The sequence below is a fragment of the Pseudomonas sp. 05N433 genome, from assembly GCF_056396925.1.
The window spans coordinates 114,060-159,640 of record NZ_JBFTML010000008.1 but is presented as its reverse complement, the minus strand read 5'-3'; the positions used below and the strand labels follow the sequence as shown (position 1 = coordinate 159,640).

Genomic DNA, 45,581 nt, shown 5'->3' with positions numbered 1-45,581 from the left:
GTGTTTGAATATACTCTTGCTTCAGCCCCGCTTCAGAGGCTTTCCATTTTTCCAGATTTATTTCCAGTTTTTTGTGCTGGGCGCTTAGATCCGCCAGTTCAGATTTGAGACGGGCGTTTTCATCGGAAAGTTTAATGATGGTGGATTGTTCTTGATCTACTTGTTCGTTATTTATCATGGTCGTCTTCGACGGTAAGTTGCTGTGGATGTTGTGGCGCCGTGTGCCACTACATTCTCGGTATTTAGCGCTTTGATCTGCGTTTTTAAAGAAATGCTTTCCAGGTTGGCATTGGCGAGTATTTTTGGTTCAGTCTGGCTGTTGAGCCGTACGCTTTCGAGGTGCTGAGCGTGACGGGAGCCAGGGTCTGGATACTCATTGATGTATTTCGATATCTCATCTTCGGTCGGCGCTGGCAGGTCAAGCGCCGAGGCAGAATCTAGCCGGCTTAACAGCTTGTTATTGACAGCAGTGACGTCTCTGTCTTTCCAAAAACTGGCCGTATGGTCCATATCCATCGGATGGAGGGGGGCACCAAGCTCAACGCCCATGGTATTGAGTGCACGCGCAAGTGCGATGTTTCCGCTGCGATGCATGCTCAGAACCATGGTTGTTTTCTTGGCAGTCAAATGGCTATCGTCCTTGGAAAAAATTCAGCGCTGGTAAACAGGGTGAATGCAGGAACTGAGTGCAACACGGTCATTGAATGGATGTAGGCGGCATTATGCTGCATGGCATGACGCCTTGCATCACCTCACCCATGACCTGAGTGGGCATTTGAAGTCGAAGCTTTTTAGTGGCCCCCTCGTTCATTGCTAGGCAATGTCGTTCGTGTCTCCCGGTTGCGAACCGACAAGTGCGTGCCTTTGGGTCGGTACTGGAGGATTAGAGCGTTGATACCACCATCGACTTTTGCGATACATGGAAAGCCTAAGGCCTATCTTCTTCTCGTCCTAACTCATTGAATTATAAATGTAAAATTGCATTGTAATAGCTCTCGGACAGTGCGAGCTTGCAATGCCCCGATTGATGCTCAGCGATGAGCACCGGTCGAAGTGGCGGGAAATTCTGCTGCACAAGACCATCAACAACAAGCGTGATCTACGGATAACGGTCGAAAGCATGTTGTATTGCATGCGCACAGGCTGTCCCTGGAGTGACTTGCCCGAAGCATTCGGTGGCTGGAGCAAGGTCTACAAACAAGCGGCTCAATGTGGTTCAAACGCTTGTGACTGATCCTGATATGGAGTGGGTTTAAATCGATGGCAGCTATTTCAAAGCCCACCAGCACAGTGCAGGGGTTGCAAGCGGTCTGAAGAGGTTGATACGAACCGTATTACCCGAAGGCAGGCGGTAGTCGCAAACCCTATCCGTTGGAGACCATGCTGCCCATTCATCTGTTGCAGAACAGGTGCTCGATCAGCGAGCTGCGCGATATCGTGGGGCGTCAAGCGGTACCTCTAACGCCCCATAGACCAATTCACGTTGAAATTGCCCGCTTATGCGCATGCTTTGTTGAAGGTGCTGTGGGCGGCGACCAAGGCGGCCAATCCCGGAGCCCGGGTCGTGTGGTCCGGGCTCCTCTATGTGCGATTTCAGCGAAATGACCAGCGCTTGTGGCCGAAGTAGCTGGTAAACACCGGCACAGCCACGCCGACTGCGTGCGCTATTTCATGCTTGAAGGACTCCATGCCCATTGCAGGCAGGATGTACGATGCCAGGCCAATACTGATGATCCATGTCTGTACGACCGCAACCAGGTTGACCAGTACAAAGAACATTGCCGAGTGATGGATGGGCTGTTGGCTTTCGGTAAAGACAAACATTCGTGCCAGTACAAAGGCGGTGATCATGCCGGTCAGGTAGGCGAGCCCGATCGAGACTGAAAAGCTCAGCCATTGGTTATAAAGAATCCTCGAGAAGAAGTTGACAGCAGCTGCACTACCCCCCGTCACCAGAAAGGCAAGGAACTGTCGATTAAGCAGCTGTTTCACTTAACTGCATCCCTTGCCATGTTTCTACCGAAATCGATGCTCTCGGAAATACCGCGATCCTCGGGATAGTAGTAGGAGGTATCGGCTACCCACAAGCCTTGCACTGGCAGCGAAACCGGCGGCAGCCGGTCCAGATAGCCCGGGTCGCAAATGGGCTGCGCATGCCGATAGCGGCTGGCGCGGATATCGATGAAGTCCTCATCGTTCAGCGTCGGGTTGATCTTCTTTAAGTAGCGACGCACCTTGTCGAGGAAAGCCTGGTCCGGTTCGGCGAACTTAGGATGTTCACCAGGCATGTAGAACGGCACATAGACAATGTGTTCGTTCATTGGGCGCAGGTTGGTGTATTCGACAAGTCCGGGGATATCCATCTCGGGGTCGTTGGTATTGAGCCAGAAGTTCTCGGTCAGAGGCTTGCGCAGCTTGGCGATCACGCAGACCACCGCAACGTTCTTGAGGGCTGCGAAGCGCGCGAGAATATCCTGTGGCAGGTCCGGCATCAGGGAGGGCACGTAGGGCAGGGGCACGGTGCTGATGACCTTGTCGAAGCGCTGGATTTCTTCCCCGCAGACCACACCCTGAACCTTGCCGTGTTCGATGATCACGCGGTTGACCGGCGACTTCAGGCAAATGATCCCGCCGTGTTTTTCGATGTCGGCCTTCAGCGCTTGCAGCAGGGTGTCAGAACCGCCATCCAGGTAGCCGAGTTTTTCGCGGAACAGGCTATAGCGCGAGCGGCCGATGCGGCGGATGCGGCTCCAGATCCAGGCTGCCGATAGGTTATCGGTGTAATGGTAAAACTTGTAGTCGAACAGGCGCTTCCATAGCACTTCCCAGGCCTCGGCCCCGACCCAGCGCTTGATCCAGCCCGTGGCTTCGACGTTGTCCAGAGGCTTCCAGTCATTTCTCTTGGTGGACAGGAATGCGTGTAGGCCATAACGGACTTTGGCTGTCAGACTTAGGCCCTTGAACTTGAGCAGAGCAATGGGGTTACCCCAAGGTTGCAAGCGGTTTTGATACCAATAGCCCATTTTGGTTTCGACCCAGCGCATTTTCGAGGCCAAGCCCAACTCGTCCAGTACCTTCAGGAAGGCGTGGTCAGAAATGCAATGGAAGTGGTAGTAGCGCTCGATGGTGGTGCCCGAGAAATCGAACGCCGCGGTCATTCCACCCACACGGTCATCCGCCTCGAATACCACGGGTTTATGCCCGTCCCTGGCCAACTGGTAGGCCACTGCCAGGCCCATGGGGCCAGCGCCCAGCACGGCAACTCTTTGTCCCATCGTCAAAACTCCAGAACCACTTTGCTGTAAGTGGGGTCGTTGAAGGTTTCCTGTATCGCCTTGGCAAACGGCGTGTAGGTCACGCCGAATGTGCCGGGCCAGTCATTGACCTCGAATTCGTCCTTGGCGCTGAGTGCAGCCAGCTGTTGGGTGGTGAAGGGTGGGTTCTTGTCGAACAGGCTCCATGTCCAGATCAGGCTGTAGAACAGGCCGTAGGGAATGCATGCGATCACGGCCTTGGCGCCGGTGGCACGCTTGATTTCGCGAATGATATCGATGTAGTCGACTTTTTCGTGCCCCGATACGTTATAGATGCCGTCGCGCACACGGTTTTGTATGCAGCTGATGATGACATTGCAAAAATCGCCCACGTACAACGGCTGGCGCATGTAGCGGCCATGACCAGGAATAGGGAAGACCGGAACCTTCTTCATGAAGCGCGACAGCCAGCCCAGGTGTTTGCGGTCAAACCAGCCAAACATGAGCGTCGGGCGCAGCACCGGGCAGGGGATGCCACTTTCCAGCACCATCTTTTCCTGGTCTATTTTGCTTTTTGTGTAGAAGTCGTCGGCCACCGATTCGACCACCGAAGAGCTGATGTGCACCAGATAGTCGATGCTGTGCAGTTTGATCTGTTCAAGAATCAGGCGGGTGGCATCAACGTTGTTCTTGACGAATTCCTGATAGTCAATACCACCGATCTGTGCCTGCAGCATGACGACCACATTGGCACCGGCGAAGGCCTGTTGCCATTCGCCGGGCATGGACAGGTCACCAAAAATAGTGATCACGTCAGGCTGCACGCGCTTGAGGATCTCCAGGTTTTCGCGGTGCTTGTCGATGACCACGATATTGCTGTAGCCCTTGGCTTTGAGGCGAGCTACCAGATTCTGTCCGACCAGCCCGGCACCGCCGGGCAGGATGATACGTTCATCAAGATTAATAGCGGTCATTGCGGGTTAACCTGAATGTCTTTGCGAAATTGGCACAACTGCAGTTCCTTGCCTACCACGCGGGCCACGCCAACGGCATAGCTGCCCTTGAGGTCGCGGGTGTCTATAACGCGGCCGAAGCCGGCGTTGCCGAGGTCGGATTTTTTGAAGAAGTCGTTTACATCAGGGCGTGCGTACTGGGTCGCATCATAGTAACGCACGTTCTGGTGGGCATCGGTGAGGGTGATGTAGACCTGTGACGGCAGCTGGTTGCGGGCCGCATCCACGACGGTCCAGCCCTTGGCTTCAATGGCGCCTGCGAGCTTCTGCGTGGTCGGGTTCGCGAAGTCAAGGCTACCAATGCATTGCGCTGGGGCCTTCGGTAGGTCCAGGCCCACGTTCGTCTGTGGCAGGCTGATGTAGCAGCCTGATACTTCGGCGACCTTCCACTGACCGTCTTTGTGTTGCTGGTTAACCAATTGGCCAAGGCTGGGCTTCTCAACCGGCGGGCACGCGACTACCGCGCCCAGGGGCGCGCCACCCAGGAAGGTCTCGGGGGATTCGATGGTCTTGTCCAGATCCTTGAAGCTGTTGGCAATGGTGAATGACTTGTGTTGTGCGTAGTAGACGATCGACGAACTCCAGTCGTTGCCGTACAGGGTAAATGCCTCGCCTTCCTTCATGTTGTGCTTCAGCGTGTCAGCCACCAGCAGGTCTCTGGAGTTGCTCAGGTCAATCTTCTGCCGCAGGTTTTCGCCGTACCCTTGTGCGAAGGTGCTGTAGTTATTGGCCAGCAAGGCTACGAACAGCCCCAATATCCACAGGCGAGACTGCGGATGAGCGAGGCCTTCGGACAGCGCCACAGCCAGTGCGAAGATGATGAAAATGACGCTGGCCGACTGGTAGTAGCTATGGACTAGATGAAGATTGGTGAATAGGAACAGGGGCAACAATGCCAGGACGCAGCTCATCAGCACCACCAGGCGAGTTCTGGTGTCGCGAGCCATCAACAGGGCGCAAAGGATGATTGCGATACCGAAGACGCCCGACAGGTTGCCCTTGACGATGCGTGACCAGATGACCTCGCCATACAACAGCTTGGAAAAGCGTTGAGGCAAAGTACCCCAGTTCCATGTCGAGAGTGCGCTGGACGTCAGGGCGCTGCCGAATTCATTCTGGTTCTTGAGCACGTCAGTGTAGTGGGTCCAGGCAACCCCGAACACGATGGGCAGTGCGAACAGCAGAATGCCCAGCGTGATGTTGCGTGCACTGATGGCCTTGAGCAGGCCCCCATTGCGCTGGATTTCGTGGACCAGGAATACCAGTGCCATTACCGCCAGCACCGGCAGGCCGGTGGTGGCTTTTTGCAGGATCGAAAGCGAAATCAGAGTGGTGAAATAAATCGCGTCCCGGTGGCGACCTGCGGCCAGGAAATCGAGGAAATACTTAATCGCGGCAACGGCGAAGAACACCGCCACCGTCTCGATCATGAAGGTGCGACCCCAGAACAGGTAAAGAGGGCTGGAGAACAGCAGACCGGCGAAAATATAGAAGCTGCGCGGGGCTAGCTTCAACGACTGGCAGATTGAGCGAGCCGGCAGCAGGCACAGCACCAAGAACACGAAAGAAACGATCCTGCCGACCTTGCCCAGATCGATGCCCGTGAACTTGCTGATCAGCGCCACCAGCGCCTGATAGAGCGGGAATTCAAACGGGATTGACCAGGGGGCGCCGGAGACGGGTGTTTCGTAGGCAAACTTGAAACCCTCCTTGATGAACCAGAAGGAGGTCAGCGCTGTTTGGGTCTGGCGAAAGCCGAACAATTCGAGCAATGGCTGCCCCGAAAAGCGAAACGCCAAATAGGTCGCGTAAAGCACCGTCAATACGGCAATGCATTTGATACTGCGCTCGATCAGCAGCTCATTATCTGCCAACTTGAATAGCTTCAAGGATCCACCCCAGCCCGTCTAAAAGTTTGAATATCAGAATTTTTTTTTTTTGAATATGAATTGCGGCAACTTCCGGATGACCATCATGATCAATGACCAGAAGCGCGGTACATTGTTATTGCGCAACAATTTGCGCCTGTAGCATAACTACAACATTCGCACTGCCCACCCGTCTGGAAGTGAGTGATTTCACATATTAATTTTTTTGAAGAGTGCGCCAGGAATTAACTTAATTATCATCATGATTAATACCCAGAATCCCGGGGCGTAGAGGACGTCAACTTTTCGGTCGGTACCTTTTACAATGCGTTGGGCCACCTGCTCAGGCTTGGCCAGCAGTGCAGCAGGTAATGATAGACCTTGAGTCATCGGTGTATCGACAAACCCGGGCCTGATGTCGATGACATGTACACCGACTTTGTACAGCCGTGCTCGTAGACCTTCGCAAAAGGTGGAAACCGCAGCCTTGGCGGTACCGTATAAGTAGTTGGACGGACGACCGCGGTCGCCAGCTACCGAGGAAATCACAGCCAAGGTGCCACAACGCTGGGTTTCAAATTGGTTGGCCAGCAGCGTTAGCAGGGCGATCACCGACGTACCATTGTTGGCAAATTCCTGGAGCGCTACGCCGACGTCCTGCTCGCAGACTTTTTGATTGGGCAATGTGCCGTGCGCAATGAGCGCAATATCGATTTGCTGTAAGGTCGCTAGGCAACTGTCGAGCATTGCGCCGTGTGCTACAAAGTCGGTGGCATCCATGCAGTGAAGTGTTACTGATTTGGCGCCTCGACCTTTCAGGTCGGCTGCGGTTTGTTCTAGTTTTTCGAGGTTACGGGCCACGAGAAAAAATTCGCTGCCTTGTTCGGCCCATAGACGTGCACAGGCAGCGGCAATGGCCGATGTTGCACCAATAATTAGAATTCGTTTCATGCAGTAACTCGTTTCCAGAAGTGGGAATTCAGAGAGGGATCACGCAGTGCTTCCAGTCGTTCCCATGCGGGGTATGCTTTGCGGAAATCGCCGCCGGTCATGTGGGCATCCTTGGCCGGATACAGGCGACCACCACTCTCGCGAACGATGGCATCCAGCCTTGCAAACAGCCGCACCAAGTCAGCCTTCTGCGGAAAGTCCAAGGCTAGAGAGGTGCCGGGGAGAGGGAAGGACAGCAGGCCTGGCGAGGCGATGTTGCCACAGCGTTTGAGCACGGCGAGAAACGAGCCTTGGCCAGAGTCTGCAATGGCTTCCAGCAACTCGTGCATGACTACCTCGGCCACTGCGTCGGGTATCACGCACTGGTATTGCTGGAAACCTCGGCGCCCGTAGATACGGTTCCAGTGCAGTATCCGATCCAGCGGATAAAAGAAGGGCTCGTAGTCACCGCGTTTGCATGTGCTCTGGGCAGGATGCACCCTCCAATACATATCATTGAAGGCTCGCAATGACAGGTTGTTGATTAGAGACACTGGCGGTGTCAGCGGCATGCTCAACTTCGCTCGCTCGTCCACTTCCAGTGAACCATAACGTGCGTGGTCACCTACGATGAATACGCCCCGCCCGGTCTGAGTGCCTTTTGCCAGGCAGTCGATCCAGGCGACACTGTATTCATGCTGGTGATCGAGTTCGGCGGACAGGCTGAAGAATTCGCCCAGATTGCCGAAACGCACTACGGTGCTGTCGATCTGGCTGGTGCGAATGGGGATAAGCTGAATTTCTGCCCACACGATAATCCCAGTCAGACCTAAACCTCCAATAGTAGAGGTGTAAAATTCGGGATGCTCGGTAGGAGAGCAGGTCAGCACTCCTTCATTATGGCGCAATAAACCCAAACGCCGCACATGGTTGCCAAAGGTGCCGCGCAGGTGATGGTTCTTGCCATGGACATCGTTAGCGATGGCCCCGCCGAGGGTGGCAAACTGGGTGCCAGGTGTGACTGACAGGAACCAGCCCTGCGGGATGGAAATTGCCAGGATCTCGGCGAGGGTTACACCGGCCTCTGCTTGTACGGTTCCCTGCTGCCAATCAACCTGGATGAAGCGATTAAGAGCTCGCATGTGCAACACTTGATCGCTCGCGGCTAGGCAGCTGTCTCCATAACTACGTCCGTTGCCATACGGCAGGGTGCTCCCGTGCGTGGCGGCCACCGCATCGCGCAGAGACTCGACTTCGCTACGCCAGCTACAAGCGTGTGCAGTCTGCGGGGCATAGGGATAGCATCCCCAAGAGTGCAGCGGACGACTCATGCTGCTACCCAGAACACCAGCCCAAACAAAGCGCCAACGACCAGACTGCTGCGGTCGCGGATGGCGAACACTACAGGGTCATCATGCATTTGCCCGCGATGAGTGAGCATCCACACTCGAGTGATCCAGAACAAGAGCAGCGGGCAGGCTAGCCAGATCACCTGTGGGTGGGCATAAAGCCCGGTTGTAGCCTGATCATGGATGTATAGAGCCAAGACCATTACGGCTAGATAACCGGAAGACGCGCCCAGCGAGGAAATCATTTCCAGGTCGGCGGGATAGTAGCCTCGCCCACGGGTTTTCCCGGTATCGCCCTTGCGCCTTGCTTCGCGCAGCTCCGCGTAGCGCTTAACTAGTGCGAGGCTCAGGAACATGAACATCGAAAACGCCAAAATCCAGAATGTCAGTTCCAAGCCGAATGCTGCCGCGCCAGCTATGATGCGCAGGGTATAAAGCGCAGCCAGGGCGATCACATCGATAGCCATCTGTCGTTTCAATGACAGCGAATAGGCGAGAGTTAATATGTAGTATGCAATGAGGGTTCCGGAAAACTCCCAAGGCAGAAGCCATGCAGCCCCGGAAAAAGCGCCAACCAATAATACGGGAAAGAGCTGTAGCCCGGACTTGATCGACAATCGTCCAGCGGCAAATGGACGATGTCGTTTGGAGTGATGATGCCGGTCATCGGCGAGATCCAACAAGTCATTAAGTAGATAGACGCTAGAGGCACATAGTCCAAAAAACAGAAAGGCCAATACTCCCTGCCATAGGAGCATGGGGTTGGTCAGTTGATGCGCCGCCATTAGAGGCACGAAAATCAGCGCATTCTTCATCCACTGGTGCAGCCGCAACGCCTTCAACCAGTCCTTCGCCCTGGAAGGATTGGAGTGAATCACCTGTTCGACATTGCCCTGTGCCCGAGCGCCACGCTCAACACCGGATTCCGGATTGACCACATAAGCCTTCCGGGCAACCGCCCAAACTGGGACGTCGTCATGAGAGTTACCCACGTAATCAAAGCCCTGCTCACTATAGTGCTCGACCAACAGATCGCGTTTACGATGGGCCGACAGGTTTCGCTTGCTGTCAGAGGCTAGCACCAGGTCAAACAATTGAAGATGTTCAGCAATGCGTTCGGCCAGGCTGTAATGGCTGGCTGTCGCCAGCACTACGGTCCGACCGGTACGCCGCTCGACTTCAATTAGTTCAATGACTGCAGGATCGAAAGGCAGGACACTGACGTCAATATGGGTGGCATGGGCGAGGCCTTCCTTTAAAGCCACCTTGCCTTTGGTCAACCAAATAAAGGGTTTAAACAGGCTCAATGGCTTATGCCGAACAAAAGCCATACCTGTTTCCAGCAGCAGATCGGAGCGCAGCAGGGTACCGTCGAGATCGACAATAAGCGGAATAGTGGGAGATGTAATTTGGACAGTCACAAGAGCTCTTCCTGAATATTGGCGACTCAAACAAAAACAAAATAAGATCAGGAAAACAACGGAGATCTTAGCAAAGGCTACTAAAAGGCCGTCAGGCTTTAATTTGCGCGAAATGGTACCACGGTTGACACATGGATTCACGGGAAGTGGCTAATAAATTGACTGACAGGGCATGCGGTGATGAGGGTGATCACAGAGTCGTAACGCAGCCGATCCCTGACCTGGTCAACTTGATTCGATCCCCGCACAAAGAGTGAGGTGCGTCAGTAACCCCCGAGAATCATCCATTTTTCACCGTTCTCTCCGTAGATCACTCCGCTCGCCTTGGAGTCGATTCCGGGCACCGATCCGCTTCTCGCAATTGCTGAATTTGATCTTTCCGCCCCGCCGCGCAAGGTCAGAGGCATTCGCTCGCAACTCCGGTTTACAACAGGAAGGCGAACGCTCGGCGCGGTTGGACGATTACACCCGCGCTCGACAGGTCCTACGCGAAGCCGTCAGTGGCTACATCCCCCGATGGCGATATCGTTGACTGAATCTACCAGCAACTTCGACTCGAGCCCTGATTGTTTCACATCCTGTAACGGACACATTTTTGACAGGTATTTGACCCCGTACTTTTCGTCTTTCTGAATCGCCCTCGTAATCTAGTGAAAATCCTTTATTGGGAGCGCAACGGGTTTTGCCTTTGGCTTAAGCGCCTGGAGTCTGAATGGTTCAAAACCTCGCCCGACATCACGGATGAGGTGATCGTGCTGACCGTACAAGAGCTGAACGTATCGTAAGCGCTCCATTAACCCCATATTTTAAAGGTTGGGATCTATGGCTATCTTGGAATTTTCGGCGTGTAGTTCCGCGGCAGCAAGGCTTCGAAGTCTTTGTCACGGTAAACGGGAAGCACATCTGGCGGTAGGTGTACTTCGTGGATTGCATACGAATAAACGACGGCGTCTCTCAGCAGCGCCGGGCGCGACCTGTGCCACGATAGTGTGAGCTCCTCGAAGCTCGCAATACCGAGACCTGCCGGATCCGAAGCGACAGGCGACGAGCGATCCAAGGCTCAGGAACTCCTACGCTCCTGACCTCCCCGACACGCTTTATCGCAACGACGTCTTGGCAGAGCAGCACAAGCGCCTTCAAAAGCGGCGCGCTCCAGTTAGCATCTGGAAGGTGCAAAGGCTGATTGAGCTGCAAGAGGACCAAGTAGCGTTGTATCATCCTCACCGCGTCATCAATGATGGCACGGGAATACGTGTGATCCAGTCCTCCAGCGAAGACATTTGCCCAGGCCTGACGAAGCGCCGGGTATTACCCTGCGCGACCAATGAGCTGTTGCAAGAATAGAAATTTCTTATCATCTGTAATTAAAATCAGGGCGGAAATACATGCTGCACAAGGATAATAACTTGAACTTGTTACGGTTGGTTGCCGCGCTGATGGTTCTATATGCACATTCATTCGATATTTACGGTAATACTCCGGAGATTTTTATCGGTATTGATTCCTATGGTGGGCTCGGGATCGCAATATTTTTTATAATTAGTGGTTATTTGATTTCGAAAAGTTGGAGTTTTGATCCTTCGGTCATTAGCTTTTTAGTTAAACGATCGCTGCGAATATTTCCAGCCCTGATTGTTGTTGTGGTGCTAACTTCGTTTCTTCTTGGTCCGGTTTTTTCGACGTTGACAGTCAAGCAGTATTTCTCGGATCTGGCATTTATTATGTACTTGAAGAACATAATTTTAAGTCCGGTATTTTATTTGCCGGGCGTGCTGGAGCACTCCAGAGTTGCCAATGTGATCAATGGTCCTCTATGGAGTTTGCCTATTGAATTTTTCATGTATTTGGTCGTGGTGGCGCTTGGGCTTCTATTCAAAGGCGGTCGTCTTGCATACACAGTTACCGCAGCATTGTTTGCGCTGATTGTAGTTTTTTGGTGCTGGCGAGATGCGCCTTTGCTGGTGGTTCACGGTACTGATGTAAGAAACATTCCGTTAATAGGCATCTATTTCATGATTGGGGCATGTTATGCGAAGTGGGGGCTCGAACGGTGGTTCAGTCTCTCCGGCGTAACTGTCATGGTGATGATTACCCTTCTTCTGGCTCCGTATTTATCGTTTTCGAAAGCCCTGTTATGGCTTACGTTACCGTATGTCGTTTTGGCATATGGACTTTCCAAAAGTTGGTTGGGGAGTTTGGTTAATAAAATGGGTGACTGCTCTTACGGTGTTTATATCTATGCTTTTCCGGTTCAGCAGTTTGTTTTGCTAAAATTCCCTGGTATTGCCTATTCAACCTATCTTGTTGTTACAGTGGTCATTACTCTGATTTTGGGATACAGCTCTTGGCATTTGGTAGAGAAAAGGGTTCTCAAATTCAAGCCAAAAAATAAAGTCAGGTCTGTATCGAATGGTGTTGATGCCTATTCGGCGTTCAATCCTGTTGTGGGTGAAAAGCTCAATTCAGGGGCTTGAGCAAGTGTATGTATTTATGATGTAACAGTCACTCAGGTCACCTATGAAGAGCTAAAGGGGGCTGCCGCGACAGCGCAGACGCCTGACGATCCTACCCCCCCCAGGGTTTCATAATGCCCGGTTTATGGATCAGCTACTTCGTAACAGATCCATAAACTCCGCCCACCGCAAGGTGAGGCCTTGGTTTACCTTGGCATTACCGGTGAGCAGTTCCACGGCAACAACGCTTCGTAGTCTTCTACCGTGGATGCATGCGGCAACCGCTCAAGTACGTGGCGCTGCCACGTATAGGGCTCTTGGCCGTTGACCTTGGTGGTCTCGACCAAGTTGTAAATCTGGGCACTGGCGGTGGCGGTGGCGCCTTTGGGCGTATCGCTGAACCGCAATGCCTTGCGCCCTATGACAAACAGTTTTATTGCGCGCTCGGCTCTGTTGTAGTCGATCGGTAAAAAAACTGCCTCCACGTAACGCTCCAGCCGGCTCCAGATGCTTGCCAGATAATTAACGGCCTTGCCCAGTGCGCTTTGCGAAGTGACCTGCCAATCCCATTGGTCCTGCGCCTAATACGGCGATTCGCTGTCCCATCATTAAAATTCCAGCACAATATTGCTATAAGTTGGATTATTAAATGTTTCGTCTATGGCGATGGCAAAGGGGGTGTAGGGAACCCCAAAGATTGAAGGCCAGTCGATGACTTCAAACTCATCTTTTGTACTCAGGGCCGCTAACTGTTGCGTTGTAAAGGGCGGGTTTTTATCAACGAGTGCCCACATCCAAAGCAAGGCATAAAAAAGTGTATAGGGTATTTTCACGATTTTTGTTTTCGAGTGAGTCACTCGTTTTATTTCGCGGATGATATCAATGTAATCAATTTTTTCATGTCCGGAAATATTGAAAATACCTTGTTTTTCTTGCTGCTCGATACAATTGATAATGATGTTGGAGAAGTCACCGGCGTAAAGAGGCTGGCGCATAAACTTACCGTCGCCGGGGATTGGGTACACTGGCGTTTTTTTCATGAAGCGGGCAAGCCAGCCGAGGTGCTTGCGGTCAAACCAGCCATACATAAGGGTGGGTCGAAGAATCGGGCAGGAAATATTGCTGGCTAATACCAATTCTTCTTGTTCACGCTTTGTTTGCGTATAGAAGTCGTCGGCTTTAGATTCCAGTACAGACGAGCTAATGTGAACAAGGTGCATGTTCGGATTGGCTTTTATCAAGTCCAGTATTAGGCGTGTTGAAATCACATTGTTTTGTACGAATTCTTGATAGATATTGCCATTGTCGAGCACCACGATGTCAGTGTATCCGCGGCTTTTTAAACGTGCCACCAAATTTTGCCCGACCAAACCTGCTCCGCCTGGAAGAATTATTTTCATTTTGGCTCTCCATTTAAGCCCAGCATGCTTAAGTTGGATCTTCGTTTCAGGCAGTAATTGATGCAGCTAGAAAAGCCAAAACTGAGAAAGATACTTACTATGGGCAACAGTGCAAGCATTTCCTTGGATCGAACAGTCAGTAGCATCAACGAAGAACTAACCAGTAATGCTGTAGACAATACTAACAAGCTTGCCTGAAAGGCTTTTCTGATGTTTTGTGTTTTACATATAGCGATACATGAGACGAACGCCAGCAAGGCATAGACCCAAGGTGGCGGAGTCAGGAAATTCATCCAACCAAAAAACACCATGCCTTGGTATTGTGCTTTCTCGGCAGGATTCCAGTACGGCATGTGTTGAGGTATAGCGTCCGGAGGAGGGGTCAGTTTAACGCTGCCATCCGCTTGAATATTGTCACCAATAATCAGATACAAGCTATTTGATTTTAAAGGTGTGAGTTGGAACGGTTTTTCGATGAAAAAAGCTAACCAACCCTTGATCAATTTCGCGATGTAGGCCGCGGGTATCGCCAGCACCGATTCTTTATACACGGCTATACTTAGGGCGTCCGTTTGCGGAAGCCCGATATAGTAATAGCCGGGAATGGCCGAAACATGAATATTAAATGTTTCAGGCAGGGGGTGCTTGGTCGTGAAATCAATCAACTCCGAGCGCGATGCATTCATCAGATAATTATATTGTGCGAGGTAGGGCGCTCTTACTTCTTTTGGTGCACCCCAATCAACATCTTGATAGGCTGCAGCCCTGAAATATTCCGGTGGTAAAATTGCGCCAAGGGCCCGCCACCTCAAACTGTTGATTCCCAGCTTGTTTGGTTCCTGAGTGATGTAGTCGTTTGGTATTGCGTCAATTAGAACCCAAGCATGATCGTAACTCAGTTGCCGTGAATTGGTCGTCGGGTAGTGAAAGGTTTCGACAAATACAAATATAATTATGGTGCTCGCCGATAGGCTGACGATGGCTGTCGCGATTTTCCAAGTCCAGTCCTTGCTGTCAAAAATTACTAACATCGCAATGACAGGGGCGATTACCAAGGAGTTGAACTTTACAAGGTAGGCAACCGTAAGAATAACTGCGGACAGTATATACAAAATTATTTTTGCATTATTTTTTACATCGAACGCCCAGAGAGCAGTCAGCAGTGCGATGGCAAGAAAGTCTCCTTGTAGCCAGTCCGGTCCGATGGAATTGACCCCACCCATGAAAAACAGACTGCCACCCCACGCTAGGCACATAAGTGTGGCTGAGATTTTACCAAATACTTTATTGCACATGAATGTGCTAATTGCGATGGCGAATACGTGGAAGTAAAAGTGAATGTGCTGTAAGTGTCGCAGCCATTTAACATTATAGATGTCTATTCCGTTGGGTACGCCAGCAAAATCGAGTGCGAAACGTGCGGCCAAAGTATATCCACTGGCGTGGATAAGATTGGATACGCTGGAGAAAATCATCTGAGCATAATTTGGATAGTCAAAGGCAGCAATGTTGATAGGGTACGTCTTCATGTAGTACAGGTTCAACAGAATGACAATGGCTAGGGCAATTAGTAATAAATGCCTTTGAAGCAGATTTCCTAGGGTATTTAAAGCTGACATTGAAGAGCCCTGTTGTCGATGAAGCTGGATGTATAAAGTTTTATCACTTGCAGTAAATCTGACTATAGATTTATCCGCTTGAATATAAAGTTTGGTAAATTTTTGATAATAAGCATTATCAGTGCCCAGAATGTTGGGGTGTACAGCGTGTTGGTTTTATTTGCACCGCTTTGACAATACTAAGTGCTACCTTTTCAGGTTGTGCTATCAGCAGGGGAGGCAGGTTGAGCCCCTTGGTCATAGGTGTTTGAACAAAACCGAGTTTGATGGTAGTCACCGAAACGCCGACTTTGAAAAGTCTTGCGCGCAAACCCTCGCAGAATGTGGAAACGGCAGCTTTTGCTGTGCCGTATAAACAGTTGGAGGGTCTGCCCCTGTCGCCAGCTACCGAAGAAATGACCGCCAATGAGCCATGTCTTTGAATTTCAAATTGATTGCCCAGCAACGTGAGTAACGCGACGACAGAAATAGCGTTGTAAGGTAAAACATTAACATATATATCGGTTGCAGAAGCCAGTTGCGACTCAAGCATAGTTTTACCTTGCGCCAGCCAACCTACCGTTTTATAGAGCTGAAATGGATGGCGACGGATAAATGCCATGCCGGTTTCTACTAATAGGTCCGAACGCAACAACGTTCCGTCGAGGTCAACCACGAGGGGGAGGGGCACGAGAACTGTCCTTGAATGCTGGACTAACAAATCAGTTTGTTAGGTCGATGGAAGCCGCAGGAGGCGATATAGTTGCTCCTGTGATGGCTAGCCAACCATCCACACTAAGTTTTGCGGGGCACGTTACCATAGAGAGGGCTTGTCGTCATGGATCCAGTGCCAATGAAACGCACCCGGATAGACCTTATGGCATAACCATAGACGGTGAGTATTTTTCATTGCGGAGTCCTTTATTCCGCTCAATAGTCTTTAACTACTGGTGCTAAGCCTCGTCATCATCGGCGGTCTGCGCCTGTGCATGCGTCAATATTTCATGGGAGACTGGTTCGCCGCCGCGCAGCATGTACCGTTCGCCAACCGGATGATCGCCTCACCAAAGTCGCCATCTACGGTGCAGGCGTAGCCGGCAATCAGCTGGTTGCAGCACTTCGCATGGGCCGAGTCTTGCGTCCCGTGGCTTTTATCGATGATGATCCGAGCATCGCGGATCGTTCGATTGCCTGGTTGCAAGTCTACAAACCCGCTGGCGGATCGATCGGCGTAGAGCGTTGTCGGCAGATCTTCTCGCTTGGCCCAACGACGCTTCTGTTGTTCGAACATAGCGAATTCAATCTATACAGCATCCTCTCGGAACTGGAGCAGCGCGCTTGTCGTAAGTCGGTTTCGGTCAAATTGTTGCCGATTCTCGGTTCCATCCGCCACCGGGACAAACTTCTGGATGTGATGAAAACCTGGGGCGTGGACGCCGTCTACCACGCTGCCGCTTATAAACACGTCCCGATGGTCGAGCGCGACAACGTGGCAGCGACCCAACATCCGATGATCATGACGATTACGCTCGCGTCCGCCAGATCCTGCGCGAAACCGTCAGCGGCTACGCCCCTGATGGCGATATCGTTGACTGAAGCTACCAGCAGCGCCGCCTCGATCCCTGATTATTTCACATCCTGTAACTGACACATTTTTGACAGGCTCCAGACATCGCCTAAGTTTGGGAGGCAGCTTCGGAAAAGCTGCTTTCTCAATCGATGTCATGGAGCTTCATTTATGCGTACTGGCTATTTCTACTCCCTGGTTTTTGCCCTGCTCACCAGCGCCTCTATTGCTGCAATAGCCGCGCCTGCGGTGAAGCCTGAGACAGGCAATGCACCTTTGGTGCAGGAAGTTTCCCCTAAAGCGCAAACAGGAAAAGTCGATCTTAATGGCGCTGATGCACCCACCCTGCAGCGTGAGCTGTCCGGTATCGGGGAAGCCAAGGCCAAGGCGATTGTTGCTTATCGTGACAGTAATGGTCCATTTTCGTCCGTTGACGAATTGCTGGAAGTGAAAGGCATCGGTAAAGCGATCCTGGATAAGAATCGCGAGAAGCTGGAAGTGAACTAAGCTTCAAGATCAACGCTGAGAGGCCGGTCATTGACCGGCTTTTTTGCATTGTGGCGTAAAGCGAGGTGGCGTGCCTTTCATCGGAGTCAGAAAAATTACGACTATCATATCGTCTTAAGATTATGCCTATAATAATTCTCCTATTTGCCGATGCGCCCAGGCGCTCATCTCTCTATCGCATCCTCAGGAGCTCGCTCATGAACACTCTCCAGACCCAAGGTACAGCCCTCGTCACCGGAGCATCCTCCGGTATCGGTGCAATTTACGCTGAGCGTTTGGCAGCTCGTGGTTTTGATTTGTTGCTGGTTGCTCGTGACGAGCAGCGGCTGGAAGCTGCGGCGAGCACGTTGCGCGCCGAGCATGGCATTAAGGTGGAGGTGCTCAAGGCAGATCTCACACAACGGGATGATGTGCTGAAGGTGGAGCAACGGCTTCGCAGTGATTCGAGTATCAGCCTGTTGCTCAACAACGCGGGCGTAGCTGCCGATGGTTTGTTGGCAAACGCAGACATGGAGCAACTGGGACGGCTGATCCAGCTGAACGTTACAACAGTCACACGTCTGGCATCGGCTGCAGCTGCCAGTTTTGCCAAGGCTGGGCGCGGCTCGATCATCAATATTGCCTCGGTGGTGGCGTTGTTTCCTGAGCGGTTCAATGCGACGTACAGCGCGAGCAAGGCTTATGTATTGAGCCTGACTCAGTCGTTGAACGCTGAGCTGCAAGGCACCGGGGTCCAAGTGCAAGCGGTATTGCCGGGAGTGACACGCACCGAGATTTTGGAGCGCTCAGGTATTGATGCGTCCCAGATTCCGGAGGACATGATCATGGACGCGGGAGAGATGGTCGACGCGGCGCTGTCGGGTCTGGATCAGGGTGAACTGATCACCATTCCTTCGTTACCGAATGTCTCCGAGTGGGAAGCTTTTATGGCGGCGCGTCATGCGATGGCGCCGAATCTGTCCAGAAGCATGGCAGCGGCGCGTTACAAGTGAGGCGCCATGAATCGACTGAGGTATTTGCGCTATGAGTAATCGTCGGGTGGTAGTCACGGGCATGGGCCTGGTGTGTCCGTTGGGGAGCGGCGTCGAAGCGGTTTGGGCGCGTATGTTGGCTGGACGCTCCGGGGTGCGGGCGTTGCCGGACGAGGTGGTTGCCGATCTGCCGGCCAAGGTCGGTGGCGTGGTGCCGACTCTGGAGGAAGATGCCGAGGCGGGTTTTGACCCGGATCGGGCGACGCCGCCCAAAGAGCAGAAGAAGATGGACCGCTTCATTGTGTTCGCCATGGAAGCGGCGCGTCAGGCCGTGGAGCAGGCCGGTTGGCAAGCGATCGACGCCAATGCCCAGGAGCGCACGGCCACTATTATCGGCTCGGGCGTGGGTGGTTTCGGCGCGATTGCCGATGCGGTGCGCACCACCGACAGCCGTGGTCCGCGACGGTTATCGCCGTTCACCATTCCTTCGTTTCTGGTCAATCTCGCCGCGGGCCATGTGTCGATCCAGCACGGTTTCAAGGGGCCTTTGGGGGCTCCGGTAACAGCGTGCGCGGCCGGGGTCCAGGCGATTGGCGACGCGGCGCGGCTGATTCGTTGCGGTGAGGCGGACATTGCGGTGTGTGGCGGCGCGGAAGCAGCGATCGATCGGGTCAGTCTCGCCGGATTTGCGGCGGCTCGGGCCCTGTCCAGCGGCTACAACGATACCCCGGAGCGCGCCTCGCGGCCGTTCGACAGTGGGCGCGATGGCTTCGTGATGGGCGAGGGTTCGGGCCTGCTGGTGATCGAATCCCTGGAACATGCCTTGGCACGCGGCGCTCAACCATTGGCCGAGCTGGTTGGTTACGGCACCAGCGCCGATGCCTATCATCTGACTGCGGGGCCGGAGGATGGCAGCGGTGCGCGTCGGGCGATGTCGCTGGCGCTGGCTCAGGCGGGCATTTCGCCGGCACAGGTGCAGCATCTCAACGCGCACGCCACCTCGACACCGGTTGGCGATTTGGGAGAGCTGGCGGCCATCAAGTCGTTGTTCGGCTCGGACAACAAGATCGCGGTGACGTCGACCAAGTCCGCCACCGGGCATCTGCTCGGCGCCGCAGGCGGAGTCGAGGCGATCTTTACCCTGTTGGCACTGCGAGATCAGGTGGTGCCGCCCACGCTCAACTTCGATAACCCGGATCCGGCCACCGAAGGCGTGGACATCGTCCACGGTCAGGCGCGACCAATGAACATCGACTACGCGATGTCCAACGGTTTCGGATTCGGCGGTGTGAACGCCAGCGTATTGTTCAAATACTGGGAGGATTAGTTCACGACAGGCAGGTGATGGCACGAATAGTGATTACTCATTCGCAGACGATTGTTGAACAATCACGAGGCGTTGAGTATGAGCAGCGGACTGTCCCTGGCCGACCACATCACATTGGAATTGCGCGCTGACATCATCGGCGGTCGTTTGCTGCCCGGCATGGCGCTGGTGGAAAACGATCTGGTGTCGGCCTACAACGCCTCGCGCAACACCATTCGCGAGGCGTTGCACCGTCTGGGGCAGGAAGGGCTGACCCGCTATGTCCGCAACAAGGGCGTGATGGTGCGCAGGCTGGGTGTCGATGATGTGCGCGATTTGTTCAAGGTTCGGCGCACCCTGGAACTGCAAGCCATCAGCGCCAGCCAACCATTGCGTGAGTATCAGTCCGACCGGATGCTCGAAGCCCTGGAGGCCACAGAACTGGCCCGGGAGCGTGAGGACTGGCGCGCCGTCGGCACCCACAGCCTGGCCTTTCATCAACACATCGTCGGATTGCTGCGCAGTCCGTTGTTCGATGAGTTCTTCACCAACGTTGTCGCGCAACTGCGCCTGGTGTTTTGCACCGCTCCCGATGAATCATGTTTTCAGGCGCCCTGGCTGGCGCGTGACCGGCAGATACATGAGTTGCTGGCCGACGGCGACAAACGCGCGGCTGCGGACGCCATGAGCCGTTATCTCGACGATTCCGAACACCTCCTGTTGCAGATGCTTGCCCCTTCTTCCCATCACTGATCGAGGATTTTGTGCCATGTACAAAGACTATCCGGCGGCCTATCAAGTCAGCAAAGGCTCGGCCTTGCAGGTGGACACAGCCTTCTATGAACGGATCCGCGACCAGAAAGAGGGGCGCACGCTGATCGAGCAGTTCGAAGTGCCGATCCGTACCGGTCGCGCCTGGAATGTGCCGGCCGGGCATGTGTTCAGGGTCACGACCCCGGTCGGCCCGCAAGTCGGGGATTTCAACGTCTGGAATGCCCACGATCCGCGCGAGCGCTTGTGGGCGGCGCGGACCCGGCAGTTGCAGGGCGCCCATGTCAGCACCCATGACCGGCTCTGGTCGAACCTGCCATTTTTACGGCCGCTGGTGACCATTACCGACGACAGCCTGGCCGGTTATGGCATCGACGAACACGGCGGGCGTTTGCACGATTTGCTGGGAACGCGCTGCGATCCTTACGTGAACAAAATGCTTACCGGCGAAGACTTCCATCATCACTGCCACTCCAACCTGACTCGCGCCGTATTGCCCCATGGCCTGACCGAGTTCGATGTGCATGACGTGTTGAACATTTTCCAGTGCACCGGCCTGAACCACGACGACCTGTATTTCATGAAAGCCTGCCCGGCGCAGAAGGGCGACTATCTGGAGTTCTTTGCCGAGATTGATCTTTTGTGTGCGCTATCGACCTGCCCGGGTGGCGATCTGTCGCTGGCCATGTGGGGGCCGGATGCGCAGGATCCGTTGAGCGTCTGTCGCCCGCTGGGAGTAGAAATTTACCGGTTGGAGGATTCGTTGCTTGAAGGCTGGAGCCAGCCGGAGCGTGCGGCTTACAAGGGATTGCATGGCTTGCACATTGCCAAGGCGGCTTGGGAAAAGTGAAGGGTTTTTGTGGCGAGGGGGCTTGCCCCCTCACCACAATTTCGGTCAGCGGTCCTGCGCATCCTTGGCATCCGCTTCCGCGTTGCGTTCGGCGACGCGCTTACGTTGCTCTTCAGTCAATTCGACCTTGTTGGCGGTGTCACGCAGCATCATCAAACCGCCAACGATCGAGCCGATGGCAACGATCAGAATCAACCAGGCATACCAGGGCATAGGAGTTCTCCTTAAGGGCAGGCCGGTGGACAAGGGTTTTGCCAACCGATCCTGCATACCACTTTTGAGCGATGGAATTTCGCAGTGGTTCCATTCTATGCCTGATCCGACAGCAGCACTGCGGCTGTTTAGAGCCCGGTCAACATCGCATCCGCCGGCGCATCGGCACGCAGTTGCGCGGTCAGCATGAAGTACACGAAACCCACTGCCATGAAGCCGAGGAAGATCAACCCGATCAAGGTGTTGAACCAGGCCATCGCCACCAGGCAAACCACCGCCAACACCAGCGCAATGAATGGCAGCAACGGGTAGCAAGGCGCGCGGAAAGTGCGTTCCAGGTTCGGTTCGGTTTTGCGCAGTTTGAACAGGCTGAGCATGCTCATGATGTACATCACGATCGCACCGAATACCGCCATGGTGATCATTGCCGCCGTCAGCGTCATGCCGCCGAGGTTGATCAAGCCGTCACTGTAGATCGCCGCGATGCCGATCACGCCACCGGCGATGATTGCCCGGTGCGGGGTCTGGAAACGCGACAGTTTGGCCAGCGATGCCGGCAAGTAACCGGCCCGGGCGAGGGCGAAGAACTGCCGCGAGTAGCCGAGGATGATCCCGTGGAAACTCGCCACCAGGCCGAACAGGCCGATCCACACCAGCATGTGCAACCAGCTGGAGCTTTCGCCAACCACGGCTTTCATCGCTTGCGGCAGCGGATCGTTGATGTTCGACAGGGTGCGCCAGTCGCCGACACCCCCGGCAAAGAACATCACGCCCATCGCCAGCAGCACCAGGGTCAGGATGCCGCTGATGTAGGCCTTTGGAATCGTGCGTTTCGGATCCTTGGCTTCTTCGGCGGCCATGGCCGCGCCTTCGATGGCCAGGAAGAACCAGATGGCGAACGGGATCGCCGCGAACATCCCGGCAATCGCCGGCGCACCGAACACATCAGAGCCGGCCCAGCCGTTGAGGGCGAAGTTGCTGAAACTGAACGCCGGGGCGACCACGCCCATGAACACGATGTACGCCCCGACCGCTGCGTGTTTCGGGTCCAGGGCGGGAAACTGCACGTTCAGATAGGCGCCGATCGCCAAGGCAATCGTCGGTGGCGCGAAGACGAATTCGATCAGCGTCGCCAACCCGGCAATCAACCCACCTTTCTCGCCAAAGGCACGGCGGCTGTAGGCAAAGGGACCGCCGGCATGGGGAATCGCGGTGGTCAGCTCGGTGAAACTGAAGATGAATGCTATTCACCTAAGAGTCTTGAGTCAGTGAGTAACCCGTGGCGAGGGAGCTTGCTCCCGCTTGAATGCGTAGCGCTCACAAAAATCGGCGATTGTTATCAGGTTTTTGGGGCCGCTGCGCAGCCCAACGCGAGCAAGCTCGCTCGCCACAAAGGTAGGCATGACTGAAGAATCGCGCTTAAGTGAACAGCGTTACTCTTTACACATTCTTTATGCCCCGCCGCACCCCTCGATCTCGCGCCTTTACAGCCTCCCTGCCGACAATCACTCCACACGCGGCAATACGCCGTAACACGGAGAACTTCCATGAGCGTTCTGGACGGAGTGTCACTGCTATTGGCAGTGGGGCTGTTCATTTATCTGTTGGTTGCGCTGTTGCGCGCGGACCGGAACTAGGAGCGGCTATGCACAGTTATGACTATTGGCTGATCCTCGCCTTCTTCGCCGTGGTGCTGATTCCGGCACCGTTTCTGGGGCGCTTCTACTACAAGGTGATGGAAGGGCAGCGTACCTGGCTTTCGCCGATTCTCGGCCCGGTGGAGCGTGGCTGCTATCGGGTGGCCGGTGTCGATCCGCAGGCCGAACAGAGTTGGCAGAAATACACCCTGGCCTTGCTCGCCTTCAACCTCGCGGGCTTTTTACTGTTGTTCGCGATCCTGATGTTCCAGGATCACTTGCCACTGAACCCGCAAAACCTGCCTGGCCAGGAGTGGACGCTGGCGTTCAATACCGCTGTCAGCTTCATGACCAATACCAACTGGCAGTCCTACAGTGGCGAAGCATCCCTGAGCTACTTGAGCCAGATGGTTGGTCTCACCGTGCAGAACTTCGTCAGCGCCGCCACCGGCCTGGCGGTTCTGGTTGCACTGTGTCGCGGCATCGGTCGCAAGTCGACCAAGACCTTGGGCAACTTCTGGGTCGACATGACCCGCGCCACCCTCTACGGCCTGCTGCCTCTGTGCTTGCTGCTGGCGCTGTATCTGGTGTGGCAGGGCGTGCCGCAAACCTTCGCGCAGTATGTGAATGCCGTGACGATGCAAGGCGTCGATCAGGTGATCCCGCTCGGCCCGGCCGCCAGCCAGATTGCGATCAAGCAACTGGGCACCAACGGCGGTGGCTTCTTCGGCGTCAACTCGGCACATCCGTTCGAGAATCCGACGGCGTGGAGCAACCTGTTCGAAGTCGCCTCGATCATTCTGATCCCGGTGGCGCTGGTGTTCACCTTCGGCCATTACGTCAAAGACCTGCGTCAGAGCCGCGCGATCATCGCCTGCATGCTGGCGCTGTTTTTGATCGGCGGCGCGACTTCGCTGTGGGCTGAATACCAACCCAATCCGACCCTGGCCAACGTCGCCGTCGAACAGACCGCGCCGCTGGAAGGCAAGGAAGCGCGTTTCGGCACCACCGCCACCGTGCTGTGGTCGGTGACCACTACCGCAGCGTCCAACGGTTCGGTCAACGGCATGCACGACAGCCTCAACCCGCTGAGTGGCATGGTCGCGATGGTCAACATGATGGTCGGCGAAGTGATATTCGGCGGCGTCGGTGCCGGGCTCTACGGCATGTTGCTCAACGTATTGATCGCGGTGTTCCTCGCCGGCCTGATGATCGGCCGTACGCCGGAATACCTCGGCAAGAAACTGCAAGCCCGGGAAGTTCAGCTGCTGGTGGTGACCTTGCTGGTGATGCCGGTCGGCGTGCTGGTGCTCGGCGCGATTGCCGCCAGCCTGCCAGGCCCGGTGGCGGCGGTGAGCAACCCCGGCGCTCACGGCTTCAGCCAGTTGCTCTACGCCTACACCTCGGCCAGTGCCAACAACGGTTCTGCCTTCGGCGGCTTTGGTGCCAACACCGCGTTCCACAACCTGATGCTGGGGCTGGGCATGTTGATCGGGCGCTTCGGTTACATCCTTCCGGTGCTGGCCCTGGCCGGCAGCCTGGCGATGAAGAAAACCGCGCCGATTGGCCAGAACAGCTTCCCCACCCATGGCCCGCTGTTCGTGACCTTGCTGACCGTGACCATTTTGCTGGTGGGTGGTTTGACCTTCTTGCCGACACTGGCGCTGGGTCCTATCGCTGAACACTTGAGCATGGGCTTCTGAGGATCTAATGATGAATATGCCCGTTACCAAAACCGTCGCCGCCAAAGCGCCGGAACAACCGAAAACTGCGATCTCGGCCCTCTGGCGCCCGGCGTTGGTGCAAGCGTTCGTCAAGCTCGACCCACGGCAATTGCAGCGTGCGCCGGTGATGCTGGTGGTGGAACTGACCGCCATCCTCACCACCGTGTTGTGCTTCATTCCCGACAGCGCCGTGCCGACCTTCGTCGCCGCGCAAATCGCGTTGTGGTTGTGGTTCACCGTACTGTTCGCCAACTTCGCCGAAGCGTTGGCCGAAGGTCGCGGCAAGGCCCGCGCCGACAGTCTCAAGGCCGGCAGTGTTGGCTTGAGCGCCCGGCGCAAAAGTGCCAATGGCAGCTTTCAGGTAGTGCCCGCCAGTAGCCTGCGCAAGGGCGACGTGGTGCGCGTCGAAGCGGGGGAGATGATTCCCGGCGACGGCGAGGTGATCGAAGGCATCGCGGCGGTCAACGAAGCGGCGATTACCGGTGAATCGGCGCCCGTGATTCGCGAGTCCGGCGGCGACCGTTCGGCCGTCACCGGCAACACTCGACTGGTGTCGGACTGGCTGCTGGTGCGCATCACCGCCAACCCCGGCGAGTCGACCCTCGACCGCATGATCGCGCTGGTCGAGGGCGCCAAACGCCAGAAAACCCCGAACGAAGTCGCGCTGGATATCCTGCTGATCGGCCTGACCCTGATCTTCCTGCTGGTGGTGGTGACCCTGCAACCGTTCGCCCACTTCGCCAACGGCAACCTGCCGCTGGTGTTCCTGGTGGCGCTGTTGGTCACGCTGATTCCGACCACCATTGGTGGCTTGCTGTCGGCCATCGGTATCGCCGGGATGGACCGTCTGGTGCGCCTGAACGTGATCGCCAAATCCGGTCGCGCCGTGGAAGCGGCGGGGGACGTGCACGTCCTGCTGCTGGACAAGACCGGCACCATCACCTTCGGCAACCGTCGCTGCAGCGCGGTTTATGCCGCACTAGGCGTCAGCGCCAAGGAACTGGCCGAAGGCGCGTTGTTCGCCTCTCTGGCCGATGACACCGCTGAAGGCAAATCCATCGTCGAGTACCTGCGCGGTCTTCACTCGCACCCCGAACCGTCCCCCGAAGTACTGACCGCCGTGCCGTTCAGCGCTGAAACCCGCCTGTCCGGTGTCGACTATCAGGGCCGGGTCTATCGCAAGGGCGCGGTGGATTCGCTGCTGAATTTCGTCGGCCTGAAACGCGCTGATCTGGCTCCCGCTCTGTCCCGGGAAATCGACAAGATCGCCCAGAGCGGTGGTACGCCTCTGCTGGTGTGCGCCGACGGCAAATTGCTCGGTGTGATTCATCTGAAGGACGTGGTCAAACCCGGCATCCGCGAACGTTTCGCCGAACTGCGCAAGCTGGGGATTCGCACGGTCATGGTTACCGGCGACAACCCGCTGACCGCCGCCGCGATTGCTGCCGAAGCGGGCGTGGATGACGTACTGGCCGAAGCCACGCCGGAGAAGAAACTGGCGCGCATTCGCCATGAGCAGAACGACGGTCGGCTGGTTGCCATGTGCGGCGACGGCGCCAACGACGCCCCGGCCCTGGCTCAGGCGGACGTGGGCATGGCGATGAACGACGGCACGCAAGCTGCGCGGGAAGCGGCGAACATGGTCGACCTCGACAGCGACCCGACCAAGCTGTTGGACGTGGTGCAGATCGGCAAGGAATTGCTGGTGACCCGTGGTGCGCTGACTACCTTTTCCATCGCCAACGACGTGGCCAAATACTTCGCGATCCTGCCGGCGCTGTTCGCCTCGATCTACCCGCAATTGGGTGTGCTCAACGTCATGCACCTGCGCAGTCCGCAGAGCGCGATTCTGTCGGCGATCGTGTTCAACGCCCTGATCATTGTGGTGCTGATTCCACTGGCGCTGCGCGGTGTGCGAGTGCAGGCGGCGAGTGCGGCGGCGTTGTTGCGACGCAATCTGCTGATCTATGGACTGGGCGGGATTCTGGTGCCGTTCGTGGGCATCAAGGCGATCGACATGCTGTTGACGGCGTTGCATCTGGTTTAGCGGTTGTTGTTTGAGGCAGGGGCTTTTGTGGCGAGGGAGCTTTTGTGGTGAGGGGGCTTGCCCCCGTTGGACTGCGTAGCAGTCCTGAAACCAGCCAACTCGTTGGGCCAGACAGCTCGCGGTTGCCGTATTGGGGCTGCTGCGCAACCCAACGGGGGCAAGCCCCCTCACCACAAGAAGAACTATTGCCTGAGCAGTAGCATCCAGACCTGAGTTTTTTATCGAATCGAGGATTTTGAAATGTCCACACTGATACGTCCGGCCCTGAGCCTGCTGGTGCTGATGACCCTGATCACCGGCGTCGCTTACCCCTTGGTGGTGACCGGCGTTGCCCAGGTTGCCTTCCCGGACCAGGCCAATGGCAGCCTGGTGCGCGACGCCGACGGCAAGGTCCGTGGCTCGTCGCTGATTGCCCAGGATTTTGTCGGCGACGCCTGGTTCCACCCACGGCCATCGGCCGGTGCCTTTGCCACTGTGTCGAGCAGCGCCAGCAACCTTTCGCCGAGTAATCCGGCGCTGGCCACTCGGGTGATCGAGGAGGCCAATAAGCTGCAGGTGGCCGGGCAGGGACCGGTGCCGTTGGCCATGCTGACCACCTCCGGCAGCGGCCTCGATCCGCACTTGCCACCAGAGTCGATTACCTATCAACTGGCGCGTGTCGCGGCAGCGCGCAATCTGCCGGTGTCTACGCTTGAACAACTGCTGGATGCGCACATCGAGCGGCCGTTGGTGGGGCCGCCGGTGGTGAATGTGTTTGAGTTGAATGCGGCGCTGGAAAAGTTGTAAAGGTTGGAAGGTTGGAAGGATCGTTCCCTCGCTCTGCGTGGGAATGCATCTATGGACGCTCTGCGTCCGCTTCGACTGGGACGCGGAGCGTCCCTGGCTGCATTCCCACGCAGAGCATGGGAACGATCAACAAAGTGAACAAGGCAATGACAGATGAGTGACTCCGGCCGCGCCGACGCGCTGTTAGCAGACCTGCCCCGCGATGGCCGCGGCCGGCTCAAGGTGTTCCTGGGCGCCGCTCCGGGGGTCGGCAAGACCTACGCCATGCTCCAGGCCGCCCACACTCAACTGCGCCAAGGCGTGAAAGTCCTGGCCGGGGTGGTTGAAACCCATGGCCGCGCCGAAACCGAAGCACTCCTCGCCGGTTTACCGCAGCAGCCGTTGGTGCGCTCGGAATACCGTGGCGTAATGCTCGAAGAAATGGACCTCGATGGCTTGCTCGCCGCCAAACCGAAACTGGTGCTGGTCGACGAACTGGCCCACACCAATGCCCCCGGCAGCCGTCACACCAAACGCTGGCAAGACATCCAGGAATTGCTGGCTGCCGGCATTGACGTGTTCACCACGGTCAACGTCCAGCATCTGGAAAGCCTCAACGACCAGGTGCGCGGCATCACCGGCGTACAGGTGCGTGAAACCCTGCCGGACTGGGTGTTGCAAGAAGCCTACGAACTGCTGCTGATCGACCTGCCGCCGCGCGAGTTGCTGGAGCGTCTGCGCGACGGCAAAGTCTACGTGCCGGAGCAGGCGCGGGCGGCCATCGATGCGTTCTTCACCCAGACCAACCTCACCGCCCTGCGCGAACTGGCGATGCAAACCGCCGCCGCTCAGGTCGATAACGATTTGGCGCAGGGGTATCGCCAGTTGGGGCAAGCGGCGCCAGCGGTGCGTGGTCGCTTGCTGGTGGGCGTCGATGGCGATGCGCAGGCCGAGCGTCTGGTGCGTCACGCCAGTCGCGTCGCCCAGCGGCGGCATCTGCCGTGGAGCCTGGTGCATGTGGACAACGGCCGGGTGCGTGACGAACAGTCGCGCCTGCGCCTGCAAAGTGCCCAGCAACTGGCCGAACGCCTCGGTGGCGAAGTGGTGTTGCTGCGCGCCGGTGAGGTGGCGAAAACCCTGATCCAGCACGCCGCCGAACGTCGTGCCAGCCTGGTGCTGGTGGGCCAGTCACGCCAGCGTTTGCGTCGACGGTTGTTCGGCGGCGGTCTGGCGTCGCGCTTGCTGCGCGATGCTCGCGGGCTGGAAATCAACGTGCTCGACAGCGATCACGAACAGCATCAGCCACGTCAGCGTTCGGTGCAGTCGCTGGTGTGGTTCGATTACGCCTTGGCGCTGGTGGCGACGGTGCTCGCCAGTGCCCTGGCCTGGGCGGTGTCGAGCGTCTTGCCGCTGCCCAACATTTCGTTGGTGTTCCTTGCGGCGGTGTTGCTGGTGGCGGTGCGCAGCAGTCTTGGCCCGGCGCTGGCCTGTGCGGCGCTGTCGTTTCTGACTTATGACTTTCTGTTCATTCCACCGAAATTTTCATTTGCCATCCAGCGCGAAGAAGACGTGCTGACCTTGCTGTTCTTCCTGCTGATGGCGGCCCTGACCGGTAACCTTGCCGCGCGGCAACGGCGGCAACTGGAAGCCTTGCGCGACACTCAGGAAGAGACCAGCGAACTGCTCGACCTGTCGCGCAAACTCACCGCCGCCACCGACCGTCAGGCCGTGGTCAGCGCTGCGGCCCAGCATCTCAACGGCTGGAGCGACCTGAAACTGTGCCTGCTCAATCGTGATGGCCAGAGCGGCTGGAAAGTCGAAACCGGTGGGCCGCTGGAGTTTTCCGAGGCCGAGCGCGCCGCCGCCGATTGGGCCTGGCAACACGATCAACCGGCAGGCGCGGGCACCGGCACCTTACCGTTCGGACGTTGGTGGTGGTGGCCATTGTCGGTGGACGACGGGCCGCTGGCATTGCTCGGCGTGTGTGCCAAAGAAGGCCAGACCCTGAGTGGCCAGCGTCGGCGCTTGCTGACCGCGCTGAGCCAACCGTTGGCCCAGGCGTTGGCCCGGGCGCAACTGGCCGATGACCTTGAGGCCGCGCGCTTGCATGGCGAAACCGAACAGTTGCGCAGCGCGCTGCTGGCGTCGGTGTCCCACGATTTGCGCACGCCGTTGACCTCCATGCGCGGCAGCATCGACAGCCTGTTGGCACTGGGCGAGGCGATTCCGCTTGCGGACCGTCGCGAACTGCTCGAAGGCACCCGCGATGAAGCCGAACGGCTGGATCGCTACATCCAAAACCTGCTGGACATGACTCGCCTCGGTCACGGCGCCCTGAAGCTGGCGCGGGACTGGGTATCGCCGGCAGACATCGTCGGCAGTGCACTCAATCGTCTGCGCGCGGTGCTGGCGTCGTTGCACGTCGTGACCGAAGTGCCGGCCGAACTGCCGCTGCTCTATGTGCATGCCGCGTTGATCGAGCAAGCACTGGTCAATGTGCTGGAAAACGCCGCGCGTTTCTCACCGCCCCACGGACGTCTTGAATTGCGCGCCGGCGCCACTGACAGCGAGCTGTTTTTTTCGGTGAGCGATGAGGGGCCGGGGATTCCGGAAGAGGAACGGGCGAAGGTTTTCGACATGTTCTACACCGCTGCTCGTGGCGATCGCGGCGGGCAGGGTACGGGGTTGGGGCTGGCGATCTGTCAGGGTATGGTCGGTGCCCATGGCGGGCGGATCAGCGTCGCCGACGGCATCGAAGGGCGCGGCACCTGCATCACGCTGCACTTGCCGTTGCAGACTCAGCCGGGATTGGACAGTGAAGCCTGATCCCGCCTGCGCTACTCTCTTGCCACCTCTTTGTGTTGATGTGAATTCATGAGCCAGACCGCGACCATTTTGGTCATTGACGACGAACCGCAGATCCGTAAATTCCTGCGCATCAGCCTCGCCTCCCAAGGCTACAAAGTGCTGGAGGCCGGCACCGGCACGGAAGGCCTGGCCCAGGCCGCATTGAACAAACCCGACCTGCTGGTGCTCGACCTCGGCCTGCCGGACATGGACGGCCAGCAGGTATTGCGCGAGTTTCGCGAGTGGTCGACGGTGCCGGTACTGGTGCTCTCGGTGCGCGCGAGTGAAGGACAGAAAGTCCAGGCGCTGGATGGCGGCGCCAACGACTACGTGACCAAGCCGTTCGGCATCCAGGAGTTTCTCGCCAGGGTGCGCGCCTTGCTGCGTCAGGCGCCAACGGGTGAGGCCCAGGAAGCGGCGCTCAATTTCGGTCCGCTCACTGTCGACCTGGCTTATCGCCGGGTGCTATTGGACGGCGCCGAAGTGGCGCTGACGCGCAAGGAGTATGCGGTGCTGGCGCAACTGGCGCGGCATCCGGGGCGGGTGATCACCCAGCAGCAATTGCTCAAGGACATCTGGGGCCCGACCCACACCGAGGACAGCCACTATCTGCGGATCGTAGTCGGGCATTTGCGGCAGAAACTGGCGGATGATCCGACTCAGCCGCGGTTCATCGTCACCGAGGCGGGGGTGGGGTATCGGTTGTTGAGTGAAGTCAGCCTTTAGTTCTGTTGATCGCTCCCATGCTCTGCGTGGGAACGATCGTCAGTACGCTTTACCGCCAATCTTCATTGCGCTCACTCTCATACCGATCCAGCGTATCCCGGGCAATCTCCCGCCCCAGCGCGATCAACTCCGGCGCCTTGTAGAACTCGAAAAAACGGCACACCCGCTTGGGCACGTTGATCAGGATATCCGGTGGATACCCGGCAATCTTGTACTGCGCCAATGAGGTCTGCATTACCTCGAAACTCTGGTTGATCAGGTCCAGCAAAGATGCCGGCCCGACGTTGTCGATGATGAACGACCCGGTGGCGGATTTCGGTGCGCCGTCGCTTTCCGGGGCCGCCGCCGGTTGCTGGGCTTCGGGCTGGGCGGATTCGATCCACGGGTTGATCTCGGCCGCTTCTGCCATCAGCGCTTCCTTTTCGAGAAGCAGCAATTGCTCCGCCTGTTTGCGGCGGAAAGGCAATTTCGAGCCCAGCGAGCTGATCAGGCTGTCGAAGCGAGTCTTGAATGCCGCCGGGCGCTGGATCACCGGCAGTTGATAGTGACGCTGGTTGGTGGAGTTGAGGTTGACCGCGATGATCAGGTCGCAATGGCTCGACACCACCGGCACGATCGGCAACGGGTTGAGGATGCCGCCGTCCACCAGCATTCGATTGCCCTGCATCACGGGGGTGAACAGGCTGGGGATCGCCGCCGACGCACGCATGGCCTGGTGCAGACAACCTTCCTGGAACCAGATTTCCTGCTGGTTTGTGAGGTCCGTGGCCACGGCTGTGTAGGGGATGCGCAGGTCTTCGATATTGATCTCGCCGACGATCTTGCGGATCTGCCCGAAGACCTTCTCCCCGCGAATCGCGCCCAGGCGGAAGCTGACATCCACCAGACGCAACACGTCGAGGTAATCCAGGCTCTCGATCCAGTCGCGATAATCATCGAGTTTGCCGGCGGCATAGATCCCGCCGACCACCGCGCCCATGGAGCAACCGGCGATGCAGGCAATGTCATAGCCACGCCGTTCGATCTCTTCAATGACGCCGATATGGGCGTAGCCCCGGGCACCGCCCGAGCCCAACACCAGTGCGACACGCTTTTTCATGAATCGACCTCTTTGACAAGGTTCAACAATGCACCCAACGAGGGGCACGCTTCAATCGCTATGGTCGTTCGACGGGAGCTGGCGTCGTTTTTTGACACTCAACGAAGGCGAGTCGGTATCCTCGCGAGCGCTATAGTTTCCACTGCGGGTCCAAGGCACTTTTCGCGCGCCAGAGCGGTCTTACCTGCACGACTGTCTACTATCTTTGAGGTGTGAGTGATGAAAGCCTGGATTTGTGTGCCTTTGATTGCGTTGGCGCTTGCCGGTTGTGCCGGTAAAACCGCTTACCGTGACAGCTGCGGTAGCCAGATCGACGCTGCCTGGCACGAACTGGATCTGGCCAAGGCCGAGGGTTTCGCCGGGACTGTCAGCTACTCCAAGGCGCTGTCGTTGCTGACCGGTGCCAAGACCCAGCAACAATTCGAAGCTTACGAAGGTTGTACCAGGAAGGCCGAGAAGGCCCGCTTCTACATTCGTGAGTCCCGCGCCGGCCGTTGAGGCATGATGGAGCGTACTCAGGGTAATTCGATTCAGGGAGTACGCGATGTCTGCCGTGGTTGATCGGTTGGTGGCTCAAGTATTGGGCCTGGAAGTCCGTTTGCTGGCCTGTCAGGCTCGCTTGAGTGCCCGCACCGATCCCGAAGCGCTGCACGATCTGCGCACCACCGTGCGCAGATTGCGCAGCCTGCTGCGACCCTTGCGCGGTTTGCCCGGGGTAGAACAACTGGAAGCAGCGTCGTCCCGGGTCGGCCAACTGACCACACCGTTGCGTGATCGTGAAGTGCTGGCAGCGTACTTGCTCCAGCACAATCAACCCGAGGCCGCGCACCGGCGCATGGCGCGGATGGCTGAGGCTTATCCCGCCGTGGCGATGAGCCCGGAGCTGACCCAGTTGTTGATGATCCTCGACGCCTTTCCGCGGTTCCTGCGGGCCTCCCAACGCCAGGGTTTGCTCAAGGGCTTGCGCCAGCGCATCGAAAAACGCCTGGCCAAACAATGGAAGAAACTCGACCAGGCCCTGCACGATCCCGCCCATGACCGCCATCGTCTGCGCCTGCTGATCAAGCGTGCGCGTTATGGCATCGAAGCTTATCCCGAACTGGATCGTTTGCCGGAAGCGGCCATGCCCAGGCTGAAGTCGGCTCAGGCTGCCTTGGGGGATTGGCACGACAGCTGGCAATGGCTGGCCCGCGCCAAGGAAGAGCCTGATTTGCAGCCATGTGTCGAAATCTGGAAAACCACCATGGCCCAGGCCGAAGAGCGCGCCGACCGTGTTCTCGACAAACTCAGCAGAGCCTGTTTCAAATCCTGAAACCACCACGAATCCCCACGAATCCAATGTGGGTTCCAGCCGAGCACGGCCCATCTGTCAGTAATTTTGGCCGGAATAAGCGCTGTGCCGGCCTTGCGGGCTGGTTAAGATCGCTCCATCCATTTCCCAGTCTCTGAGGTTTCCATGCGCTTTTCCGATCTGCTCGACGCTGTTCGCAGCCAGCCGCAGGAAGTGTCTATTCCACCTGAGTGGGGCCAGGGGCGGGCGAGTTTTGGTGGTCTGATCGCCGCCTTGCAATACGAAGCCATGCGCGCAAAAGTCCCGGCGGATCGTCCGGTGCGCTCGCTGGCAATCACCTTTGTTGGCCCGGTCGAGCCCGATGTACCGGTCAGTTTTGAAGTCGACGTATTGCGCGAAGGCAAAGCCGTCAGCCAGGTGCTGGGCCGGGCGATGCAGAAGGGGCAAGTGGTGACATTGGTCCAGGGCAGCTTCGGCGCTTCGCGAACTTCCGAAGTGGTGGTCGCGGCCAACCCGGCTCCTGAGATGAAGCATTGGGACGACTGTCAGGAACTGCCGTACATCAAGGGCGTGACCCCGGAATTCATGCGCTACCTGGCCATGCGCTGGAGTATCGGTGGCATGCCGTTCACTGGTAACAAATCGCGGGACATGGGTGGTTGGGTACGCTTGCGCGGGGATGGGGAGGGCGAGTCGGTCAGCGAAGCCCATATCCTGGCGCTGGTCGACGCCTGGCCGCCGTCCTTGTTGTCGCATCTGAAGAAACCGGCGGCAGGCAGCACGCTCACCTGGACCATCGAATTCGTCCAGCCGTTGCTGGCGCTGAGTACGCTGGACTGGTGCAAGTACCTGGTGGACATCGAACATGCCGCCGACGGCTACGGGCACGCCGCCGCCAATCTCTGGAGCGAAGACGGTCAGTTGATCGCCATGAGTCGGCAGACCGTCACGATTTTCGCCTGATCAGCGATGGCGACGGTGGCGTTCGCGCCAGGCGCGCCACCAGCCGCCACTGAAGAAAAACCGGGGGAAGGTCAGGAACTGCTCGACCAGCAAGCGTGATACTGCGTCTTTGCGATCACTGAACGGCTCGGAGGCTTGCGCCTCCAGGCTATGACCGTGACGCTGCAGGCCCAAGGCGGCAATCAGGCCGATGACGCCAATTGCGAAGCTTGCCAGATCCAGGCTGAACACCCCCGAGACCATCAGCAAAAACGCCACGATGAACAGCGGCACGGCAATCAGGTGCAACACCAGATTGGTCGGGTGCTGGTGATTGTGCGGGTACAGGCGCCATTGCCAGGCGGGAAGGTTGGGATGACGTTTGCCCATGATGCTTATCCTTGGTTCGTTGAGGCTCATGAACAAAGAATAGGTCGGGCGAAAGACGTCGGCGAATCAAGGCTGGCTATCGGCGCGATAGGGGTCATGGTCGATATTCATGTTGACTGCCTTCGCGGGCCCTTAAAGCTTGAGCTGCCCGATGGCCTTGCTCAATTCCCCGGCCAACATCGCCAATTCATTGCTGGTAATCGCCGAGTTCACGGTCTGCTTCACGGTGTTCTCGGTCACGTCGCGAATGCTCACCACGGCCCGATTCATCTCCTCCGCCACATGACTCTGCTGCTCGGCCGCCACCGCGATCTGCGTATTGCTTTCACGCATTTGCGCCACCGCTCCGGTGATTTCAGCCAGGGCCACACTGGCTTCCTGGGCCTGTTGCATGCAGTCGTCCGCCTTGTACGAACTTTCCTGCATGAAATCCACCGCGTCCCGAGTCCCGGCCTGCAGCGCTGAAACCATGGTGGTGATCTCGTCGGTGGACGTCTGGACCCGTTTGGCCAGGTTGCGCACTTCATCGGCGACTACCGCAAACCCTCGGCCCATTTCACCGGCCCGGGCCGCTTCGATGGCCGCGTTCAGGGCCAGCAGGTTGGTTTGTTCAGCGATGCTGTGAATCACGTTGACCACGCCGTTGATCTTCTGGCTGTCCTCGGCCAGGCGCTGAATCATCTCGGCGGTTTGCTGCACGCCGGTGGACAATCCGCCAATCGATTTTTGCACCCGAGTCACCACTTCCTGACCGCTGCCAGCCAGGGTGTCGGCGGTTTGCGAGAGGTCGCGGGTGGCGCCGGCATGTTGGGCAATGTGATGGACCGTGGCGGTCATTTCGTTGATCGCCGTGGCGGCCTGATCGGTTTCGCTTTGCTGGCCGAGCATGCCGTGACGCACTTCATTCATGCTCGCGGCCAGTCGCGCGGCGCCGACGTCCAGTTGCCGGGCGGTGCTGGCGACAGTGTTGACCACCCGCTGGTAGCCGGCTTGCATGGCATTGAAGGCGTTGGCCATCTGCCCGACTTCGTCCTTGCAGGCCAGGGGCACACGGGCCGACAGGTCACCGGTTTTCTCGACGTGGAGCATCACGTCTTTCAAGGTGTTGAGCTGGCTGAGCAGGAAGCGGATCAACAGTTGCGACGCGCCGAGCATCGCCAGCATCAGGATGAACACCGCTACCGCGTAGTGAGTGAAGCGCTCGCCGAACACCTGGCTCAGGCTCGGGCTGTAGGCAACAACCGCGACCTGTTGACCGTCGGGACGAGCGAACACCTCGGCACCCATCAACGGATTTTCCCCGAACAGCGGCATGGCATTGATTTGGACCCAACCGAGGGTATCGGTCAGTTCCAGAAGTGGTTGCCCGTTCAGTAAAGGCGCCTGCCCACGATTGAAGGTCAGCAGGTTGTCGGCCTTGGGCAGCGGCTGCCCGGCAGGCCAGGCATTGAGCAATCGTGCCTGGGCCTGGGCCGATACTTGCGCGGCGTGACTGCGGGCCTGTTGTTCGAGCTGCACGGCGTACAGCACCAGCAACAGGGTGGTGACAAAGGCGACGGCGTTGACTGCCCAGAATTTGTATTTCAGCGAGATATTGCTAAGCCAGGCACCCATGGAGGTCTTCTCTGATAGCGGAAACAGTTTTGGCAAGGTGCCATTATTGTGCCGCTACTCAGTGCGTCGAATCTTGATATGGGTCAATGACCGCCACGGTTCTCAAGTGGTTACTGGGGGATCGAGGGCAACCCGAAAAACGCCCGGGCGCTGGCGGTGCTGTGGGCGGCGAGATCTTCCATGCTTTCCCCGCGATGCAACGCCACTTCACGCAACACTTCAGTCAGATACGCCGGCTCGTTGCGACCGTTCTTCGGCTTGGGGCGCAAGCTGCGGGGCAGCAGATACGGCGCGTCGCTCTCCAGCATCAAGCGCCCGCGTTTAATCTCCTTGACCAACGGATGCAGGTGCGTGCCCCGGCGTTCGTCGCAGATCCAGCCAGTGATGCCGATGTGCAAGTCCAGATCGAGATAGCTGAACAGCGCCTTCTTTTCTCCGGTGAAGCAGTGCACCACGGCAGCCGGCAATTGATCGCGGTAATCGTGCAGGATCTCCAGCAGTCGTTGACTGGCGTCGCGCTCATGCAGGAACACCGGCAGTTGCAGTTCGACCGCCATTGCCAGATGTTCTTCTAGGACTTTTTCCTGTTGCGGGCGGGGCGAGAAATCACGATTGAAATCGAGGCCGCATTCACCCACGGCCACTACGTTCGGCTCCTTGAGCAAGCTGCGCAGACGCTGGGCGCTGTCGGCGTTCCAGTCGCTGGCCGAGTGCGGGTGAATGCCGGCGGTGGCGAACAGTCGTTGAGCGCTTTCGTCCAGTTGCCGGCACAGTTCCAGCGCCTGTTCGCTGCCCTCGACGCTGGTCCCGGTAAGCACCAGTTGGCAGACCCCGGCAGCGTAGGCTCGGTCGAGTACAGCCTGGTGTTTGTCGGCAAAACTGGGGTTGGTCAGGTTGACGCCGATATCGATGAGTTGCATGGTGCTACCTCGGACCAAAGGCCGGAAAGCATATCAGAGCTGTAGATTTATAAGAAAAACCAAGAACTACAACGAGTTAAAGCTGTCTGTTGAGGCCGCGAGGCAGGTCGGGGTTGGTAGATTTGCCATCACTGTGCCACTCTCTCGCACTTTATCAGCGCTTCAAGCGCTCTGTTTCTGTTGCCCGATGTCATGAAATCTCTCATGAGGTTGGCCAGTATTCTTTCCGGAGAGTGGATGACACGTCCCTCGGTTTTGTTACTGCTGTGTTGTTCGTTGCTGCTGCCGATGCCGGCGGTTGCGCGTCTGGCCGGGCCGTTGCAAGCCGTACCGGCAGCCAAGGTCCGCGACCTGGCGGAGATTCGCAGTAGCCGTGTGCTGCGGGTGCTGGTCAACCAGAGCCGCAACAGCTCCGGCGAAGTTCAGGGCCAGGCCATCGGCGTCGAATACCACCGCCTGCGGGCTTTCGAGCAATACCTTAATGGCCACGCCCGTGACGGCCAGGAAATCACCCTCAAGATCATTCCCAAAGCCAAGGATCAACTGCTCGGCGCGTTGCAGCGCGGGGAGGGCGATCTGGTCGCGCCGGGGGAATTGCTTGATCCGCAATCGGGGCACGCGGTCAGCACCAGTGAGCCGATTGCCAGCGACGTGCCGTTACTGCTGGTGGGGATCAAAGGCGAACGGCGTTACACCCACCTTGAACAACTCTCGGGTAAAACCCTCGCGCTGCCCACCGGTAGTGCTGCCGGGGATGCGGTCAGCCAGATCAATCAGAAGCTCGCGCTGCACAAACTGCCCCCGGTGAAGATCGAGTGGGTCGACCCAAGCCTGGCCGTCGAGGACGTACTGGAAATGGTCCAGGGCGGGATCTTCCATCTGACCATCGTCGAGCAACCGATCGCCGAGCGCTGGGGCAAGATCCTGCCCAAGTTGCGCTTCGATCGACAGGTCCTCATCCGTGAGCCGGGCGAGGAATACTGGTTCGTACGCCGCGACGCCTCGATGCTGCGGGCGAGCATCGACCGTTTCCTGACCACCTACAAGCAACCGTCGGACCAGGATGCGGCGTTCCTGCGGATCTACCGGCGCCTGTATCAAGTGCACTATCCCTTGGCCAAGGCCGATCGTCAGCGCCTGGAAAAACTTCGACCGGTGCTGCAAAAACACGCTCAAGCCCAGGACATGGACTGGCTGAACCTGGCAGCGCTGGCCTTCAAGGAATCGGCGTTGCAACCCTCCGCCAGAAATGGCGGTGGCCCCACCGGCCTTATGCAAATAACACCTTCGGCCGCCCAACGGGTTGGCGTCAGTGACATTCAGAATCTCGATGCCAATGTGCAGGCCAGCGCCAAGTACCTGGCGATGATCCGCCGCAAATTCTTTGCCAGCCCCAAACTCAACGAGCGCGAACGGATGGCGTTCGTGCTGGCGGCCTACAACATGGGACCGGAGCGGGTCCAGGGCATGCGGGCCGAGGCTCGGCGGCGCGGCCTGAATCCTAATCAGTGGTTTTTCCAGGTTGAGCGCATCGCCATGGAGCAGGTGGGAATGGGGGCTGTCAGCTATGTTAATAGCGTGAACAAGTATTACCTGGCGTTCGATCGGGAGCGGGAATCGTTGGAGCCTCAGGGGCAGAAAGTTGCCTTACGTAAATGATCGACTAATCTGATTGTTATGGTGCGTTTTTTGCGCTTTTAACATGAGATAAACCGATTAATATGGCGACCAACCAACACACTCTCACAATGGATGACACAGCATGAGCACACTGATCAACAAGGTACTGTCTACCCGCGCTGGCTACGGCCTGACGATTCTGCGGATTTTCGTCGGCATCATCTTCGCGGCCCACGGCTCACAGAAACTCTTCGGGGCATTCGGCGGCTACGGCATTGCCGGCACCGCGCAGTACATGGAAAGCATTGGATTGGCGCCCGGTCACCTGATGGCAATCCTGGCTGGTGGTACTGAATTCTTCGGCGGTCTGGCGCTGATCATCGGCCTGCTGGCACGTCCGGCGGCGTTGGGGCTGACCTTCCTCTCGCTGGTTGCGATTTTCTCGGTGCACATCAGCAACGGTCTGTTCATGGCCAACAACGGTTATGAATTCGCCCTGGCCTTGCTCGGTGGCAGCCTCGCAGTGCTGATCGAAGGCGCAGGCAAGCTCTCGGTCGACCGCGCCATCTCCGACTGACCGCTCTGACTCGACAAAAAGGCCCGCGCAGTGTGATGCACTGTGCGGGCCTTTTTTTGTTGCTGGCGATTCTTGACACTGTCCGGTCAGCTTCTCTAGGATGCTGCTCATGCGCCGATTTAAACAGCTACTTGCGGGGCGCCAGGTGACTCATTCAGTTGCCGATAGAAGCTTGAAACAGGCTTCGAAATACCGCTAAAGCGCTGGTTCGGTGTTGCCTCTCACCTGCCATGCAGACTTTTGAGGCAGAGACACGACACAATGAATGCATTGAACCCCGTTGTACGCCCCGCGCCGATTACGGCACATCTCACCCAGCGCAATCCAAAAATCCTGCTTGGCGGTAAACATCAGCCGACGCTGTTGCGTTACCTCGATGGCTGGCCACGTCGCACCGGCGGTCCGGCAGCATTCCTGATCCAGTTTGTCGAAGATGGCGAGTCGCTGGAGCGCTTCGCGACTGACAGTTTCGATCTGGCGGTGATTCAGGCACCCAGCGCCGAGGACGCGCCTGAAGTGATCAGGCAACTGACCCGCGTCGCGCGCCAAGGGCTGATTGCCCGCTGCTGAGGCTCAGGGTTCTACGGCTTAGAGCACCGTGGCTCAAAAATAGTCGATTGCCACGATATACACGCACTGCTCACCGGTTGGTGTCTGCACTCGCACTTCGGCGTCCAGTGCCTTGCCGATCAAGGCGCGGGCCAGCGGTGAGTCGATGCTGATCAGGCCTAGCTTCAGGTCCAGCTCATCCGGGCCGACGATGCGATAGCGCGACTCTTTGCCGTCCTCGTCTTCGATCGTGACCCAGGCGCCAAAGTAGACCTTGTTCGGATCGCTGGGCTTTTCACTGACCACCTTGAGCGCTTCCAACCGTTTGGTGAGAAAGCGCACACGGCTATCGATCTCGCGCAGCATCTTTTTGCCGTAGGTGTATTCGGCGTTTTCCGAGCGATCGCCCTGGGCCGCCGCCTCGCTGACCGATTGCGTCACTTGCGGTCGGCGCACATGCCAGAGCTCATGAAACTCGGCGCGCATCCGCGCTTCACCTTCGGGGGTGATCAGCGCGGTGCCGGCGGTGCGGGGAGGGCGATAACGGCTCATGGCGACTTCTTGTGGTTGAGTTCTTGAATCGGGTTTTTAAACAAGCGTACTTGAGTTTATCAACCCTCGCGCAAGACTGTCAGCGGGCTGGCGTTCAAGGCGCGGCGCGTGCCGAATACACCGGCACCGCCGATCAGCGCCGCGCCGATCAGCGGCATGACCAGCAGCCATGGATGCGGATGCCAGGGCAGATCGAAGGCGTAGCGGTAGAGCACCAGGCTCACCAGTTCCGAGCCCAATGCCGCCAACAGCCCGCTGACCGCGCCGAGCAAACCGAACTCGATTCGCCGGGCCCTGACCAGCAACTGCCGTTCGGCGCCCAGCGCTCGCAGCAACGCGCCTTGGCGAATACGTTCATCGAGGGTGGCCTGCAAGCCGGAGAACAATACCGCCATCCCCGCCGCCAACACGAACAACAGCACGTACTCCACTGCCAGGGTCACTTGCGCGAGAATGCTGCGTAACTGCTCCAGCAACGCTTCGACTTGCAGGATGGTCACCGCTGGAAAACTGCGGGACAGGTCGACGATCTGCTGGTCGTGACCGGGTGCCAGATAGAAACTGGTCAGGTAGGTCGCCGGCAAATCCTTCAAGGTGCCGGGTTGGAAGATCATGAAAAAGTTCGGCTGGAAGTTGTCCCAGTTGATCTCCCGCAGGCTGGTGACTTTCGCCTCCCGATTGACCCCGCCAACGCTAAACACCATGTGATCGCCGAGCTTGAGCTTGAGGCTTTCGGCAACTTTGCCTTCCACCGAAACACCGGGTAGTTCATCCGCCGGTTGCTGATCCCACCAGTTGCCGGCGGTGAGCTTGTTGCCCGCCGGCAGGTCCGCCGCCCAGGTCAGGCTCAGGTCGCGTTGAATGGCCCGGTCACCGGCCGAGTCCTTGCTGACGATCTCCTGCACCGGTTTGCCATTGATGCTGATCAGCCGTCCCGGCACCACCGGGTACAGCGGTGCCGATTGTGCTGACAGCTCCATCAACCGATCGCTGAAGGCTTGTTTGTCCGCCGGCAGAATGTTCAGGGCGAAATAGTTCGGGGCATTTTTCGGCAACTGGTTTTGCCAGGTGTCGAGCAGCTCGCCACGCAGCAAAGCGATCAGCGCCATCGACAGCAGAATTAAGCCGAAGGCCAGGGATTGACCCGCCGCCGCCAGTGGATGGCGCAACAGTTGGCCCAACCCCAGACGCCATGGCAATGAGGCGCGGGCCAGCATCCGGCGCAGGCTCTTGAGCAGCAGCAAGAGCAAACCGCCAAGCACCAGTGCCGCGATCACGCCGCCGCCGAGTAGGGCGAAAGTCAGCACCAGGTCCAGGCTCAAACGCCACATGATCAGGCCGAGGGCGCCCAACGCCGCGCCATAGACCATCCAAGTGCTGGAGGGAATCGGTAGCAAGTCCCGGCGCAATACCCGCAGCGGTGGGACTCGCCCCAAAGCGGCCAACGGCGGCAGGGCGAAACCGGCCAGCGCGACCAGCCCGGTGCCGATCCCCGCAATGGCCGGCAACAGGCCTCCCGGTGGAACGTCAGTCGGCAGTAAATCATGCAGCAGCGCAAACAGCCCGAGCTGCGCCAGCCACCCAAGCAGGGCGCCGCTGATGCTGGCGAGCAGTCCGAGAACCGTCAGTTGCAGACTGAACAGCACCATGGTTTCCCGGCGGGACAGGCCCAGACAGCGCAGCAATGCACTGGCATCGAATCGGCGGGTGGCGAAGCGTGTCGCCGACAACGCCACCGCCACGCCGGACAGCAGCACCGCTACCAGGCTGGCCATGTTCAAGTAACGTTCGGCCTTGCCCAAGGCACCGCCGATCTGCCGATTGCCATCGCGGGCATCCTGGATGCGCTGGTTGGCGGCCAGGCCTGGCTTGATCAATTGACGATAGGTTTCCAGCGCCTGGGCGTTGCCGCGCCAGAGTTCGCGGTAACTGACCCGGCTGCCGGGTTGCACCACGCCGGTCGCCTCGAGGTCGCTGAGATTGATCAGCACCCGTGGCGTCAGGCTGTAGAAGTTGCCGGCGCGATCCGGTTCGTAGGTCAGCACCCGCGCCAGTTTCAGGGTTTTCATGCCGACATCGATGCTGTCGCCGATCTTCAAGTCCAGCGCAGTCAGCAGTCGCGCTTCAACCCAGGCTTCGCCGGGTTTCGGACCGCCCCCGGGCGCTTCCTGCGCGAACGGCGCGGGGGCGCTTTTCAGTTCGCCGCGCAACGGGTAGACGTCATCGGCGGCTTTGATGCTGGACAGCTGAATACCGTTGTCGGTGGCAATGACACTGGAAAATTCCACCACCTGAGCATGTTCAAGGCCCAGCTCGATGCCACTGTTGATCTGTTCCGGCCGCGCCGGCGAACTGCCTTCCAGCAACAGGTCGGCGCCGAGAAACTCGGTGGCGCGCAGCATCATGGCGCCGTTCAGGCGGGCGCCGAAGTAACCGATGGCGGTACTCGCCGCCACGGCCACCAGCAAGGCGAAGAACAACACGCGCAACTCACCGGCGCGGGCATCGCGCAGCAGTTGGCGAATGGCGAGACTGAACAGGCGCAACAGCGGCAGGCGTGCCATCAAGGCTCCAGAGGGGCGACCAGCAGGCCGGCTTCAAGGCGGATCAGGCGCCGGCAGCGATGTGCCAGGCGTTCGTCATGAGTTACCAGCACCAGGGTGGTGCCGCGTTCCTTGTTGAGTTCGAATAGCAGATCGCTGATGCGCTCGCCAGTGTGGCTGTCGAGGTTGCCGGTGGGCTCATCGGCGAACAACACATCGGGCTCGGCGGCGAAGGCACGGGCAATCGCCACACGCTGCTGTTCGCCACCGGAGAGCTGGCGCGGCGAGTGGGTCAGGCGTTGACCCAGGCCGACCCGTTGCAACAGCTCGGTGGCGCGCTCACGGGCGTCTTTGCGGCCATCGAGTTCCAGCGGCAGCATGACGTTTTCCAGGGCGTTGAGGCTGTCGAGCAGTTGAAAGGATTGGAAGACAAACCCCACGTGCTCGGCGCGAATGCGCGCGCGCTGGTCTTCGTCGAGATTGCTCAGGCCTTGGCCGGCGAGAGTGACTTCGCCGCTGCTCGGCAGGTCGAGGCCGGCAAGCAGACCGAGGAGGGTGGATTTGCCGGAACCGGAGGCGCCGACAATGGCCAGGCTATCGCCCTTGTTCAGTTCCAGGCTGAGTTCGTGCAGGATAGTCAGTTCACCTTCCGCGCTGGGAACCACTTTGCTGAGGTTCTTCGCGGTGAGAATGCTTGCGCCCATGGAGAATCCGATGCGTGTGTGGTTTTTGAGTGCTGGCCTGGCCTTGATGTGCATGGCCCAGAACGCAGCGGCGGGTACAGTCCTGATCGTTGGCGATAGTATCAGCGCCGGTTTCGGCCTGGATACCCGGTTGGGGTGGGTGTCGTTGCTCGAGCAACGGCTCAAGCACGAAGGTTTCGACGATAAGGTGGTCAATGCATCCATCAGTGGCGACACCAGTGCCGGAGGCCGGGCACGCCTGCCGGCGCTGCTTGCAGAGCATAAGCCTGAGCTGGTTATCCTCGAGTTGGGGGGCAATGACGGACTGCGTGGAATGCTGCCAACACAATTGCAACAAAATCTTGCATCGATGATCGACAGCTCCCGCGCCAGTGGTGCCAAGGTACTGCTGCTGGGCATGCAGTTGCCGCCCAACTACGGTGCGCGTTACACCCAGGCATTTGCCGAGGCTTTCACCAAGGTGGCCGACGAGAAAAAAATCCCGTTGGTGCCGTTTTTTCTCGACGGCGTGGGCGGTCATCCAGACCTGATGCAATCCGACGGCCTGCACCCGGCGGCGGGGGCTCAGGGCAAGTTGCTGGAAAATGTCTGGCCGACACTGAAACCGCTGCTTTGACGCTTTTCTAGCGGCGGCGTTTCGGCTAAGGTGGCGCCCCCGATTTGGAGGCCCCGATGCCGCGTCCCGCCTGGTCCCTTTTTGCCTATCAACTGATCGAGCCTGACGAACAGCTGGATCTGTTCGCCTGCCAGGAAGTGCGGGTGCATCTGGTGACCCGTCAGCTGGAACTGGGCGGCTCGGCGGACCGAACCCTGTGCGGCAGCCTGTTGCCGGCGCAACCACGCTGGTCGAGCGTCGATCGCACGGTCTTCCAGGACCAGCGCCTGTGCTCGCTGTGCCGGGCCATTCTGGAATCGCAAAAACGCGGCACTTCGCCGATCTGGCCTGAGTTGCGGTTCGAGCTGTAGCTCCCTTGCCACAGGAAAGCTTCCACCACAGGTAATCCCCCTCGCCGCAGGTCTTGCATCTCCCCGAAATAACGGGCGGCGGTGTACAATCGGGTTTTTATACCCTTGTCGATCATGCGAAGGATTTTCCGGATGTTGCCGCGCTTTCCCGCCGTCACCCGCTGCCTGTCTCTTGCTGCGCTCTGCGTGGCGGGTCCCGTTGCAGCATTGGAGTTGCCCCTGCCACCACCCGGTGAAGACATTGTCGGCCAGGTGCAAGTGATCAAGGCCAAATACGAAGACACCTTCGCCGACCTTGGCACCACCTACGACCTGGGCTATTTGGAAATGGTCGCGGCCAACCCTGGCGTCGATCCATGGCTGCCGGGCGCCGGTACCGAAATCGTCCTGCCGACGCGCTTCATCCTGCCACCTGGCCCGCGTGAAGGCATCGTCATCAATCTGGCTGAATACCGCCTCTACTACTACCCGAAAGGCCGGAACGTGGTGTACACCTTCCCGCTGGGTATCGGCCGTGAAGGCTGGGGTTCGCCGATTGCCCACACCAGCATCGTCGCCAAGACGCCGAACCCGACCTGGACCCCTCCAGCGTCGATC

At 57.8% G+C, this 45,581-nt stretch carries 39 protein-coding genes and 7 pseudogenes (1 of these 46 only partly in view); 25 read left to right on the top strand and 21 right to left on the bottom strand.

Translation table 11 applies throughout. From position 1 onward, the window contains the following. Positions 1-174: 174 nt before the first annotated feature. Complete coding sequence (locus AC1DIS_RS05655) at positions 175-627, bottom strand: hypothetical protein (RefSeq protein WP_477743456.1); 453 nt, start codon at positions 625-627, stop codon at positions 175-177. Positions 628-1,015: 388 nt separating this feature from the next. On the opposite strand from AC1DIS_RS05655, the pseudogene AC1DIS_RS05650 reads away from it, so the two are divergent. Continuing rightward, a pseudogene (locus AC1DIS_RS05650) lies at positions 1,016-1,253 on the top strand (transposase); the annotation flags it as partial. A 73-nt stretch (positions 1,254-1,326) separates the two neighbouring features. Continuing rightward, positions 1,327-1,425 (top strand): annotated as a pseudogene (locus tag AC1DIS_RS05645) (IS5/IS1182 family transposase); the annotation flags it as partial. A gap of 168 nt (positions 1,426-1,593) precedes the next feature. On the opposite strand, the gene AC1DIS_RS05640 reads toward AC1DIS_RS05645, so the two are convergent. The 7 genes from AC1DIS_RS05640 to AC1DIS_RS05610 form a co-directional block, all read right to left on the bottom strand. Next, a complete protein-coding gene (locus AC1DIS_RS05640; protein WP_111454885.1) occupies positions 1,594-1,992 on the bottom strand; it encodes a GtrA family protein in 399 nt (132 codons plus the stop codon). Beyond that, positions 1,989-3,275, bottom strand: a complete 1,287-nt coding sequence (locus AC1DIS_RS05635; protein WP_111454884.1) for an NAD(P)/FAD-dependent oxidoreductase — start codon at positions 3,273-3,275, stop codon at positions 1,989-1,991. The genes AC1DIS_RS05640 and AC1DIS_RS05635 overlap by 4 nt, the downstream gene beginning before the upstream one ends. Before the next feature lie 2 nt (positions 3,276-3,277). Beyond that, positions 3,278-4,228, bottom strand: a complete 951-nt coding sequence (locus AC1DIS_RS05630) for an NAD-dependent epimerase/dehydratase family protein (protein ID WP_086944644.1) — start codon at positions 4,226-4,228, stop codon at positions 3,278-3,280. Continuing rightward, positions 4,225-6,156 carry an ArnT family glycosyltransferase gene (locus AC1DIS_RS05625; protein ID WP_477743455.1) on the bottom strand — a complete coding sequence of 644 codons (1,932 nt, stop codon included), beginning with the start codon at positions 6,154-6,156 and terminating at the stop codon, positions 4,225-4,227. The genes AC1DIS_RS05630 and AC1DIS_RS05625 overlap by 4 nt, the downstream gene beginning before the upstream one ends. 189 nt (positions 6,157-6,345) lie before the next feature. Then, the gene (locus AC1DIS_RS05620; RefSeq protein ID WP_477743454.1) at positions 6,346-7,086 is read right to left on the bottom strand and encodes an SDR family oxidoreductase; all 741 of its coding nucleotides are present in this window, start codon (positions 7,084-7,086) and stop codon (positions 6,346-6,348) included. After that, on the bottom strand, positions 7,083-8,396 hold the full coding sequence (locus AC1DIS_RS05615) for an FAD-binding oxidoreductase (RefSeq protein ID WP_086944647.1): 1,314 nt from the start codon (positions 8,394-8,396) through the stop codon (positions 7,083-7,085). The genes AC1DIS_RS05620 and AC1DIS_RS05615 overlap by 4 nt, the downstream gene beginning before the upstream one ends. Further along, a complete protein-coding gene (locus AC1DIS_RS05610) occupies positions 8,393-9,835 on the bottom strand; it encodes a UbiA family prenyltransferase (protein ID WP_310397277.1) in 1,443 nt (480 codons plus the stop codon). Before AC1DIS_RS05610 ends, AC1DIS_RS05615 begins: the two co-directional genes overlap by 4 nt. 614 nt (positions 9,836-10,449) lie before the next feature. On the opposite strand from AC1DIS_RS05610, the pseudogene tnpB reads away from it, so the two are divergent. Next, positions 10,450-10,620: pseudogene (tnpB, locus tag AC1DIS_RS05605) on the top strand (IS66 family insertion sequence element accessory protein TnpB); the annotation flags it as partial. A 600-nt stretch (positions 10,621-11,220) separates the two neighbouring features. Further along, a complete protein-coding gene (locus AC1DIS_RS05600) occupies positions 11,221-12,309 on the top strand; it encodes an acyltransferase family protein (protein ID WP_477743453.1) in 1,089 nt (362 codons plus the stop codon). 185 nt (positions 12,310-12,494) lie between these two features. Here AC1DIS_RS05600 and AC1DIS_RS05595 read toward each other — a convergent pair. The 4 genes and pseudogenes from AC1DIS_RS05595 to AC1DIS_RS05580 all read right to left on the bottom strand — a co-directional run. Beyond that, positions 12,495-12,848, bottom strand: a pseudogene (locus AC1DIS_RS05595) (IS66 family transposase); the annotation flags it as partial. A gap of 48 nt (positions 12,849-12,896) precedes the next feature. Next, positions 12,897-13,688 (bottom strand): NAD-dependent epimerase/dehydratase family protein, encoded by a 792-nt coding sequence (locus AC1DIS_RS05590; RefSeq protein ID WP_477780796.1) that lies wholly within the window; start codon positions 13,686-13,688, stop codon positions 12,897-12,899. Beyond that, a complete protein-coding gene (locus tag AC1DIS_RS05585) occupies positions 13,685-15,307 on the bottom strand; it encodes a hypothetical protein (RefSeq protein WP_477743452.1) in 1,623 nt (540 codons plus the stop codon). The genes AC1DIS_RS05590 and AC1DIS_RS05585 overlap by 4 nt, the downstream gene beginning before the upstream one ends. Before the next feature lie 62 nt (positions 15,308-15,369). After that, a pseudogene (locus AC1DIS_RS05580) lies at positions 15,370-15,782 on the bottom strand (SDR family NAD(P)-dependent oxidoreductase); the annotation flags it as partial. 431 nt (positions 15,783-16,213) lie between these two features. Between AC1DIS_RS05580 and AC1DIS_RS05575 the strand changes: the two are divergent. The 6 genes and pseudogenes from AC1DIS_RS05575 to AC1DIS_RS05550 all read left to right on the top strand — a co-directional run. Next, positions 16,214-16,826: pseudogene (locus AC1DIS_RS05575) on the top strand (nucleoside-diphosphate sugar epimerase/dehydratase); the annotation flags it as partial. 198 nt (positions 16,827-17,024) lie between these two features. After that, positions 17,025-17,360 carry a ComEA family DNA-binding protein gene (locus tag AC1DIS_RS05570; RefSeq protein WP_064616688.1) on the top strand — a complete coding sequence of 112 codons (336 nt, stop codon included), beginning with the start codon at positions 17,025-17,027 and terminating at the stop codon, positions 17,358-17,360. Between the two features lie 197 nt (positions 17,361-17,557). Next, positions 17,558-18,352, top strand: coding sequence for an SDR family NAD(P)-dependent oxidoreductase (locus AC1DIS_RS05565; RefSeq protein ID WP_477743451.1), 795 nt, complete (start codon positions 17,558-17,560; stop codon positions 18,350-18,352). A 31-nt stretch (positions 18,353-18,383) separates the two neighbouring features. After that, a complete protein-coding gene (fabF, locus tag AC1DIS_RS05560; protein WP_477748768.1) occupies positions 18,384-19,658 on the top strand; it encodes a beta-ketoacyl-ACP synthase II in 1,275 nt (424 codons plus the stop codon). Between the two features lie 78 nt (positions 19,659-19,736). Beyond that, positions 19,737-20,390: a GntR family transcriptional regulator gene (locus AC1DIS_RS05555; RefSeq protein WP_477743450.1), complete on the top strand. Its 654-nt coding sequence runs from the start codon at positions 19,737-19,739 to the stop codon at positions 20,388-20,390. 16 nt (positions 20,391-20,406) lie between these two features. Then, positions 20,407-21,258, top strand: a complete 852-nt coding sequence (locus AC1DIS_RS05550) for an urea carboxylase-associated family protein (RefSeq protein WP_064616696.1) — start codon at positions 20,407-20,409, stop codon at positions 21,256-21,258. 45 nt (positions 21,259-21,303) lie between these two features. On the opposite strand, the gene AC1DIS_RS05545 is transcribed toward AC1DIS_RS05550, so the two are convergent. Both AC1DIS_RS05545 and AC1DIS_RS05540 read right to left on the bottom strand, forming a co-directional pair. Continuing rightward, entirely contained in the window at positions 21,304-21,471 is a 168-nt protein-coding gene (locus AC1DIS_RS05545) for a DUF2897 family protein (RefSeq protein ID WP_008006000.1), read from the bottom strand. A 128-nt stretch (positions 21,472-21,599) separates the two neighbouring features. After that, positions 21,600-22,712 (bottom strand): annotated as a pseudogene (locus tag AC1DIS_RS05540) (amino acid permease); the annotation flags it as partial. A gap of 306 nt (positions 22,713-23,018) precedes the next feature. Here AC1DIS_RS05540 and kdpF point away from each other — a divergent pair. The 6 genes from kdpF to AC1DIS_RS05510 all read left to right on the top strand — a co-directional run bounded on the left by kdpF (position 23,019) and on the right by AC1DIS_RS05510 (position 31,217). Beyond that, positions 23,019-23,108 carry a K(+)-transporting ATPase subunit F gene (gene kdpF / locus AC1DIS_RS05535; RefSeq protein WP_007899818.1) on the top strand — a complete coding sequence of 30 codons (90 nt, stop codon included), beginning with the start codon at positions 23,019-23,021 and terminating at the stop codon, positions 23,106-23,108. Between the two features lie 8 nt (positions 23,109-23,116). Further along, on the top strand, positions 23,117-24,811 hold the full coding sequence (gene kdpA / locus AC1DIS_RS05530; protein WP_018929817.1) for a potassium-transporting ATPase subunit KdpA: 1,695 nt from the start codon (positions 23,117-23,119) through the stop codon (positions 24,809-24,811). A gap of 10 nt (positions 24,812-24,821) precedes the next feature. Next, positions 24,822-26,879 carry a potassium-transporting ATPase subunit KdpB gene (gene kdpB, locus AC1DIS_RS05525; protein ID WP_477743449.1) on the top strand — a complete coding sequence of 686 codons (2,058 nt, stop codon included), beginning with the start codon at positions 24,822-24,824 and terminating at the stop codon, positions 26,877-26,879. Between the two features lie 240 nt (positions 26,880-27,119). Next, complete coding sequence (kdpC, locus tag AC1DIS_RS05520; RefSeq protein ID WP_064616700.1) at positions 27,120-27,665, top strand: potassium-transporting ATPase subunit KdpC; 546 nt, start codon at positions 27,120-27,122, stop codon at positions 27,663-27,665. A 153-nt stretch (positions 27,666-27,818) separates the two neighbouring features. Beyond that, entirely contained in the window at positions 27,819-30,470 is a 2,652-nt protein-coding gene (locus AC1DIS_RS05515; RefSeq protein ID WP_064616702.1) for a sensor histidine kinase, read from the top strand. A 48-nt stretch (positions 30,471-30,518) separates the two neighbouring features. Then, positions 30,519-31,217, top strand: a complete 699-nt coding sequence (locus tag AC1DIS_RS05510) for a response regulator (RefSeq protein ID WP_064616704.1) — start codon at positions 30,519-30,521, stop codon at positions 31,215-31,217. 49 nt (positions 31,218-31,266) lie between these two features. Here AC1DIS_RS05510 and AC1DIS_RS05505 read toward each other — a convergent pair whose 3' ends face one another. Continuing rightward, a complete protein-coding gene (locus AC1DIS_RS05505; RefSeq protein WP_018929812.1) occupies positions 31,267-32,316 on the bottom strand; it encodes a patatin-like phospholipase family protein in 1,050 nt (349 codons plus the stop codon). 219 nt (positions 32,317-32,535) lie between these two features. On the opposite strand from AC1DIS_RS05505, the gene AC1DIS_RS05500 reads away from it, so the two are divergent. The 3 genes from AC1DIS_RS05500 to AC1DIS_RS05490 all read left to right on the top strand — a co-directional run bounded on the left by AC1DIS_RS05500 (position 32,536) and on the right by AC1DIS_RS05490 (position 34,570). Beyond that, a complete protein-coding gene (locus tag AC1DIS_RS05500; RefSeq protein WP_111454876.1) occupies positions 32,536-32,814 on the top strand; it encodes a hypothetical protein in 279 nt (92 codons plus the stop codon). Between the two features lie 46 nt (positions 32,815-32,860). Then, complete coding sequence (locus tag AC1DIS_RS05495; protein WP_477743448.1) at positions 32,861-33,628, top strand: CHAD domain-containing protein; 768 nt, start codon at positions 32,861-32,863, stop codon at positions 33,626-33,628. A gap of 144 nt (positions 33,629-33,772) precedes the next feature. Further along, positions 33,773-34,570, top strand: coding sequence for an acyl-CoA thioesterase (locus tag AC1DIS_RS05490; protein WP_018929809.1), 798 nt, complete (start codon positions 33,773-33,775; stop codon positions 34,568-34,570). Here AC1DIS_RS05490 and AC1DIS_RS05485 read toward each other — a convergent pair whose 3' ends face one another. The 3 genes from AC1DIS_RS05485 to AC1DIS_RS05475 form a co-directional block, all read right to left on the bottom strand. After that, a complete protein-coding gene (locus AC1DIS_RS05485; RefSeq protein WP_019582554.1) occupies positions 34,571-34,939 on the bottom strand; it encodes an Mpo1-like protein in 369 nt (122 codons plus the stop codon). 132 nt (positions 34,940-35,071) lie between these two features. Further along, complete coding sequence (locus AC1DIS_RS05480) at positions 35,072-36,553, bottom strand: methyl-accepting chemotaxis protein (RefSeq protein ID WP_192350967.1); 1,482 nt, start codon at positions 36,551-36,553, stop codon at positions 35,072-35,074. A gap of 110 nt (positions 36,554-36,663) precedes the next feature. Next, complete coding sequence (locus AC1DIS_RS05475; RefSeq protein ID WP_018929806.1) at positions 36,664-37,473, bottom strand: TatD family hydrolase; 810 nt, start codon at positions 37,471-37,473, stop codon at positions 36,664-36,666. A gap of 237 nt (positions 37,474-37,710) precedes the next feature. On the opposite strand from AC1DIS_RS05475, the gene AC1DIS_RS05470 reads away from it, so the two are divergent. From AC1DIS_RS05470 to AC1DIS_RS05460, 3 genes are all read left to right on the top strand, one after another. Next, positions 37,711-39,132, top strand: coding sequence for an MltF family protein (locus AC1DIS_RS05470; RefSeq protein ID WP_018929805.1), 1,422 nt, complete (start codon positions 37,711-37,713; stop codon positions 39,130-39,132). A gap of 103 nt (positions 39,133-39,235) precedes the next feature. Next, on the top strand, positions 39,236-39,670 hold the full coding sequence (locus AC1DIS_RS05465) for a DoxX family protein (protein ID WP_086944660.1): 435 nt from the start codon (positions 39,236-39,238) through the stop codon (positions 39,668-39,670). A 261-nt stretch (positions 39,671-39,931) separates the two neighbouring features. After that, complete coding sequence (locus AC1DIS_RS05460; RefSeq protein WP_007939981.1) at positions 39,932-40,240, top strand: hypothetical protein; 309 nt, start codon at positions 39,932-39,934, stop codon at positions 40,238-40,240. Positions 40,241-40,273: 33 nt separating this feature from the next. Here AC1DIS_RS05460 and greB read toward each other — a convergent pair whose 3' ends face one another. From greB to AC1DIS_RS05445, 3 genes are read right to left on the bottom strand one after another with little or no spacing between them, the layout of a single operon-like run. After that, positions 40,274-40,771, bottom strand: a complete 498-nt coding sequence (greB, locus tag AC1DIS_RS05455) for a transcription elongation factor GreB (RefSeq protein WP_018929803.1) — start codon at positions 40,769-40,771, stop codon at positions 40,274-40,276. A gap of 59 nt (positions 40,772-40,830) precedes the next feature. Beyond that, positions 40,831-43,335, bottom strand: coding sequence for an ABC transporter permease (locus AC1DIS_RS05450; protein ID WP_064616715.1), 2,505 nt, complete (start codon positions 43,333-43,335; stop codon positions 40,831-40,833). Continuing rightward, on the bottom strand, positions 43,335-44,018 hold the full coding sequence (locus tag AC1DIS_RS05445; protein ID WP_007939984.1) for an ABC transporter ATP-binding protein: 684 nt from the start codon (positions 44,016-44,018) through the stop codon (positions 43,335-43,337). The genes AC1DIS_RS05450 and AC1DIS_RS05445 overlap by 1 nt, the downstream gene beginning before the upstream one ends. Before the next feature lie 10 nt (positions 44,019-44,028). Between AC1DIS_RS05445 and AC1DIS_RS05440 the strand changes: the two genes are divergently transcribed. From AC1DIS_RS05440 to AC1DIS_RS05430, 3 genes are all read left to right on the top strand, one after another. Next, positions 44,029-44,634, top strand: coding sequence for an arylesterase (locus AC1DIS_RS05440; protein WP_018929801.1), 606 nt, complete (start codon positions 44,029-44,031; stop codon positions 44,632-44,634). Positions 44,635-44,690: 56 nt separating this feature from the next. Next, positions 44,691-44,984 carry a hypothetical protein gene (locus tag AC1DIS_RS05435; RefSeq protein ID WP_007899882.1) on the top strand — a complete coding sequence of 98 codons (294 nt, stop codon included), beginning with the start codon at positions 44,691-44,693 and terminating at the stop codon, positions 44,982-44,984. A 132-nt stretch (positions 44,985-45,116) separates the two neighbouring features. Next, positions 45,117-45,581 carry the start of a L,D-transpeptidase family protein gene (locus AC1DIS_RS05430; RefSeq protein WP_018929800.1) on the top strand. It continues 507 nt past the right edge of the window, so only the first 465 of its 972 coding nucleotides appear in the window; its start codon is at positions 45,117-45,119; its stop codon lies beyond the right edge, outside the window.

Bases quoted from the DNA above. Each gene is read 5' to 3' on its own strand.
- AC1DIS_RS05470 (WP_018929805.1), top strand. From the start codon at position 37,711: ATGACACGTCCCTCGGTTTTGTTACTGCTGTGTTGTTCGTTGCTGCTG.
- greB (WP_018929803.1), bottom strand. From the start codon at position 40,771: ATGAGCCGTTATCGCCCTCCCCGCACCGCCGGCACCGCGCTGATCACC.
- AC1DIS_RS05515 (WP_064616702.1), top strand. From the start codon at position 27,819: ATGAGTGACTCCGGCCGCGCCGACGCGCTGTTAGCAGACCTGCCCCGC.
- AC1DIS_RS05435 (WP_007899882.1), top strand. From the start codon at position 44,691: ATGCCGCGTCCCGCCTGGTCCCTTTTTGCCTATCAACTGATCGAGCCT.
- AC1DIS_RS05555 (WP_477743450.1), top strand. From the start codon at position 19,737: ATGAGCAGCGGACTGTCCCTGGCCGACCACATCACATTGGAATTGCGC.
- AC1DIS_RS05460 (WP_007939981.1), top strand. From the start codon at position 39,932: ATGAATGCATTGAACCCCGTTGTACGCCCCGCGCCGATTACGGCACAT.
- AC1DIS_RS05465 (WP_086944660.1), top strand. From the start codon at position 39,236: ATGAGCACACTGATCAACAAGGTACTGTCTACCCGCGCTGGCTACGGC.
- kdpA (WP_018929817.1), top strand. From the start codon at position 23,117: ATGCACAGTTATGACTATTGGCTGATCCTCGCCTTCTTCGCCGTGGTG.
- AC1DIS_RS05615 (WP_086944647.1), bottom strand. From the start codon at position 8,396: ATGAGTCGTCCGCTGCACTCTTGGGGATGCTATCCCTATGCCCCGCAG.
- AC1DIS_RS05600 (WP_477743453.1), top strand. From the start codon at position 11,221: ATGCTGCACAAGGATAATAACTTGAACTTGTTACGGTTGGTTGCCGCG.
- fabF (WP_477748768.1), top strand. From the start codon at position 18,384: ATGAGTAATCGTCGGGTGGTAGTCACGGGCATGGGCCTGGTGTGTCCG.
- AC1DIS_RS05635 (WP_111454884.1), bottom strand. From the start codon at position 3,275: ATGGGACAAAGAGTTGCCGTGCTGGGCGCTGGCCCCATGGGCCTGGCA.
- AC1DIS_RS05505 (WP_018929812.1), bottom strand. From the start codon at position 32,316: ATGAAAAAGCGTGTCGCACTGGTGTTGGGCTCGGGCGGTGCCCGGGGC.
- AC1DIS_RS05450 (WP_064616715.1), bottom strand. From the start codon at position 43,335: ATGGCACGCCTGCCGCTGTTGCGCCTGTTCAGTCTCGCCATTCGCCAA.
- AC1DIS_RS05480 (WP_192350967.1), bottom strand. From the start codon at position 36,553: ATGGGTGCCTGGCTTAGCAATATCTCGCTGAAATACAAATTCTGGGCA.
- AC1DIS_RS05475 (WP_018929806.1), bottom strand. From the start codon at position 37,473: ATGCAACTCATCGATATCGGCGTCAACCTGACCAACCCCAGTTTTGCC.
- AC1DIS_RS05630 (WP_086944644.1), bottom strand. From the start codon at position 4,228: ATGACCGCTATTAATCTTGATGAACGTATCATCCTGCCCGGCGGTGCC.
- kdpF (WP_007899818.1), top strand. From the start codon at position 23,019: ATGAGCGTTCTGGACGGAGTGTCACTGCTATTGGCAGTGGGGCTGTTC.
- kdpC (WP_064616700.1), top strand. From the start codon at position 27,120: ATGTCCACACTGATACGTCCGGCCCTGAGCCTGCTGGTGCTGATGACC.
- AC1DIS_RS05585 (WP_477743452.1), bottom strand. From the start codon at position 15,307: ATGTCAGCTTTAAATACCCTAGGAAATCTGCTTCAAAGGCATTTATTA.
- AC1DIS_RS05620 (WP_477743454.1), bottom strand. From the start codon at position 7,086: ATGAAACGAATTCTAATTATTGGTGCAACATCGGCCATTGCCGCTGCC.
- AC1DIS_RS05485 (WP_019582554.1), bottom strand. From the start codon at position 34,939: ATGGGCAAACGTCATCCCAACCTTCCCGCCTGGCAATGGCGCCTGTAC.
- AC1DIS_RS05445 (WP_007939984.1), bottom strand. From the start codon at position 44,018: ATGGGCGCAAGCATTCTCACCGCGAAGAACCTCAGCAAAGTGGTTCCC.
- AC1DIS_RS05500 (WP_111454876.1), top strand. From the start codon at position 32,536: ATGAAAGCCTGGATTTGTGTGCCTTTGATTGCGTTGGCGCTTGCCGGT.
- AC1DIS_RS05490 (WP_018929809.1), top strand. From the start codon at position 33,773: ATGCGCTTTTCCGATCTGCTCGACGCTGTTCGCAGCCAGCCGCAGGAA.
- AC1DIS_RS05495 (WP_477743448.1), top strand. From the start codon at position 32,861: ATGTCTGCCGTGGTTGATCGGTTGGTGGCTCAAGTATTGGGCCTGGAA.
- kdpB (WP_477743449.1), top strand. From the start codon at position 24,822: ATGAATATGCCCGTTACCAAAACCGTCGCCGCCAAAGCGCCGGAACAA.
- AC1DIS_RS05545 (WP_008006000.1), bottom strand. From the start codon at position 21,471: ATGCCCTGGTATGCCTGGTTGATTCTGATCGTTGCCATCGGCTCGATC.
- AC1DIS_RS05440 (WP_018929801.1), top strand. From the start codon at position 44,029: ATGCGTGTGTGGTTTTTGAGTGCTGGCCTGGCCTTGATGTGCATGGCC.
- AC1DIS_RS05550 (WP_064616696.1), top strand. From the start codon at position 20,407: ATGTACAAAGACTATCCGGCGGCCTATCAAGTCAGCAAAGGCTCGGCC.
- AC1DIS_RS05590 (WP_477780796.1), bottom strand. From the start codon at position 13,688: ATGAAAATAATTCTTCCAGGCGGAGCAGGTTTGGTCGGGCAAAATTTG.
- AC1DIS_RS05570 (WP_064616688.1), top strand. From the start codon at position 17,025: ATGCGTACTGGCTATTTCTACTCCCTGGTTTTTGCCCTGCTCACCAGC.
- AC1DIS_RS05510 (WP_064616704.1), top strand. From the start codon at position 30,519: ATGAGCCAGACCGCGACCATTTTGGTCATTGACGACGAACCGCAGATC.
- AC1DIS_RS05565 (WP_477743451.1), top strand. From the start codon at position 17,558: ATGAACACTCTCCAGACCCAAGGTACAGCCCTCGTCACCGGAGCATCC.